This is a genomic window from [Flexibacter] sp. ATCC 35103 (assembly GCF_001975985.1).
In the GTDB taxonomy this organism is placed as follows: domain Bacteria; phylum Bacteroidota; class Bacteroidia; order Flavobacteriales; family Flavobacteriaceae; genus Flavobacterium.
In genome coordinates this window covers 1-57671 of the sequence record NZ_MTQF01000009.1, presented here as the reverse complement: position 1 = coordinate 57671, position 57671 = coordinate 1, and the positions used below count along the sequence as shown (strand labels likewise).

Genomic DNA, 57671 nt, shown 5'->3' with positions numbered 1-57671 from the left:
AAGCAGATGATTATGGATATGTACAGGATAAAGCAGCAATGCAAATGTTTAAAATAGTAGGAAGTGGGACGAAAGAAGAGTTAACTGCTGCAAATGTCGATCCTGAAAATAAAATTCAGAAAAGAAATTTGGGAAAATATATATATGTCGCATTAGATCAAAAGATAGACGAGCAATTATCGATTAATAATCCACAAATTCCAAAGATTTTCTATAATAAGTATATCAAATCTATTGGTGATGAAAGCAACCCATTATATTTTCGGTTTTTGCTAAATATGGTTAATCCTAATCCTACACCAGGCATTGACGGAACTGATAAGTATGACTATGTAACGGGATATATGAATATAGATAAAAGTGCCAATACTAACTTCGGTTTTCTGGAAGTAAATGGCAAACAATATGTTGCTATACCTGTTGAGTATGTTGGTAAAGGAGATGGATTTAATCCCAATGCACACGAAGTAAATCCTATAATAAAAGCAGGTTGGAATTTTGGAAGACATAACCTAAACAGGCTTATGTATGATATGAACAATGAAGAAGATACCGATAATTTAAAAGATATCGTGATACAACTTATAGGTTCGATACCGAGACTTGTAGAAATTTTTGAAAGCCCGAATGCTAAATTAGAGAAAGATGGTATTGCAAGCAAATTTGTAAGTAATAAATCCTGGATTCGACTCTTACAGCCTGACGAAAGAAAAATAGGTGGCGGAAGCAGGGTAAAAGATATTCAAATTCATGACCAATGGGATATAATGACAGATCATAAGGATAACGATGCTTACCGACAGTCTTATGGGCAAAAATATTTATATGAAACGGAAAACGGAAAATCTTCGGGCGTAGCGACTTATGAACCCTTGGGATGCAAAGAAAATCCGTTTGTAAAACCTTATTACGATCAAAAAAGAAGAGAATTGCTATTAGGTCCGGATACTGATAATTATGTAGAAGAACCTTTTGGAGAATCTTTCTTTCCGGCACCAAAAGTTACTTACAGCAGAGTAACAGTTACTAATTTGCCAAGAAACAAGTACAATGATAAAAAAGAAATAACCGCTACAGTAAAAAAGCATGCAACGGGATCTGTTGTTACAGAATTTTATACCTCAAAAGATTTCCCAACAATCGTTGACCGCACAACTCTGTCATCAGCCTATGAGAAGACATCATTATTAGGGAATCTACTTAATTTAAGTGTAAGGGAATATATTACATTATCACAAGGATTTTCTATTCATACAAATGATATGGATGGCAAAATGAAAAACCAAAGAGTATATGGTGAAGGGCAAAAAGAGTACATCTCAGGAGTTGATTACAATTATAATACGGTAATTCAAAATGAAGAAAACAATCAAAGCAAATTAAATAATACTGTACCAACAATAGATTCAAAAGGAATAATAGCGTCTAAGTTAGTTGGTGTTGATTATGATATCATAAATGATTTTAGAGAAAATAAAAGTACAAGCTCTACCAAGGGTATTCATGTAAATACGGCAACCATACCAATCACTGTTTATGTACTAGTGGTTCCGTCACCAATCCCAAGCATTTCAAAGCATGAAAGCCAGATTAGAACTGCGGTGACGACTAAAGTAATTCACACTACAGCCATACTTTCAGAAAAAGTGGCGTATGATCTGGGTGCAAAAGTTAGCACAAAAAATCTTGCCTGGGATGCAGAAACAGGTGATGTATTATTAACAGAAACAGTCAATGAATATAATGACAAATATTTTGATTTTAATTTTCCTGCTTACTGGAGTTATGATGGAATGGGGCAGACAGCTAAAAATATTGGACTGGAATGGGACATTATTAAAACAGGCAATAATCAATACCAATTTGTAGGTAATCATATCGAATCTGATTATCTAATTGATGGTGATGAATTGTGGATCAATGGTATTGCACCAGACGGCAAAAGCAAAACAATGATGAAAGGCTGGGTGGTAAAATTAACAGCTTCTAATTTCCAGCTTATTGGCGAAACAGGACTCCTTATTAAAAATGATGTTGTAAATACAGCGAGAATAAAAGTAATTCGTTCCGGATATCGAAACCTGCAAATGGCATCTATGGCAAGTGTGACCTCCATGACAAATCCATTATATAATTATGATAATAGTAATAGTATAATATCAGCAAGAGGAAATATAGGAAGTAATCCATTTATGTCTTCTTCATCAGGCAATAGAATTGTTAATGCATCTGCAGTACAGTATAATAATGTGTGGCCAGCACAATGCGAATGTAACTTACCTAAAATGACTTTTACAGGTGGTGTTTTAACCTATGAATATGAAAAAACAGATAATAAGTCTGAAGAAGAGGATATTATCAAAAACTCATACAATCCATATGTATATAATGTTTTAGGAAACTGGCGAGCTAATAAGTCATACGCTTACTTAACAGGAAGAAATTATACAACTGATCCAACACCACGAAAAACGGGATTCTATACTGACTTTTATCCATTCTATGTATTTGCAAATAATACATGGAAAATAACAACAGGAGCAAATTATGATAAATGGACATTTGCATCACAAGTTACACAATACAATCCTGCAGGACAGGAAATTGAAAACAGAGATGCTTTAAAACGTTATTCTTCGGCTTTATATGGTTATAACAATCGGTTTCCGGTAGCCGTAGCCTCAAATACAAAATACACAGAACTGGCATCAGACGGTTTTGAAGATTATAATATGTCGAACTGTGGCGCTACTTCGCATTTTGATTTTCAGGGACAATTAAAAACTAATGATGTTAGTATAACTGATAAACAATCACATACTGGCAGAAAAAGTTTAAAGGTCGCCCCGAATAAAAAAGCAGTTATAAAAAAACAAGTTGTTTCGTGTGTTACAGCCGGAGTAGTAAACGAAAATAATTAAGCCTTATGAAATCAATTTATACAGTAGTTTTTAGCATTATAATTTTTCTAATTACAGCGACGGGATTTTCTCAAGATCTGACTGATCAGGAAATAGGATTTGATGCTGCAAAACAAACACTTTACTTAAAAAAAGCTTTGATTACATCTTCTGCAGATATTGATCGTCAGATAGGTCGTATGCGGGAAATGCATAAAGCTCAATACATAGAAATGAAAAAAATTGAGAGCGAAATTTTGCAAAGAATAAAATCTAAGAGACTTCTAAAATCGATTACGAGTGTTATGGACGTCTCACAAAGCGAAAAAGCTGCCCTAAAAGCACTATATGACAGTACAAACGGAACAAATTGGAGAAACAACACAGGTTGGGATTTTTCGACTCCAGTTACTACATATGACAATCAGACACAAACGGGATGGAACGGAATTATTGTCGATAATGGCCATGTTGTATATTTAAATTTGGATTATAACAATTTAGATGGATTGATACCATCAGAAATAGGCCAATTAGAATATTTAAAAGTATTAAGTATAGAAATAAATAATATAAATGGCTCTATTCCTGAAGAAATAGGAAAATTGACTAATCTTGAATTTTTATCATTAAGTGATAATAAATTAAGTGGAGGCATCCCTCAAAGTCTTTACGACTTAATATCTCTTAGTTTTTTTGCTTTAAGTAAAAATATGCTTACAGGTGAGGTTTCATCAAAAATAAATAGACTTACAGATATAGGAGTAATATCTTTCTACTTAAACCAACTTAGTGGAGATATTCCATTACAAATAGGAAATCTTCAAAAGCTTGGTCATCTTTCTTTATCAGATAACCAATTAACAGGTTCTATACCACCAGAAATAGGGCGGCTAAAAAATCTGGCCAATATATTTCTAAGTAATAATAAATTGACTGGCGTAATTCCTCCTGAAATAGGAGTGCTGAAAAATTTAGAAATGTTATCATTAGAAGACAATCAATTGAGCGGTAACATTCCTCAGGAAATATCTGCGAAATATATATTCCTGAACAGCAATTTGCTCGAAGGTACAATACCATACCTTTCAGTTTCATATTTTTTAGATATAAGCTCAAATCAGTTCCGATTTATTGATTTTTCTAGTCAATTCTCCTCATTTAAAACAAAAATGAAAGATGATTTCATTTATTCATCTCAAGCTAAAACAGACACCGCAAAAACAATATATTCTATTGTTGGTAATTCTACAACTTTAACAATGTGTGAAGATGACAGGTTTACACTTGATGATACTTTTCAATGGTATAAAGGTAATTCTTTAATCTCAGGAGCAATTTCAAGAACTTACACTATTTCCAACTTAAAACTTACAGATTCAGGTACATATACCTGTAGATCCTATCATACTAATAATCCTGACATGTCTCCACTAGTGTTAGAGAGAGAGCCAATTATATTATATGTAAATAATTGCGAACCAATAACAGGAACAATCAAAGTAATCAATTAGTTGATCTTCTTCTAAATCAGTAAAATTTACTGGCTGAATAAAAATTTAATTATAGAACTATTTTATAGATAGTTTCATACTCCTTTTGTCCAAAATCAAGGAACAAATAACATATAAATACATATGGCAAACGATTTTAAAATAAAAAAAAATTGGATTATTATACTTTGCATATTGCTTGGTTCATTGTCTGCTTTTGCACAAGATTATAGCGATCAGGAAATTGGTTTTGATGTAAACAGAGAAACACTTTTTCTACAAACGAGAGGCCTGAATACAGCAGATGATCTTACTCGTGAGATTGACCGTATGCGGGAAATGTATAAAGCGCAATACATACAAATGAAAAAAAGTGAGGAGGAACTTTTGCAAAGGATACAACCAAAACAACTCTTAAAATCTACTGCAAACATTATTGACGTTTCACAAAGTGAAAAAGAAGCTCTAAAAGCATTATATGAAAGCACAAATGGTTCAAAATGGAAAAATAATACCGGTTGGGATTTTTCGACCCCCGTTACTTCATGGAACAATACAACAAAAACAGGGTGGTACGGACTTATTGTTGATAACGGTCATGTTGTTGATTTATCCTTTAGTACCAACAATATAAATGGATTTATACCTACAGAAATAGGACAATTAAAATATTTAAAACGATTGAATCTAAGCTATGGTCAATTAACGGGTTCTATACCGCAAGAAATAGGAGAGCTTGTAAATCTTGAAATATTAGGATTTCTTTCAAATAAATTAAGTGGTTCCTTACCGCAAGGTTTTTACAACTTAAAATCGCTTGTAAATTTATCTATCAACGAGAATCAATTAAGTGGAGAACTATCGCCAGAAATTAACAAATTGAGCAATTTAACTTATTTGTATGCACAGAAAAACCAATTTAGCGGACATATTCCACCACAAATTGGAGACCTTCAAAAACTAATTTCAATAAATTTTGCGTATAACCAATTAACAGATTCACTACCTCCAGAAATAGGACAACTTTCAAATCTTACCTACTTTAATTTAATAAATAATCAATTAACGGGTTCTATACCCGCAGAATTAGGAAAACTAAAAAGCGTTATTAATTTTTATTTAACTAATAATAAATTGACTGGTCCAATTCCACCGGAGTTAGGGTTGTTGAAAAAAGTACGTTGGATGTCTATAGATTATAACGAACTAAGTGGTACTATTCCTGAAGAAATAACAAAACTGTCAGTTGATTTTTTAAGTCTAAATAATAATTTATTTGAAGGAATATTACCTGTTTTTAAAAATTTATATTCATTAGACATAAGATCTAATAATTTTCGATTTATAGATCTTGCAAATCAGCTTACGTTATATAGAACAAAAACAGAATTCTCTCCTCAAACAAAAACAGATGCTGCAAAAACTATTACTTCATCAATTGGAGGCTCAGTAACTTTAACAATGTATGAAGATGAGAGGTTTACTCCTGAAGATACATACCAATGGTTAAAAAATGGAACAGAAATTATTGGAGCAATTAATAGAACCTATACAATTCCTGATTTAAAATCTGCTGATAACGGATCGTATACCTGTAAATCGTATCACAATAGTAATCCTAATATGTCTCCTTTAATATTAGAGCGAGAACCAATTATATTAAACATTGTTAACTGTACATCAATATCGGGAACAATGAAATCACTTGCTGAAAAATCATACACCAATCTGGAAAGTACATTTATATTCGAAACTACGGCTACCAACTTAATCTATAGCTGGTCTGTTGCAACAGTTGCAGGAAAAATCATAAATACTAATAGTGCGAATACTAGTGGGGTGTATTCGTATAAATTTATAGCAGAAGAAGATTATATAATAACCCTTATCGTTACAGATGCTTCCGGATGTTCGGCCACGTTTACAAAACCTGTTAAAGTAATTGATAGACATTGCACTAAAGAAGCTGTTAATTTTATTTTCGAACATCAGGATAAAATTCAAAATTACAACTGGTCCAGTACAAACGCAGCTAGTATAGTTGTAAATACAATAACAAATACCACAGGATTATATACGTTTATACCAGAACTCCCAGGTGAATATGTAATAAAATTAAAACCGGAAAGACCGCAAGATTGTGGAACAATATTTTCTAAAGAAATCACTGTAGAAGATTGCACTCACCTCATTTCTTGTACTAAAACCAATATTTATACCCCAGAAATACATCGTTTATTTATTACACTAATCAATAAATTAGGAAGTACTCCCAATGGCAGTGATGTAAATATATATGCAAAAAAAGAAATAGCAGCTTTATCTCCTTATACAACTCATTTAAAAACTAAAATATACAATTTTACCAATACCAAGACCGAAGTAAGTTTTTCTTTTTCGGAAAACGAAACAGGAAACGATGTTCAGATACCTAAATCAGCTTTAGCATCTGTTGTTAGTATTGACTTAAGCAACTATGAAGATGCTCTTACAAAAATTACAGTTGCTGCAAAATTTAGCAATGGTTCATATCAGGATGGATATATTCAAAATATCAATTTCTGTGTTACTGAGTTATCATGTGTGTCACATATTGCTCTTGTATTAGATGAATCGGGTTCTATTGCTACCACCGAATTCAATAAGATAAAAAAACAATTAAAGGCATTTGTTCTACAACAGGCTGCAACGAATGATACGATGGGATCTAATATTTATGTTTCCTTAACAGGAATGTCTGATAGTGATGAAAATACAAGAATTGATTTTATTAAACCAATAAAATTAACCAATACCCCATTAGTTATAAATCAATTTAACAACTGGATTGATGGTTTAGGACTAAGAAACGGAAAAATAAAAGGTATAAGTGCTTCTTCAGATTATTGGAGAAGTGGTCTTGAAGGCGCCCTAAGTTATTCTATGAAACCAGATGTAGTTATTATGATAACAGATGGTTGCCAGACTGCTGACGTTTCCGGGTTAAAAACAATCATGAGAGGGTTTAATAATGCTCCGGGAAGTAATCCTAATTTACCACATTTATATGTTGTAGGTATTGAAAAGGGATTTTATGTAGATGAAAATTTCTATACCAATAAAGATTCCGATCCTAATCTTACTCAGGGTATTCTAACCAATACTGTAACAACGCATCTGGCTAAATCATTAAAATATCTATTTGATTATCCCGATACCATATTCCCTAAATCAGATATCAATCAATTTGATTCAGGAACTTATTTCGGACATCCTAATTTTAGTTTATTGGGTTCTGATAACACCTATTTTTCAGATAAACTCGCTGATTCTGAAATAGTTTGCGGTACATCTGCCAAAAAAGATTTTTGTGATGATTGTCTTTCTTTTAAACCAGAGCCTGGTAAAGAATACTTATTAAGTGCATGGGTAAAAGAAGAACTTTTTGCCCAGGTTAAAACCTATGAAAACCCGGTCATTAAAATTGTTTTTTATAATAATAAAGAAGCTTTGGATATAAAATCCCATAAAATTGATTCATTATCTGTAAAAGCTTCCGGAAATATAATAGATGGCTGGCAACGCGTAGTACAAAAATTCAAAATCCCTATTAATACGATTACCATAGGAATTCAGTTGGAAAACAGTAGTTCCGGAGTTCCTGTTTATTTTGATGACATTAGGATTCATCCACTACAGGGAAGTATAAAGTCATTTGTATATGATCCTGAAACATTTAAACTAATGGCTGAGTTGGACGAAAACAATTATGGAACTTTTTATGAGTATGATAATGAGGGCGGTTTGGTTCGGGTTAAGAAAGAAACAGAAAACGGGATCAGGACAATTCAGGAAACACGCTCCGGGAGTGCAATCAATATAAAACCTTAATAGCATGATTTATAAAAAAATAATTTTTGTATGGGTTCTGTTCACTAGTTGTCTGGCCCATACACAGACTGTAAACGAAGTTTTTCAAAAATTCAGCAAGCAATATAGTACTTCTCTGCCATTACAATATAAATCTAATTATGCATTGTATAAAGATTTTGATGCTAAGAAATCAGAACAAAGTTATAAAGGTGCTTTTTATAAAAATGTAAAAAATGAAATGTACACAAAAATTGGAAACACTGAAACTCTTAATTCTAAAACGGTATTTCTCAAAATAAATCATGATGAAAAGATAATTGAAATTTCAGATCCAATTGAAAGTTCTTTTAATGATTTTGATATGAGAGCATTATTGAATTTATGTGAAGTAGAAAAATTTGTTGATTATAAATCATACTGGGAAATAACTCTTGATGCAAAACCATATTCCGGTCTTTCTTATTCGAAAATTATTGTCCAGATATCCAAGGATTATTTTTTGCAAAAACAAACGTTTTATTACAACACGGCAATCAATTTTTCAAAAGATTATCGAAGCCCGGATTCACATTATCCAAGATTAGAAATTACCAATACAAATTATAACCGAAATCCGGTGAACGCTGCAATTTTTAATAGTGCGACTTATTTTTTAACGGCCAAAAAGCAAATCATTTTGTCTGAGCCATTAAAAAAATATGAAATAATTGACCAAAGAAACATTTCCAATAAATAAAAATCGACATGCATATCAACAAGTATTTAATAACATTTGTATTTACACTGTTTTCATTGTTTTCATTTGGGCAACAAGAAGAGTTTTTAGGAGATCGAAAAGTAGGAAGTCAGCTAAATAGTCTGCCAATTCTTCATATTACAGATCCAAAATTTACAGACTTAGATAAGCACAATGTTTTTGCCTCTATTAATCCCGCGGTATCAATTCATTTTGGATATAATGATACTCAGTCTGATGTATATTATAGTGAAATTTTATTAAAAATTACACCATATGGCACGGCCGGAAATATACTCACTACTTATAAGGATAGCAAGAATCAGGAAAAAACATATGCGAATCCTTTTTTGATAACCCTAAAGATAAAGCATGATAATATAACCAAAGGAGCGCAACTAAATGATTATGCTGTATATCAATTACCGGGAATACATAAAGCAGATGTAAAAGTAGAATCAATAAAATATTATAATTCCAATGATGCACTTATAACAGTTTCTAATTCTTCAGTTTATTTAGAATTAAAATTCAATACATACAGGTATTACAACATGCAAGTGAGTGCTACAGAATCAACGTCTGTTTTTCCGTTGTCTCATAAATTTATAAAATACAATGGTACAAACGAATTGCAAGTTTCTAAAGTTAGTGACGGTGCTGAAGAACTAGTAATTAACTGGACCAGAGACATCAAATCTCCGGCAGTAGAATACGAACTTGAATGGAGCTGGATTGACAATTATAATATAAATGGCGGAAAACTCTCTACCAGTCAAATACCTTTAACAGAGCAGGATTTTAAATTAAACAGTACAAGAATTCAAACCAGAAATACTATTTATAGAATTCCTCTTGTGTATTCTAATGGTTATTTGATATATCGTGTAAGGCCTATAGGTCGATTTCTTGACAACACAGACAAATTTTTTTATGGAACCTGGTCTTCTGGACTGACCGGTTCTTTTAAACTCGTTAGTGACTGGTCGCATATAGTCGAAATAGATCAGACACATGAATCCGGAAAAAACTGGCAATACCAATCTTCTTTTGCCGAAGACGGAAAAAAGAAGGAAGTGGTAAGTTATTTTGACGGAAGTTTACGCAACCGCCAAACCGTAACCAGGATAAACTCTAACAATAAAGCCATTGTTGGTGAAGTAATCTATGATAATCAAGGGAGAGCTGCGATCGAAGTGTTACCAGCTCCTATTGAAGCTTCCGGAATTCGCTTTTATAGTGATCTGAATAAAAATTCTAAAAACTCAATTTACACCCACAATGATTTTGACTGGGATAGTCCAACAGTTTTGAATTGCGATTCTGAATCTGCTTTCGAAATGTCGAATATTGCCGGTGCAAGTAAATACTATTCCTCAAATAATCTGCGTCAGGAAAATTACCAGGATTTAGTTCCGGATGCCAACGGATTTCCTTTTTCGCAGATAGAATATACTCCCGACAATACTGGCAGAATCAAGAAAAAAGGAGGCGTAGGATTAGACCATCAAATTGGTAAAGGGCATGAAATGCAATATTTTTATGGACAACCTGAACAAAAAGAACTAAACAGACTTTTTGGCTATAAAGTAGGGGATTTTGCCCGATACAAGAAGAACATCGTTGTTGATCCCAATAAACAAATTAGTGTAAGTTACCTTGATCCACAAGGAAGAACAGTGGCAACTGCACTTGCAGGAGATAATAATGATATATTAATGTGCCTGGATGATGAAGCAAATACTGGTTTACATGCAATTACAACCACCAATTTACTGGCCAATAATGATAAATACGCATCTGGCAATAATGATATAAAGAAAGATGGTATTCAATTGAATACTTCAGTGAACGTTGAAAAAGAAGGTGAAATAAAATTTAATTACACATTTAATAAAACCAAAGGTTCCTACACTGATAATTGTTTAAACACAAAACAATATCCATTTGTTTATGATTTATCCCTAAGCTTGAAGGATGATTGTGCAAATGAATTACTTACGGGAACTGATTCATTAGTTTCAAAAATTGGCGTATATAACGACAACTCTTTTAATGCAACCTCTTTAAGTGTAACAAATAAGGAATATAAAGGAGAATATTTAGGTAATTTCCTAAAGATAGGATCTTATTCTTTAAGTAAAAATCTTAGGATAAATCAGGATGCATTAAATCAATATGCCGATGATTATATAGACCAATTAATCGCAAACAAAATATGCCTGCCCGATCTGTCATCGTTACAAGCAGATGTTACTGCTGATGATTGTAATGTAACCTGCAAAAGTTGCGAACAATCATTGGTATGTGATAATTTAACCGTTGCTGAATGTGAAGCTTTTCAATCGAAATTATCGGTTGATGAAGATGATCTGGGTAATATTACCGCAAGAGAATCTTATATAAATACAGCCGAAAAACAATATATGCTTAAAAACCTGAATGCATTTTTTGTAACCACTTTTACACATAACGGTTCACAATTTGTAAATCCTGAGATCGATCAAAAAGAAATAGTGGCTAAAGTAGCCGGATTTAAATTTGAATTTAGAAAACACCTCTCTGAATGTAGGGAAATGTGTAAACAACCAATTAATATTTGCAGTCTTAATCTGGATTCGCTTCTGGAAGATGTTAGTCCGCATGGGCAATATGGCTCCGTACAAGGTCTGGAAGATAATCATACCAGCGAAGATTTTGTAAATAATACAGAAATAGATCCTTTAAGTATCTTTAATGATAATAACCAATTATTATATGGTGGATATATTGTAGTGACCCAGATTAATCCGGAAACGAATAAAGATGAGGAAATAAAAATATCTAATTACAGCTGGCGAAAACCATTTAAATCTTATGAAGAAGACGGGGTTATTTCTAAGGTTAGAGTAGAGTTGGTGGGAGAAGGTATTTACAGTCCCAGTATAAAAGAGGGGATGATATTAAAACCGGAAGATCAGGATCCTACTCGTAATGATCCAAATATATTTTTGATACAACCTGAGGATTTACGATATGTATCTGATTTTATTCATCTATGGAGGCCGAGCTGGGCAAATGCTCTTTTACCTTTTCATCCGGAATACCAGTATTATATTTATAATGCAGCTTTATGTAGTAAAATAAACGGTGCAGGCTATAATTCAGATGGGTTTGACGAAACATTAAGCAACATGGATTATTATGATGCCGAAACCGAAACAATTAGTGATAATACCATATTTACATCTAATGGAATAATATCGAAACTTTTAAATGTTGATTCTCAAAGTAATGATAGTGATCCCTTTTATAACTCAGCAAATTTTATAGAAACAGATACTGATTTTAAGCTTCGTAAAGATTTAATGAGAGAAGCTTTAAATCTAAATTATGACGGTATCGCTTTGCCAAATGGTAAAAACATGACCATGCTTCAGGTTGCCTATTATTTGGCTGTTTATTCTAATGGGATTGCAGCTGATTCTGACTATGAAGAATTTATAAATAAAACAAATACTAAGTTGTTAAGTGACATTAACAGCATGAGTGATATTTATTTAAAACAAAAAATATGGCTGAATTTCAGAACAAATTATACCGCTGTTAAACAAAAAACCAGAACAGTATTCTCTCATATTTATGCCTCTCAAAAAAATAATTATAATGATTGTATTGGTAATCCCGAAAGCTCAGATACATTTTTTACCCTATTCAAAAAGTATACAGTTGCAAGGCCAAACAATTATGAAAATCTTACCAGATTAATAAATACTATTCCACAGATTCCTGCACTCCCTAATACAACTCCTGCCAGTAGAGGAATTGAGCTGGCATGTTCAGATGTGACCTCTTCTTTTTATGCAACCAAAGAAAAAAGATTCGTTCCAGCAGATTATGGTTTTGACTCAGCACTTACAGATACACAGGTTATGGCTGCAGCCAAAGCAACTGCCGAAACCGGAATGTATCTGGAAACTGGCAAATGCCCGGGAGCAATCGATTTAGAATTTTTCTTAAACGGATTACTCGATCCTACGATTCAAAAACAGGGACTATTGATAAATGGCTTAAAGACTTCGAGTATGCCCTATTTAACTAAGTACTTGTTCAATGCACAAATAAACTCAGATTTTAACTTAGAAACCGCTGGTGAAACCCCAAAAATTAAAGCTACTCAGGATGCTTCGGGTAATCTTAATATTGGTTTTACCTACATGAACAATGATATTGCAACTCCTATTCAGTTGAGATTTATAAATAAAAATTATAAAAATGCCTGTGGTACAAATGTGTCTGTAAATTGGGAAGATATTATTGGTTTCAAAAATATTTATGCTTTACCTGAATATAGTACAATCGATAAAGTATATAAATTCCAGATTCTGGCCATTGTAAAAAGAAAAAGTGGTACAGATAATTGCACTTCTCCCGAAGAAATAATTATCGAAGGTACTACCAAAGCAAATATTAATGGATGCGACGAATTAGCGATTGCACCCTGTGATAAAAAAGAGAAATTTAATAGTGCTTTTAAAAGCCTTGTATTCAATCTGCAAAACAGTAGAATAATTCGCAATAATGAAGTAGATCTTACCACCAATACTGCTTTTACAAACGGTTATCTCTATACCTATTTTGGCATTAAACAAGGTGATGTTGTAAAATGGAAAAATAATACCAACGGCATTAGTATTACTGTCAATGATCAAAACCGTCTTGTAATACACTTTGAAGGTTATAGCTTAGGAGTAGATCCTATTATCAATATTGCCATAGGCGACTTGCAAAATAACCAATACAATATTTTAAAGCTAACGGTTAGAAAACCAGGTCTTTTCTCAAAAAGACAAATCACTTCAATAATCACCACTGGTAATAAAAATCCTCTTTATTTTAGTTGTTGTTCGCCTTGTGGAGAATGGGATCATGATGGTGACGGTTTTGGTGATTTGTGTGGAGAAGTTTCACCTCCAAAAATAAATGTATGTAACAGCGGTGATAAAGAATATATATATGAAGAAAATTTAAAAGAAGCTTTAAATGAAGCAATAACAAACGAGACATTAAATTCATTACAAAACTCTTTTAATAACCCCAATGCGGTTAAAATGACTCGTTTTATTAATAATTCTAAATTGATTGAGAATTTTCAGGCATTTAGAAATTATTGGAATAAAATTAAAGTATTTGAAAATCCCTATATCGACGATATCGAACTTTTTAAATTTATAGTTAAAATAGGTAGAGGAAGTACTTACATAAATTTTTACAATAATAAGAATGTTTTAGAGGCTTATATCATAATATCAAATCCTGATAATCTGGCAGTCAAAAAATTTAATAATATTGAGATTACAGAATCTCAGTATTGTTCCATTAATTATACAAATAATAATAACGAAACTTTTACCTTAAATGACATATACATAAACAATGCTGTATTGATTAGCCCTACCCATACAGGTGTTGGGTCAATATGTGATTTTTTAACGGCTTATACGACAAAAAACCTATTAAAAAGTTCGTATAGCAATACGAATGACAATATTATAAGTTCAAGCTATGTCAATGATGAAGGTAATGTAATTACTATTCTGAATGCACAAAAAACTATTTTAAAATCAAGACTAACCGCAACTCCGGCAGTTACAAACTGTAATACATTCTGCGTTCCTCCAACTGTTCCTCCAATTATCTGTGGTGATAAATGGAATGAGTTTAAGACAGCAATAATTGCTAAAGTGGCTAATTATGAAGTCCCTGAAAAATTAACTAAAGACGCTAATTTTTTCTGTGAGGCTAATTTTGGATATGTCAGCACTGATTATATTGCTTATTTAACCAAGCTGCAAATAACAACAATACAAAACCCGCTTTTTGTAACAATTGCAGAGTTTTGTGCAACCAAACTGAGATATGGTAATACAAAAACCGCGTCAATAATTGATTTATATGCCAGTTATATATCAGAACAGAAAACAGCAGAAACCGAGGAACTTTTAAAATGGAACCAATATGCAGACAACTATGTAGTAAATAATAATCTATGTGTACCGGCACTTATGGCACCAACATTTAGCCTGAAAGTTACTACTTCTGAAACCAGGACACCTTGCGAAATATATGCAAATACTGTAAAAGAATCGAACAAACAACAAATTGAACAGGCTTTTTATGCCAGAAAAAAAGAAGAATTTAAGCAACATTATCTTCAGGCTTCACTCGAGGGAGTAAATGAAACGCTAACGCAGACTTCCTGGGACAAAGAATATCAATATACCTTGTATTATTATGATCAGGCAGGAAATCTAGTTCAGACTGTTCCGCCACAAGGTGTACAAAGATTATTGCCAAATTCTGATGCAGCGATAAACGAAGTTCGCGAAACCAATACTGAAAAAGAGGATTTAACACAAGTCAATGGCATCGATGTAGCACCAAAACATACGATGCAGACACAATACCGTTACAATTCATTAAACCAATTAGTGTGGCAAAATACACCTGACGGAAAAATAACCCGATTTGCATACGATGCATTAGGAAGAGTTGTAGCCTCTCAAAATGCAGAACAAATAAAGACGAAACGTTTTAGTTACACCCGTTATGATGGCTTGGGCAGGATTACCGAAGCAGGACAATTTATAGTTAAAAGTGGTATTGCATTGACTATTAATGACAACGGAAGACTGATTTTTACAAATACTGTAAATCTTGTGCCAGTTGATGCTGTTTTAGATTTGTATCCTTATAACCTTACCATAGCACTGGATCAAATTACCAAAACCGTATATGATACTCCAATTGCAAATACCAGCGAATGGTTTACAGCTTATGGTGTTGATAATTGCCATAAAAGAGTAACCGCAGTATTGTATTACGATACTTTAACAGCCGAAATAACCCAGGTAAAAGCATACGATAACTATAGCAATGCAATCGTATACGATTATGATGTACACGGAAACGTAAAAGAGTTAATATATCATACAAATAATAATACTAAACTAACCCAGCTTAAACAAGAACTTAAAAAAGTAGTCTACGATTATGACCTGATAAGCGGCAATGTAAATAAAGTTACCTATCAGCCCAATAGTGCCAAAGACCAGTTTATACATCGTTATGAATATGATGCAGACAACAGGATACAACAAGTATATACCAGCAAGGATAATGTAATCTGGGAGAAAGAAGCGAATTATCTCTATTATGATCACGGACCATTGGCACGTGTAGAAATTGGTGACAAAAAAGTACAGGGTCTTGATTATATCTATACCCTGCAAGGCTGGCTAAAAGCAGTGAACTCAGAGAGAATTGGCTCACAATACGATGCTGGTAAAGATGGCTTAAATGTCGCTCAGGATGCCTTTGGCTTTGCCCTGAATTACTACAAAGGCGATTATCAATCAAGATTTAATACCAGAGACAATACAATCTTTAGTTTTAGCAAAAACGATAAACTGGAGCAAAATGCCAATCTCTACAATGGAAACATTAAAGAAATGGTAACATCATTATTGGATAACCAGCAAAAACCAATTTCGACACAGTTTAATTATTACAAGTACGATCAGTTAAACAGGATAAAAGAAATGACATCCCAATCTATTTCGTACAATCAAAATTTAACTACAAATGCCCCAACAACCGGGTACAAGTCAAATTATAGCTATGACCGCAACGGAAACCTTACTTTTCTAAATCGCTGGGCATCATTGCCTAACGGAGTAATTACACTCATGGATCAGTTAACGTATAATTATACCAACGGTACCAATAAATTGCGCCATGTAAATGATGCTGTGCCTAATGGCGTCTTTACCAACGATCCCAAAAACCTCAACGATACTTCCCTTGATATAGACAACCAGACTGCTGATAATTATGGTTATGACGATATAGGGCAATTAATCGCAGACAGACAAGAGGGTTTAAAAATTGAATGGCGCGTAGACGGAAAAGTAAAAAAGGTAACCAAAAATAACGGAGTCGTAATAAGCTTTGAGTACGATGGTCTGGGCAACAGAGTTGCCAAAACAGTTACCAGTGGTACTAATGCCACAACAACCTATTACCAGCGTGATGCACAAGGCAATGTCCTGAGCACCTACGAAATGGTAAAACAAGGAACTGTGCTTAAATATTATCTGGTAGAACAGGATATTTATGGCAGCAGCCGTTTAGGAGTCGAAAAAGGACGAAAGGAAATCACTGCAGATAATGTGCAAAGTATTCTTAAATCAGGAGTAAGACTCTCAGGAACTCTTCAAAGTCCCCTAACGCAAGACAAGGAGATTAATACCAATCAATCCGGTTTAAATTTTAGTACAGAAGATGCCAGTGCAAAATGGACAGAAAAACCGGAAAACACCATTAATTTATTTAAAAACGAGACTTCTAAAACCGAATCGATAACCCTTACAGGACACTTGAAAATTGACTCTAAAAGTACGAGTGCTGATGGTCTGATAGCGGCCTTACATGGTAAAAACCAAGAAGGAGAATCATGGCCGGGAGATCGTGCATATTCTTACTTAAGTTCAGTTTTAGTATCAGTTAATAAAACAGATATGGGTTATAAGCCCGTAGTCTCACTTATAAAATACCGAAGGGACCATCATAGATATGAAAAATCTAAATTTAGTTTTAGAAGTTATCAAACCACGACTCGCTATGAAATTATTTCGCCACCTATTCCGGAAGACGAATGGGATTTAAAAGTACAAATAGTAAACGACATAAATACTGACGAATATATTGTTACCATAACCCTGAACGGCAATGAATACAAGACCACCAGTAATCTCACTTTAGATCACGATGGAGTTAATAATATAGGGATGAGAAGAGGTTCTGAGGATCTTCATATTATACTACCGCAAAACTCTGTAGGACATACCTCTATTACCCATCGTCCTGGTAAAACCGAGAAATATAATGCTATTAAAGCCGAAATATGTGATTTTAGTTTCAGAGTAGATAATGGTCAGGAACCAGAGGATATACAAACTAATTATTTTGGTTTTGATGAAGGAAGTGGCATAAAAGCAACCGCTACGACAGGACAAGAGGCTAAATTGAGTAGTGATATTTTCTCGCAGACCTATTGTGGTTCAAGAGCTGATGACAGCGATGGAGATGGCATACTCGATATAAAAGACAATTGCCCTTATGTATTTAACCCATTGCAGGAAGACACTGATGGTGATAATATTGGTGACGCGTGTGACAATTGTAAATATATCCCTAACTTTGACCAGCTTGACAGCGACGGAGATGGTGTGGGAGATGCCTGTGATAATTGTAAATTTACTGCTAACGCTGACCAAATCGATACAGATGGAGACGGCATAGGCGACGTATGCGATAATTGCCCAACAATATACAACCCATTACAAGAAGATGCCAACAAAAATGGAATTGGCGATGTTTGCGAAGGATTAGCGCAGGGCGAAGGTAAAGCTGCGGTGGCTGGTTCTCCTGTAATTGCGTATCGTTTTGTAGGAGACAAACAATATGAGTTGTCGAATCATTTAGGCAATGTGTTATCTGTAATTACAGATCGAAGCCTTTTGGCAGGAAACATTTTCATGCCAGACGTTCTTAGTTATTCTGATTATTACCCTTTCGGGATGCAAGTGCCAACCAGATATGGCAGCTCAGAATCATATCGTTATGGCTTCCAAGGTCAGGAGAAGGATAATGAGATAAAAGGCGGTGACGGGAACTCGATGAACTATACTTTTAGGATGCATGATCCGAGAGTTGGAAGGTTCTTTGCCATTGACCCATTATTTAGACAATACCCTCACAATAGTTCTTATGCATTTAGTGAGAATAGGGTAATAGACGGTAGAGAGTTGGAAGGTTTGGAATACACCAGATATGACACTGACAGCTTCGACCCGAATGTTAAGTTAATGGCAAAAGATGATAACGTAACTAATTATGCTGACAGTAAAAACTATAAGATTTTTAATGACGCAAGGAGTGGTTTTAGTGGAAGTGGCTTTATTGTAGATTTCATGGGTGGCGAATTAGTTGGAGCATATATTGCAGGAACTAAATTATATCAATCTGCTACTAAATTTGTTCAATCAAAACTAACTGTAGTAACTTTAAAAAATGCAGATAAACTTCTAAAACCTGCTGTTGAAGCAGCAGAAAAAGGAGTAACTACTAAGCCTGTTGCAGGAAGTATAGCTAACATAAATCGCTCAATTGATGGTGCTAAATTAGGGAGTATGAATTGTACTAATTGTGTAATTTCAACAGATTTAGCATTACAGGGAGTAAAAAGTACTGCTATGCCAAAAGCACTTACTCCATTAGGAGAATATACAAGTGGACCTGTATCAATATCTGTTTTAGAAAAACATTACGGTACGAAATTTGTAAATACCAATGTCTCAAAATTAGAAGAATTGGCAATTGGTAAAAGAGGAATAATATATGGAGAAGGTAAATATGGAGGTCACGTTTTTAATGTTGTTAACCAAAAAGGAGCAATAAAATATCTGGATGGACAGACAGGGAAAGCGGCTAATATTAGTGATTACAAAAATTTGAAATTTTTACCAACAAATTAAACGAAATATGATTAATAAAGAAATTGCATATAATAGAATAAACACCGTTTTATTAGAAATGGAAAAAGAAGTAGGGGTAAAATTAAAAATCAATGATGATTATTTTTATGATTTTCATGATTTTATGTTTTTTATCTATAACTCATTTGAATATTTAATCAATGATAACAATTCTTATGCATTGGCTGGTAATCTACCTCTTATCATAGATAAAAACGAAGGAAACATTTATACTCTTATAGATTTTACAGATGAATTAGAAGATTTTAAATTCGAGGAACTTCTTCTAAATGGATTTTTAGAAAAAATTAACCCCGCTCCGCAAAGTCTGTAGCACGGCTGCGCAAACGTCTCTGACTTTGCGCCCGCAACGATAAGCCACAAAGCGCATACAAAAAAAAGCAACCTAGAAATGGGTTGCTTTTTTTTTGAAAGAATGCCAATCTTATATTTCAATTAAAAAGAAAATGTTCTGGCATTATTTCAAAAAAATGCATAGCCCTTTGCGGCGATTGAGCAAAATAATAAAGGTTCGTAGTGCGTGGGCAGCAGCGTCGGGGTTTGTAGAGGTCTTAAGGAACTGAGATATTTTACATAATGAGTTTATAGTGAAAGGCGAAGCGTACCGGAACGGCTTGCACTATAATGACTTGTTATGTAACATAGCTTTGGTGTGGTTTATCTATTGGTCTAGAAAAATAAATACGTAAAGTCTATCGATAAGGCATAAAAAAAACCTCGCATTTTCTGCGAGGTCTTGTGTTTTATATAATGCGAGATTATCACGAAGATAATCCAATAAAAGCAACTCTTTTACGGGAAACTTTTTATTGTTTATGGAATTGCAATTAATAAGAAATAGTAAAAGCTCCCTTATTAACTTCATGTTTCTCTGTCGTCAGAAAAGATTTAAAAGAAGCACTAAAAGTTCCGCTAATTGTTTTTTTAGTAGTATCGTGACTTAAAATAACAATAGTTCCGGAGTCTGCATTAAAAACCCCTTTTTCAGTAGCATTCTTGATATACATTAAGCTATAATCATATGACTTTTCAATACTAATATCATAGGTACCTGGTTTAACAGTACCCGGTAAATTCACTATAATGCTTTCAACACCTCCTCTTATAGCAGCAATAGCTATTTTTCCCATAATTGAACTAGAAGTTACATTGGCACTAACATATTCTGTATCATCTAATTTTGCAGAAAAAGTATTGTTATTTACAATAGGAATAGCGTTAGTAAAAGAAATATCTTTAAAAGAACCTTTAGTAATAATTTTATTTTCTAATTTGTTATTCGAATTAGATCTTATTCCTGTAAACTGGAATGTTCCGGATATTTTTTTCGTCTTTGTATCTATAGATGATATAATTATACTGGCAGTATCTTTATAATCAAAAGCATTAAACTCACTAATAGCATCTTCTTCTGCAAGACCTATAAAAGCACTGTATTCAGCAGATGTTGGACTATAAGCTAGTGTTAAATTACTTTTTGCCCCACTTAAATTCTTTTTTAAGGTATAAGTCCCTACTTTAGAAGAAGGTACAGTAATTTGAACGAAACCTCCATTTGTTGAACTTAGTCCACTAATCGAAATATAACTAGCCTCTGCAATTGAACTTACACTTACTATTGCCTGTACAGTTGTAGAAACAAAAGTTTTTCCATCAACATCAAATTGCAATTTTCCCGATTCCACTACTTTGTCAATTACATCAACTTCTTCTCTACCGGATTCATCTTTGCTGCATGAGCCAGAAAATAATCCCAAACTTAGGATTGAGATAAATAAAACATATCTTTTTTTCATAATTTTTTATTAAAATTAACTCGCAATTAACAAATAAAAACTCATTAAAAAATCCTTAATAAGTTTTAAAAGTGACAAAATAAGACATTAGCTATCTTTAAAAGAACCATTCAAATTTTAGTTATAATTTATTATTCGAATTATAATAAAGCGACTTTGTTTATGGCTTAAGCCAAATTTACGCTGCTTAAATAAAAAAAGACTTTCTTAATTGGGAAGTCTTTTTTTGTTTCATGTTTTTTCGACCTTATTAGATGATAAAAACAAATTTTTTATCAATCAGATATAAACAGCAATACCCTGATTTCTAAACAAAAGTTTTTAAAGTCTTTACCAAATAAGCTGAAAGCTTAAAAAGCAGTAGCGTAGTGCATCGCACTATGAATTAAATTAAAAGTTGGATTGCCTGAAAGGGGAAAAGCAAATAGGTAAATACTATATATAGCATTATGTTGAATGTTTCCTTTGGATGAATTTGAATTGTTAAGTGAACTTAATGAAATTCTAATTGCCGATTCTCAAAATATAAAGGAATAATGAATTAAATAAATCTGTTATCAGAAGTTTTTCATTTAAAATGGAAGATATTATTTGTCTAATTTTTTTGACTATTTAAAAGAGAAAAAACCATAATTCCCGATTTTTTCTCCTTTGGGTTATTCCATTTCATAAATTTTATTATGTTTGCTAAATCGATTTAGCAATTCTTGAAACTTTCTATTATTATGAAAAATATATTCTTAACGTTCTTTCTAAGTATTATTTCTACTGCATTTATAAATGCACAGGAACTTAAATCTCCTGATGGAAATTTGACTTTGACATTTCGTTTAAATGCATCAGGAACGCCAATTTATTCCCTTAATTATAAGAATAAAGAAGTGCTTAAAGAAAGCAAATTGGGCTTTGTTATAAAGTCTGACATCTTGCTGAATAAAGATTTTGAGATAGCAGCAACAAAGTTTCAGTCAGAAAACAATACATGGAAACCCGTTTTAGGCGAACAAAAAGAAATACAAAATCACTACAATGAATTACGTGCTGATCTTGTACAGGAAAAAAGCAAACGAAAACTTTCGATTTATTTCCGTTTGTTTAATGATGGTTTGGGTTTTAGGTATGAATTTCCGGTACAGGATAATTTGCGCCACTTTATCATTCAGGAAGAAACAACAGAGTTTAACTTAACCGGAGATCATAAACTTTTCTGGATTCCGGGAGATTACGATACAAACGAATACAGTTATACAACATCAAAAATATCCCAGATGCAGGCTTTGGTTTACAACGCTACACATGTTCCGCTTGCAGCACAATCGACCACTAAAAATCTTGCCACTCAAACGCCTTTGATGATTAAAACAAATGATAATCTTTATATCAATATTCACGAAGCAGCACTGAAAAACTATCCTGCAATGTGCCTGAATGTCGATGATAAAACTTTTTCGCTAAGTTCTCATCTTGTTCCGGATGCAGTTGGTAATAAAGGATATATTCAAACGGGGAGTTTTACGCCCTGGAGAACGATTGTTGTAAGTGATGATGCAAGAAACATTCTGGCCTCAAAAATGATTTTAAATTTAAACGATCCTTGTGATTTTGAAGATACTTCCTGGATTAAACCTGTAAAATACATTGGGGTTTGGTGGGAATATTTTACCGGTGGAGGTTCTACATGGGCATATTCAGACAATCAGGATGTGGTTATTGGAGCAACGGATTTCTCTAAATTAAAACCAAATAATACGCACGGAGCAAATACCAAACATGTAAAAGAGTATATAGATTTTGCAGCAACAAATGGTTTTGATGCTGTTTTGGTCGAAGGATGGAATGAGGGTTGGGAAGACAATACGGCCTTTAAAAAAGAACGCATTTATAGTTTTACAAAAGCGTATCCGGATTTTGATGTAAAAGATCTTAGTGATTATGCCAGTAAAAAGAACGTGAAAATTATTATGCATCATGAAACAACATCTTCCACATCAGAATATGAGCGACAATTAAATGCTGCTTTAAATTTCATGGTCGATAATAATTACAACGCTGTAAAAACGGGATATGTAGGACCAATTATCCCGAGAGGAGAACATCATGACGGACAGCAAATGGTAAATCATTATACATATGTAGCCAAAGAAGCTGCTAAACACAAAATCATGGTAGATTCTCATGAAGCCGTTAGACCTACGGGTTTGCACAGAACATATCCTAACTGGTTTGCGCAGGAATCAGCACGCGGAACTGAGTTTGAATCTATGGAAGGAATTCATCCGGATCACACTACAATTCTGCCTTTTACACGATTAATGGGCGGACCGATGGATTATACACCGGGGATTTTTCAGGGAGATTTATCGGTTTATGGATCTAAAAAGAATAAGCTGAGCACAACCCTTGTCAAACAATTGGCATTGTATGTTACTATGTACAGTCCGTTGCAAATGGCTGCCGATTTACCGGAGAATTATATGCGTTTTAATGATGCATTTCAGTTTATAAAAGATGTTGCACTCGATTGGGATGAAACTTATATTCTGGAAGCTGAGCCAGGTGATTATATTACGATTGCCAGAAAGACCAAGGGAAAACAAGAATGGTTTATAGGCGGAATCACGGATGAAAATGCACGTATTGCTACAATTGATTTTAGTTTTTTACCTGCAGGAAAATCATATACAGCAACAATTTATGAAGATGGAAAAACGGCTGATTACAAAACCAATCCGCAATCCTACAATATTCGAAAAGTCACTGTAAACAGTAAAACAAAACTAAAACAAAAATTAGCTTCAAGCGGTGGTGTGGCTATTTCTATAAAATAAATTCTTTGAGAAATGGCACGCGGATGACACTGATTCGCTAAAGCGAAAACACAGATAAAAACGGGATTTTCTCTTCTAGTATTGTTTAAAAAAAATCTGCTTAATCTGCCAAATCTGCGAGAGAAAAAGTTTGAGAAATGGCACGCGGATGACACTGATTCGCTAAAGCGAAAACACGGATAAAAAAGGATTTTTTATTGCTGTTTGAAAAAAATCTGCTTGATCTGCTAAATCTGCGAGAGAAAAAAGTTTGAGAAATGGCACGCGTATGACACGGATTCACTAAAGCGAAACACGGATAAAAACGGATTTTTTATTGTTGTTTGAAAAAAATCTGCTTAATCTGCCAAATATGCGAGAGAAAAAATTAGTAACAGATTAAACACGTTTATTATTTAAATGAGTCAAAGTAATTCGCGAAAATTCGTGTAATTCGTGGCAAAAAACAAAATAGATATTAATTTAAAAAACATAAAAAAAATGAGCATAAAAATTTATCCTTTACAATTTGAACCAATTCTGAAAGACAGAATCTGGGGTGGCGAAAAATTACAAACAGTTCTTAATAAACCTATCACGTCTAAAATTACCGGCGAAAGCTGGGAATTGTCTACTGTAGAAGGTGATGTGAGCGTAGTTGCCAACGGAGAATTAAAAGGAAAATCATTAACAGAATTAATTAATGAATCACCAAATGAAATTTTAGGAACCAAAGTTTACGAGCGATTTGGGAATCAGTTTCCTTTATTGTTTAAATATCTTGATGCGCGTGAAGATTTGTCGATACAAGTTCACCCAAATGATAAACTGGCAAAGGAACGTCATAATTCTTTTGGAAAGACAGAAATGTGGTACGTAATGCAGGCTGATCAGGATGCAAGGATTATTGTAGGATTTAAAGAAGATTCAAGCAAAGAAGAATATCTGGAGAATCTAAATAATAAAAGTTTAGTTTCTATTCTTGATGATGTAAAGGCGAAAGCTGGAGATGTTTTCTTTTTAGAAACCGGAACTGTTCATGCAATTGGTGCAGGATTAGTTGTTGCAGAAATTCAGCAAACATCTGATATTACATATCGTTTATATGATTTTGACAGGGTAGATGCTCAGGGAAATAAAAGAGAATTACACGTAGATTTAGCACTTGATGCTATCAATTACAATAAAGTAGATACCCATAAAAAATACGATAAAGAGGTAAATCAATCTAACGTAATTGTAGATTGCCCCTATTTTACAACCAATTTTATTCCGCTTGACGGGAAGATTGAAGGAAGTAAAAACGGAGAAACCTTTACGGTATATATGTGTATCGAAGGTACTTTTGAACTTAGATACGAAAATGTGACTTATCAATATAAAAAAGGAGATACTGTTTTGATTCCTGCTGACATACGCAGTTATGTTTTAGAAGGTTCAGCCTCAATCTTAGAAGTGTATATTTCTTAAATTTTCAACTAAATAAAAAGAGTCGGAGGGTTTTGTTTTATAAACTCTCCGACTTTTTAATATTCAATAACAGATTATTCATATTAAAAAGGGAATAAGGGTGTAAAGTCTTAAAAAACGATTAATATTAAAATTACCTGTAATTGCTGATGATTGTGCTTGTAATTAGCTTTAAAAAAATGATATGTTTAAAAAAATAATTACAAAATCGTTTTAGTAACTATTTTTATTTATATTTGTGATATAATTAATAACAGCTTAATAAAAAATTAACTCCTTAGATGAAAAAGATTACTATTAAGGATATTGCCACAGAGGCGCAAGTATCTATATCAACGGTATCTTTTGTCATTAATGATAAAGGCGAGAAAATGGGAATCAGCCCGGCTGTGATTAAAAAAGTGCAGCAAGTTGCTGAAAAGCTTAATTACAGACCTAGTATGATTGCTACAAGTCTTAGAACCGGAAAGACAAGATCTATTGGGTTAATTGTCGAAGATATTTCGAATCAGTTCTTTGCAGATCTTGCCAGAGTTATAGAAGATGAAGCTAAAAGTATTGATTATAGAGTTTTTTACTGTAGTACAGGAGGAGATGACGGACGTTCTCAGGAATTGATACACAGTCTTTTGCAGGCAAATGTAGATGGTTTTATTATCACGCCAACAGAAAATTTAGAAGACAGTATAGATCTTCTTTTAAAACTGAAAAAACCAGTAGTCTTAATCGACAGGTATTTTCCGGGACAAAGAGTAAGTCATGTTGTAATGGATAATTATGAAGCGTCTAATACAGCTACAAAATTTATAATTGACAAAGGCCGTAAAAACATAGCAGTTGTCAATAACGAATCAGAAATGATTCAGATGAAGTTAAGAGAAGATGGTTGTCGTGACGCCCTAAAAGAAGCAGGAATTTATAATGAATCACTTGTGCTTCATATGGATTACTACAGCAATGAAGAAACCAGAATTGCAACAATAGCCGGTTTTTTAGAAAAAAATCCAAATATTGATGCTGTTTTATTTCTTACAAATTATATGGGATTGGCAGGTCTTCAGGCTTTTAAACAAATGAAAATCAGGATTCCTGAAGATATTGCAGTTATAAGTTTTGATGATCATGACAGCTTTAAACTGCATACACCGGCAATTAGTGTTATAGCACAGCCTATTGAAGATATTGCTGTTAAATCGATACAATTATTGATGAGCCAAATGACAGATATGGAGAAATTTCAAGTAGAAAAAAGTCTTAAAAAAGGTAAATTGATTGTTAGAGAATCAATTTAATTTTAAGATAATAATCAAAATAAAAAAGAAAAGAAACGTTCGTTTTTTTTTACTCATTTTACTAAATCGTTTTAGTAAAATTTAGACAGAGCAAACTAATAATCAGTAATTTTTTTGACCTGTTTACTATATCGATTTCTTGAAATCAGGGTACAAATATATTACTATAAAAAGGATAGTATTTAAAGATGGAGATCTTAGAATACCGTATTAAAATTGAGTTCAAATTTTTTATTAATTTTTTAAAAACAATCACGTTAAAACAAAATCAAAACAAATAACCAAAAAAAAATGCTTATGAAACGAATATTGGCAGTGTTAGGAATGGTATTGTTGAGCAGCTTAGGAGCTGTTGCACAAAACCGATTAATAACAGGCATAGTGGCTGATGCAGAGAACAAGGGAATTGTTGCTGCATCGATAGAGGTTCAGGGAAAACCGTTTAGTGCAATTACAGATGCGGAAGGCCGGTTTAAAATGAATGTTCCGGAAGGAAAGGTTACATTAAACGTATCATCTATTGGTTTTGCATCAAAATTAGTGGTACTTCAGGAAAATGAAAACAGAGTTGCCGTTGTCCTGATCGAAAACACACAAGAACTAAAAGATGTTGTAGTAACTTCATTTGGTGTTAAAAAACAAAAGAAAAGTTTAGGTTACGCAGTTGGAGAATTAAAAGGAGATGAGCTGACCAAGAATAAAGAAATCAACTTAGGAAATGCCCTTCAGGGAAAAATTGCCGGAGTTAACGTTTCTGCGCCGGTTTCAGGACCTTCAGGTTCTAGCCGTGTTGTAATTCGTGGAGCAACATCGGCTTCTGGTCTTAACCAGCCTTTGTATGTTGTAGATGGTATTCCGATAGACAATAGCCAGCAAGGAAATGCAGGAATGTACGGAGGAGCTGATAAAGGAGACGGAATGTCCTCTTTTAATCCGGATGATATCGCTTCGATGTCAGTACTTAAAGGTAGTGCCGCTTCTGCACTTTACGGATACAGAGGATCAAATGGTGTTATCTTAATTACGACTAAAAAAGGAAAAAGCGGAACAGGAATTGGAGTAGATTTTAGTACAAATTCTACCTTCAATACACCGGCAACTCTTTTACACTGGCAAGATCAATACGGAGCGGGAGCGCCTGTAAATGGTGTTGCAACAAGATTTGCAAACGCACAGGAACTTGGAGATTCTTACTATTTTGCCTGGGGAGATAAATATGATGGAACTCCGTCTCTTGGTATCGATGGAATTACAAGACCATATCAGGCTTACGGACAGGATAATGTTAAAAACTTCTACAGAACCGGATATTCTTTCAGTAATACTTTAGCAATTTCCGGAGGAAACGAAACAACTAATTTCAGGTTATCTTTTGGAAATACGAAAGACGAATCTATTTTGCCCGGAACTAACTTTGGAAGAAATAACGTGACTTTAAGTTTAAATTCGGCACCAAATAAAAAGGTAAGTATCGAGACAAACGCACAGTATATTTCTGAGAAAAGCCATAACAGACCTTATTTGAATGACTCTCCAAGAAACCCATCTTTTCCGGTTACTTTTATGACTCCGGGAACAGATATTAGATGGATCAACAATGCATATGATGAAAATGGAGGAGAAGCAGATTATTTTCAATCAAACGTATATCAGACAAATCCTTACTTTGCAACGCAGGAAACCCTGAATAACGATCTTAGAAAACGTTTTATAGGTTCTGCAAAAGTAAATTATAATATTACCGATAAAATTTACGCAAAAGCTGTCATTGGGATTGATGATATTAATTATGAATTTACAGAGATTGAACCAACCGGAATTAACTATGCACCGGGTGGAGCTTATGAAAACACAGTTCAAAACCGTTCTGAGTTTAATGCTTCAGGTTATTTAGGATACAAAGGCGATATCGCTAAAAATCTTTCTTTGGATGCTTTTGTTGGAGCAAACCGTCAGGATAACAGAATGAGTGGTATTAAAATGAGAGGAAATAACTTTATTGTTCCGTTCAAGTATTTTTATGCAAACACTCAGCCTGTAAAAACAGAAAAATTATTTTCTGAAAGCGAAGTAAATTCACTTTTTTATTCAGCAGATTTAGGATATAAAGATTTCTTGTATGTTAGTTTAACAGGTCGTGAAGATTGGTTTTCAACTTTAGATCCGGCAAATAACAGTACTTTTTACCCATCTGTGAGTACAAGTTTTATTTATTCTGAAATAGTTAAATTACCGGAATGGATGTCTTATGGTAAAATTAGAGCTGGTTGGGGTAATGTTGGTGGAGCTTTGCCGGATGCTTATGCTTTATCATTAACGTACACTGCGCCAGACGGACAAACTGATTCTCAAGGTCAGCCAATTTTAGGTGTTAATGGAGAAACAGTTCCAAACAAATTCTTAAAACCTTATAATGTAAGTACAATCGAATTTGGTTTTGAAAATACATTTTTCAACAACAGATTAAGTACAGATTTGACTTTTTACCAAAAAAGAACAACCAATGATATTGCTGATGCTGATATTTCTAAAGCTTCAGGTTACAGAACTACAAAAATCAATGTGGGAGAAATCCTGAATCAGGGTGTTGAGTTTGCCGTAAATGTAAAAGCAGTAAAAACACCTAGTTTTAGCTGGAGTGTTGGTTATAATTTTGCTTACAACAAGAGTGAAGTTGTCAACCTTTCGGATAAAATTCCAACAAAATTGTTAGACGATAACAGAGATGCAAGAGCTTCTGTCGTATTAGAAAAAGGACAGCCTTTTGGTGTAATCAAAGCTTATGATTATTTAAGAGATACAAACGGAAACATTGTACTTGATCCAAGCGGTAAATTCCTGAGAGGAAACTTAATTATTGCAGGACAAGGTGTTGCGCCAACTTCAATGGGACTTTCAAATGATTTCTCTTATAAAAACTTCACACTTTCTGTTTTTGTAGATGCTAAATTTGGAGGAGAAATTTATTCTGCAACAAACCAATTAGGAATGCGTTACGGATTATCTGAAGCTTCGCTTGCTGGTCGTGAAGGCGGAGTTGCTGTTTCAGGAACAGATACAAACGGAAATGCTGTAAACACAACTGTTTCTGCTTATGATTACTGGAGAAGTTATAGCGATGTAACATCAAATTTTGTATATGATGCTGATTTTGTGAAGTTAAGAGCCATTTCTTTTAGCTATAATTTTCCAAAATCGTATATCGAAAAAACACCTTTCCAATCGATTAGTTTAGCATTCTCTGCTCATAATTTATGGACAATCTATGACAAAGTACCTAATATCGATCCAGAGTCAAACTATAATAATAGCAATGCTCAGGGACTTGAAAGAGCTTCTATGCCTTTGACAAGAAATTATGGTATAACACTTAATGTCAAATTCTAATAATAAAAAAGATGAAAAATAGATATATTAAAATATTTTGTGTCGCAATTGTTAGTGCAATGACATTAGCATCATGCGATAAAGGATTCGAAGAAATGAATACGAATCCAAATGCCTTAACAGAACCTGCAGTAAAATCGATGTTTACATTAGCTGAGATTTATGTTGACGGTCAGGATTTTTCGAATACAAGAGGAAATAATATTTATGCCGCACAAATCGTACAGCAATTTTCTTCACCAGGAGGAGCGGGTTCAAAATATACCTATTCTTCTGAATATTCAGCTGCCCTTTTTGGGGAATCTTATGGAAAAGGATTGAACCAGATTTATCAGTTAATGTCGGTTTTGCCAAACAATGATGAAAATTCAAATGCAATTCAGGCTTTAAGAATCATGAAAGTTTTAATGTTTCAAAAACTAACGGATACTTATGGAGAAGTTCCTTATTTTGAAGCAGGAAAAGGATATAATGGAAATATTTTCACTCCAAAATATGACACTCAGGAAGCGATTTACAATGATCTTTTAAAAGAATTGGACGAAGCCGGAACAGCATTAGATGCGAACAAAGGTTTTGTTGGTGCAGCAGATTTATATTACCAAAGTGATGTTGCCAAATGGAAAAAATTAGCCAATTCCGTAATGCTTAGAGTAGCCATGCGTTTGTCTAAAGTAAATCCGGCCAAAGCTAAGGAATATGTAGAAAAAGCAGTTTCAAAAGGTGTTTTTGCTTCAAATGATGACAGTCTTGTTTTAAAACATGATTCAGGTCCACAAGGAGTTAGAACTAATCCTATTACTTCTGCGTGGGTTACAAATGATTTGAACGGAGGAGAATCAAACATAAAATTCAGTAAAACATTTATCGATCAGTTAAAAAATAATAACGATCCTCGTTTAAGAATCTATGCTAAATTAGAAGCAACCGGAGATAACAATCCGGCAAACCAACAAGGTCTTGCCAATGATGCTAAAGATTTTCCGGGCGGAGACAAAAAAGTTTTCTCAGACCCAAATACTTCTACAGTATTACGTTTAGATGCACCAACATTAATTATGTCATATGCTGAGGTTCAATATATATTGGCAGAAGCAGCTGTAAAAGGCTGGAACGTTGGCGGAAGTGCACAACAATACTATGATAACGGAGTAAAAGCAGCGATGGAAGTATTAACTATTTTTGGTGATAAAGTACCGGCGGTTACACCTGCTGAATACACTACTTATATGACGGCTCATCCTTTTAAAATTGCTGGAACTGAGGCTCAAAAAATCGAACAGATTATCACTCAAAAATGGATTGTATTGTTGTTTAATGGTTTTGAAGCTTTTTCAGAATACAGAAGAACAGGATATCCGGTTTTAGTTCCTGTAAATGATCCTACGGGAGAAACAAACGGAACAATTCCGAGAAGATTAATCTACGATCAGTCTGAGCTTTTAACAAATGCAGATAATTATCAACAAGCAATAAGTCGTCAGGGATTAGACAGAATGACAACCAGAATCTGGTGGGATAAACAATAAATTTGGTTAGGTTAGTTAAAATAAGTCGGGAAGGAATACCTGTACCGCCCGGCTTATTTTTTAAAGATTCAGAGTTTCGAAGAAGAAAGAGGAAAGAGGAAAGAGGAAAGAGGAAAGAGGAAAGAGGAAAGAAGAAAGAGTAAAGAAGAAAGAGTAAAGATTAGGGAGACAAAGCTTTGCCCACTTTGCGGCTAATTTTCTTTATATTCAGAGGTTAAAAATCCGTTTAAATCCGTGTCATCCGCGTTACAATATCACTTGCAGTAAAAAAATAAAAAATGAAATATATAAAAAACTTTTATTGGGTAATATCTCTTTGTATTGCGAATTTCTCATTTGTAATCAATGCTCAAAGTATTGATATAAAAGAAGATTGGCAATATCGAGAAATAAAAACTGATAAATGGTTTCCTGCAACCGTGCCTGGAGAAATCCACACCGATTTATTGAATAATAAAGTAATACCGGATCCATTTTACAGAGACAATGAAAAAAAAGTTGCCTGGATCGAAAAGAAAGACTGGGAATATAAAACCACTTTTAAAATTGGTGCAGCAACATTAAAAAAGAAAAATGCAGAGCTGGTTTTTGACGGATTAGATACTTATGCAACCGTTTACCTCAACAATCAATTGGTTTTAAAAGCGGATAACATGTTCCGTCAATGGCGCGTAGACGTTAAAAAACTCATTAAATCCGGAAATAATGATTTAGTAATTGTTTTTAAATCGGCACAAAATGTAGTTGATTCCCTAGCCAAAAAAGATTTTCCATTTGTGATTCCGGACAATCCGCGTGCTTATGTACGAAAAGCGCAATATCATTTTGGATGGGATTGGGGACCAAAATTCACCACTTGCGGAATATGGAAAACCCCAAGATTAGAAGCCTACGACGAAAAAACTCCGGAGAAACCATACGTTTTAGATCGAAAAATAGAATTGGTACAACAACCGGATAGTCTGGGGAAATCATTTTATTTTAAGATTGATGGAAAACCAGTTTATATGAAAGGCGCCAATTATATTCCGTCAGATGCTTTTTTATCCAGAGTAACCAAAAAAGAATACGAAAAAGTGATTGGTATGGCCAAAGATGCCAACATGAATATGCTTCGTGTTTGGGGCGGCGGAATTTATGAAGACGATTATTTCTATGACTTATGCGATAAATACGGAATCTACGTCTGGCAGGATTTTATGTTTGCCGGAACAATGATACCGGGAGATGATGCTTTTTTTGATAATGTAAAAAAAGAAGTTCAGTATCAGGTAAAACGTTTACGCCATCATAAAAGTATTGTTTTATGGTGCGGAAATAATGAAATTGATGAAGCCTTTAAAGATTGGGGATGGCAAAAAAGCATGAAAATGTCTAAGCAGGATTCCACCAGATTATGGAAAGATTACGTTCGTTTGTTTCAGGACAGTATCCCGAAATGGGTAAAAGAAGTTGATACGAAACGTCCTTATATTAGCTCATCACCATTATTTCATTGGTCGAGAAAAGCCAGTATTTCAGAAGGTGACAGCCATTATTGGGGAACCTGGTGGGGATTAGAAGATGTAGAAGCCGTACAGAAAAAAACAGGACGTTTTGTGAGCGAATACGGAATGCAGGCAATGCCAACTTATTCTTCAATAGAAAAATTCACACTGCCGGAAGACCGCTATTTATATTCGGATATTTTGCAGGCCCATCAAAAAGCCGGAAAAGGATTTCTGAAATTAGATTCGTATTTGAATCGCTATTTTATTGATTCGACCAAAATAAAGAAAATGAATGTTGAGGATTATTCATACCTCACCCAATGCTTGCAATATTATTCGCTTAAAAATATTATAGGAATTCACCGTTCAAAAGCACCTTATAATATGGGAACTTTGGTTTGGCAGCTTAACGATTGCTGGCCAGTAGCAAGCTGGAGTGTAACCGATTATTATGACAGACAACCAAAAGCAGCCTGGTATGCGATGAAAGAAGCGTATCGGGATGATAAAACGCCTGAAATAGATTTGACGCGCCCAATAAATTTAACACTCGAAGATCCAAAAATTACTTGGGAAGTAAAAGGAAATAAAGTAGTTTTAAAAGCATCAAAATTTGCCAAATATGTAAACGTTTCCATAAAAGGATATACCGGAAAATGGAGCGACAATTATTTCGATTTAAAACCCGGAGAAGAAAAAACAATCACATTCGAAGGAAAAATTGAAAAACCGGTTTTAAAAGTTTACTCCTTGTATGAGGTTTTAGCAAGGTACTAAGGTTTTAAGTTGCTGAGGTTCTGAGGTTTTTAGGAACAAAGGTTCAAAGAGACAAAGGTTTTCCGTAGAGGCGCACAGCAGTGCGTCTACTTTGCGACCTTTGCGTAAATCCTTGCATACTTTGCGGTTAAATTTAAGTTCAAAGATTAAAAAAATATCCGTGTAAATCAGTTTAACCCGTGTCATCCGTGGGCAACATTTACACAAATCAAATAAAAAATAATTAAAATGGTTACAAAATTCAAAAACATTGTTTTCGCTATAATTATGCTAAGCAGTTTAGCGGTAATTTCGCAGGAAAAGAAAGTAAAACAAACTAGCACAGATTATACACAATATGTAAATCCGTTTATTGGATCTGCAGGACACGGACATGTATTTGTGGGCGCGAATGTTCCTTTTGGAGCTGTACAATTAGGTCCCGTAAATGTTTTTGAAGGTTGGGATTGGTGCAGCGGATACAACTATGCAAGTAATACAATTCTAGGATTCACGCACACGCATTTAAGCGGAACCGGAATTGGAGATTTAAATGATATTTTATTACTTCCTGTTTCTGGAAAAGTGCCACTAACCAAAGGAACAAAAGAAGATATGGCAACGGGTTACGGTTCTTATTTCTCTCATAAAAACGAAGTAAGTAAAGCTGGATATTACAGCGTTTTATTAGATAAATACAAAATCAAAGCTGAGTTAACCGCCAGCGAAAGAGTAGGTTTTCATAAATATACTTTTAATTCTACTACAGACAATCACGTTTTACTAGATCTTGCTGACGGAATTGGTTGGGATAAACCGGTAAAAACTTTCATCAAAAAGCTAAACGAAACAACGCTTGTAGGATACAGATATTCTGCGGGTTGGGCAGCTGATCAACGTATTTTCTTTACGATCGAATTTTCGGAACCAATTTCAAATATTGCACTTTACGACAATACAACGGCTGTTTCTGGAAACGAAGGAGAAGGTTTAAAAATGAAAGCAGTTTTAGATTTCAAGACTTTAAAAAACAAACAAGTTTTAGTAAAAGTGGGGATTTCTCCGGTAAGTTATGAGAACGCTTCTGCAAATATTAAAGCCGAGATTCCGGGTTGGGATTTTAATGCTGTAGCAAAAGAAGCGACTTCAAAATGGAATAAAGAGCTAAATAAAATTCAGATCAAAGGAGATGATAAAAACATGAAAGTTTTTTACACTGCTTTGTATCATACCATGTTTGCGCCTTCAATTTTCAATGATGTAAACGGAGATTATAGAGGAACAGACAAGAAAGTTTACGAAAAAGCAAATTTTACAAACTATACCACTTTCTCACTTTGGGATACTTATCGTGGTTTGCATCCTTTATACACAATTACGCAACCAAATAAAATCAACGATATCGTTAAATCATTTTTGGCAATCTACGAACAACAAGGCAGATTACCGGTTTGGCATTTAATGGGTAATGAAACCAATACGATGAACGGAAATCACTCAATCGCCGTGATTGTAGATGCTTACATGAAAGGATATAGAGATTACGATACCGCATTGGCATACGAAGCGATCAAAAAAACAGCCATGCAAACGCGTGACGGAATGGATTATGTTCAGAAACTAGAATATATTCCAGCTGATAAGATGTTGGAATCTGTTGGTAATGCTTTAGAATATGCAATTGATGATTATTGTGTGGCACAAATGGCAAAATCTTTAGGGAAAACCGATGATTATAATTATTTCATCAAAAGAGCCAATTTGTACAAATTATATTTCGATAAAGAAACCACATTCATGAGAGGAAAATTGACCGATGGAAATTGGAGAACACCATTTAATCCGCTTTCATCAGCGCATCGTAAAGACGATTATGTCGAGGGAAATGCATGGCAATATACTTGGTTAGTTCCTCAGGATCCTTATGGTTTAATTGAATTATTTGGAAGCGAAGATAAATTTTTAGCCAAATTAGATTCCCTTTTCTTAATCACAGATAAAGTAGAAGGAGAAGAAATTTCACCGGATATTAGTGGATTAATTGGTCAATATGCACAAGGAAATGAGCCAAATCACCATATTCCATATTTGTATGCTTATGCAGGACAACCTTGGAAAACGGCAAAACTAATTCGTGAAATCGATGATAAATTTTACTCGACAAAACCGGACGGATTATGCGGAAATGAAGATTTAGGACAAATGTCGGCTTGGTATATTTTATCGTCAATGGGATTCTATTCGGTTAATCCGGCAAACGGAATTTACGTTTTAGGAAGTCCGTTGGTAAATTCAGCTACGATTCATCATAAAGAAGGAATTTCGTTTACAGTAAACGCAATCGATAATAGCAAAACAAATATCTATATTCAAAAAGCAGAATATAACGGAAAACCTTATACAAAATCATACATTACACACGATATGATCGTAAAAGGTGGAGAATTAAAATTGTTTATGGGAAGTAAACCATCGACAACTTTTGGAGTGAAAAAAGAAGATAGACCTATTTAGATTTAAGATTTTAGAATATAGATTTTAGATTTAAGAAATTGGAACGTTGAGTTTCCTAACAGGTTTTTAAAACCTGTTAGGTATGATTTACAGTTTAAGATTTTAGGCTCACGGTAGCTTTGTCAAAGTTTTAAACTTTGACAAAGCTTAGACAAACAAGATTTAGATTAAAGAAATAAGAAGAGTTCAGCCACAGTTTTAGCTTAAAGCCTATAGCTTAAAGCGTAAAGCATAAAAATAAAAATATGAAAATAAAGAGTTTAATTTTTTTAGGGGTAATGCAATGTTTTTTTGCAGGAAACGCACAAGTTAAAACTTTAGATCCGGTAGAATATGTAAATCCTTTAATGGGAACACAATCTTTGCATAGTCTTTCGAACGGAAATACGTATCCTGCAATTTGCCGACCTTGGGGAATGAACTTCTGGACACCGCAAACCGGGAAAATGGGCGACGGTTGGGCGTATATTTACACTGCCGAAAAAATTAGAGGATTCAAACAAACACATCAGCCATCGCCGTGGATGAACGATTACGGACAGTTTTCGATCATGCCGGTAACCGGTAAGCTAACTTTTGCAGAAGACGAAAGAGGAAGCTGGTTCAGCCACAAAGCAGAGGTTTCTAAGCCGTATTATTATAGCGTATATCTTGCTGATTATGATGTAACGACCGAAATTACAGCAACTGAAAGAGCAGCACATTTTCAGATAACGTTTCCGGAAAATGAACAATCTTCTATTGTAATCGATGCTTTTGATAAAGGGTCTTACATTAAAATAATTCCATCAGAAAATAAAATTATAGGATATACAACTAGAAATAGTGGCGGCGTTCCAGAGAATTTCAAAAACTACTTTGTACTTCAATTCGATAAACCATTTGCTACTAATTATACTTGGCACGATAAAGTTTTAGAAAAAGACAAATTAGAATTAAAAGACAATCATGTTGGTGCAGTTGTAGGTTTTAAAACTAAAAAAGGAGAAATCATAAACGTAAAAGTTTCCTCTTCATTTATTAGCGCAGAACAAGCAGAATTAAATTTAAAAAACGAATTAGGAACTTCTTCATTTAATGAAACTGTAGCGCAATCAAAACAAGAATGGAATAAAGTTTTAGGAAAATTATCTGCCGAAGGTGGAAGCGAAGAACAACTAAAAACGTTTTACTCCAGTTTATATCGTACCGCTTGTTTTCCGCAGAAGCAATATGAAGTAAATGCAAAAGGAGAAATCGTGCATTACAGTCCGTATAATGGACAAGTTTTGCCGGGTTATATGTTTGCAGGAACAGGATTTTGGGATACTTTTCGTGCCTTATATCCTTTGTTAAATCTGGTTTATCCTTCGATAAATAAAGAAATGCAGGAAGGATTAATCAACGATTATAAAGAAGGTGGTTTCTTGCCGGAATGGTCAAGCCCGGGATTCAGAGATGTAATGGTTGGGAATAACTCTGCTTCTGTAGTTGCTGATGCTTATATCAAAGGATTGCGAGGATATGATATCAATAAATTGTATGAAGCTTTATTGCATGGCGCCAATAACGAAGGTCCATTAGAAGCTGTAGGGAGAAAAGGAGTGGAGTATTACAACACTTTAGGTTATGTTCCTTATGATGTAAAAATCAATGAAAATGCAGCCAGAACATTAGAATATGCTTACGATGATTTCTCGATCTGGAAATTGGCAAAAGCCTTAAATCGCCCTAAAAAAGAAATCAGTTTATATGAAAAACGAATGATGAATTATAAGAATCTTTATAATCCTTCAATTGGTTTAATGAGCGGTCGAAATAAAGACGGAAGTTTCCCAAAAGATTTCAATCCGTTTAAATGGGGAGATGCTTTTACCGAAGGAAATGCGTGGCACTATAGCTGGAGTGTTTTTCATGATGTTCATGGTTTGATTGATTTAATGGGCGGCGAGAAAAAATTCACCGCAAAATTAGATGCAGTTTTCTCCACTCCGCCAATTTTTGATGATAGTTATTATGGTGCAGTTATTCATGAAATCCGCGAAATGCAAATCATGAATATGGGACAATACGCTCACGGAAATCAACCCATTCAGCACATGATTTATTTGTACAATTATGCTGGTGAACCCTGGAAAACTCAATATTGGTCTCGTGAAGTGATGAACCGTTTGTATAAACCAACTCCGGACGGATATTGCGGAGATGAGGATAACGGACAAACTTCTGCCTGGTATGTTTTCTCAGCAATGGGATTTTATCCGGTTTGTCCCGGAACAGAAGAATATGTTCTTGGAGCACCATTATTTAAGAAATTAACCTTGCAATTAGAAAACGGAAAAAAATTAGTAATCAATGCACCAAATAATTCTGAAACCAATAAATATGTTCAGGATTTAAAGTGGAACAATGCAATTCATACCAAAAATTTCATCAATCATTTTGATGTATTAAAAGGTGGAGAGTTAAATTTTGACATGATTAGCAAACCTAATTTACAAAGAGGAACTTCGGCAAGTTCTTATCCATATTCTTATTCAACTTCAAAATAATACTATGCAATCACGTAGAAAATTTATAAAAAACACAGGGATTTTTTCAGCAGGATTATTAGCACTTCAAACCGATGTTTTCGGGATGAATTCAGATACTTTCAATTTCGCCTTAAAAGATTTTATTACCAAAAGACCACCTTTAGCCGAAAGAAAATTTACGAGTAAAGCTGTTGAGGCCGCAATCGTAAGAATCAAAAAGCAAATTGCAAATCCGGAATTGGCGTGGTTGTTTGAAAACTGTTTCCCAAACACATTAGACACAACCGTAGATTTTGAAATCATCGACGGAAAACCTGATACATATGTAATTACAGGAGATATCGATGCGATGTGGTTGCGTGATAGTACAGCGCAGATTTGGCCCTATATTCCGTTTGTCAAAGAAGATAAAAAATTGGCAGAATTGGTAAAAGGGGTTATCAATCGCCAAACCAAATGTATTTTACTTGATCCTTATGCAAACGCTTTTTATAAAGATTTTAATCAGGTAAGCGAATGGAAAAATGATATGACCAAAATGCAGCCTGGAATTCACGAACGCAAATGGGAAATTGACAGTTTGTGTTATCCAATACGATTGGCGCATGGCTATTGGAAGGAAACCGGAGACATCAGTTTGTTTGACAGTAAGTGGAAAGAAGCAATGCTTTTGGTTATTCAAACTTTCAAAGAACAACAACGCTGGACAGATAAAGGACCTTACAACTTCCAGAGAGTAACAGCTTGGGCTACAGATGGCGTACCTTTGGGAGGTTACGGATATCCTGTAAAACCATGCGGATTAATCGTTTCGACTTTTAGACCAAGTGACGATAGTACTTTGTTCGGGTATTTAATTCCGAGTAATATGTTTGCGATTGAAGTGCTTGGGTATCTTCAGGAAATTTTCTCTTTGCCAGCATTAAAAGATGATAATTTAGTAGCTAAAGCCAAAGAATTACAAGGACAAGTTCAGAAAGGATTAGAAGAAAACGGAATTATCGATCATCCAAAATTCGGAAAAATCATTGCTTTTGAAGTCAATGGTTACGGAAGTTTTCATATGATGGATGATGCTAATGTTCCTTCGTTATTATCATTACCGTATTTAGGCGCAATTGAGCCGGATAATCAGCTTTATCTGAATACCAGAAAAGTCGTGCTTTCAGAAAATAATCCGTTTTTCTATAAAGGAAAAGCGGGCGAAGGAGTTGGAGGTCCGCACACCGGAGTAGATACAATATGGCCAATGAGTATTGTTTTAAGAGCGATTACCAGTGTAGATGAAAATGAAATAAAACATTGTATCAGCAATTTGATTAAAACAAACGCCGATACAGGATTTATGCACGAATCTTTCCACAAAGACGATGTAACAAAGTTTACCAGAAAATGGTTTGCGTGGGCCAACACACTATTTGGAGAAATGATTGTTCATACCAGCATTCATTATCCCCAAATCTTAAAAGATAAAAACCTTTAAAATAAAATATCTGCCGTTAAAGAATCAGTAAAAATTAAGTTTTTTAAAATCAGGAAAAAATTACCCTTAAGAAATTAAGAAAAATTAAGCAGTCAGACTTAGTTTCTTAAGGATTTAAAAAATGAGAATCAAACTTAAAATTTCTTAATCTCTTAATGGTTCAATTCAAAAAAACAAAGAATGAATAAAGAATATGCCGTAGGAATTGATATTGGAGGCACACATATTACCACTGCTATTATAGATGTTAAAAACATGAAAGTAGTTGATCTTTCATTACATAAAGAATCATTTGACTCTAATTTGCCTGTAGATGAGGTAATGTCTATTTGGGAAAAAGCAATCCGTACTTCGATCAAAAATTCTAAAGTAGAAAATGTAATAGGATTATCAGTTTGTATGCCCGGTCCGTTTGATTATGAAAACGGAATTTGCTGGATAAAGGACCAGTCTAAATATGAACATTTTTACGGACTTAATGTTCGTTATTTATTTCAGGGGACGCTTAACCTGACAAGCAATTTTCCTATTCTGTTTGAAAATGATGCTGTTTGTTTCGGAAAAGGAGAAGTGTATAAAGATGCTCAAAATTTGTCTAAAAAAATAATGGCAATCACATTGGGCACCGGACTTGGAGCTTGTTTTATAGATAAAGGAGTTTCAATTGCTGCCGGAGAATCAGTGCCGGCAGATGGAGAAATTTATAACCTTGCTTTTAAGGAAAGTATTGCCGAAGATTATGTTTCGGCGAGAGGACTTTTACGACGTTATAAAAATTTAACGGGCAAAAATGCAAACAACGGATTAGAGATCTATAATCTGGCTGTTGACGGCGATGCAAATGCGGTAAAAGTATTTGAAGAAATGGGCGAAGATTTGGCCACAATAGTTATTCCGTGGTTACAAAAATTTGATGCCGACGGATTTGTTATTGGAGGGAAAATTGCAAATGCAAGCGAATTTTTTCTGCCTGCTTTCCATAAAAAAATTAAAGAAGCCGGAATCGAAATTACGGTTTCTATTTCTAAAGATAATGAAGAGGCAGCTTTAATTGGCGCTGTTAGTTTGCTTTATACAGCTAAGTTATAAACCATATAAGTTATATAAGTTCATGTAAAAGAATTTTTGAAAATTTGGCTTTAATTTTTTAGAAAGATATAAATGCCTGGAAATGTTCTAAATATTACTTATATAATTTAATTTTGAGTAACTATAACAGCCATCTTAAATGATCTTATATAACTTATATGGTTTAAAAATATTTTAATATGACACATTCAAATCGCAGAAATTTTATAAAAACGGCAGCAATAGCTTCAGTTGCTGTGGCATTGCAATCATTTAATTCAAATGATTCAAATTCAGAAGAAGAAAAAATACTGGTTTCCAAAAAAGGCAAAAAGCCAATTGTACTTTCGACCTGGCGATTTGGAATTCAGGCAAATGAAGCCGCATGGGAAGTTCTAAAAAATAAAGGAACCGCCCTGGATGCTGTCGAAGCAGGAGTTAAAATTCCCGAAGGCGACCCAAAAGAAAGAAGCGTAGGTTATGGCGGACGTCCGGATAGAGATGGTCGTGTAACGTTAGACGCTTGTATTATGGATGAAAATGCCAATATAGGTTCTGTTGCCTGTTTAGAATATATAAAACATCCCATCTCTGTTGCGAGAGCTGTAATGGAAAAAACGCCTCATGTAATGCTGGTTGGTGACGGAGCTTTGCAATTTGCTTTATCACAAGGATTCAAGAAAGAAAACTTATTGCTCGAAGAATCTGAAAAAGAATGGAAAGAATGGTTGAAAGACAGCAAATACAAACCAATTGCCAATATCGAAAACCATGATACAATTGGAATGATTGCGCTGGATGCCAACGGAAATCTTTCTGGCGCGTGTACCACAAGCGGAATGGCTTTCAAGATGCACGGGCGTGTTGGTGATTCCCCAATTATTGGTGCAGGCTTGTACGTCGATAACGAAATTGGAGCTGCCACAGCAACAGGTCACGGCGAAGAGGTCATCAGGATTACAGGCTGTCATTTAGTAGTGGAGTTAATGCGACAAGGCAAATCTCCTCAAAAAGCATGTGAAGAAGCTGTAGCCAGAATCGTAAAGCTGACTAAGAATAGAAATAAAGATTTAAAAGATATTCAGGTAGGTTTTATTGCCCTGAACAAAGCCGGAGAATACGGTTCATATTGTGTTCAGGGCGGTTTTAATTATGCCGTTTTTGATGATACAGGAAATAAATTAATCGATGCTGATTATTTCCTGAAATAAGATACTTAATTAGAGTATTGTTTTTTTAGAATGCGCAAAGGTCTTTTTGATTTTTGTGCATTTTTTATGGGGTTAGTTTTAGTTATAAACGTTAAAATTAGAAAATAAAATATTTAAATAGTTTAAAATATAAGATTTATCCTAAATTTGTATTTTAGTAACCGTAATCGTATAATTTATAAATTATCAACAACTAATTTGTAAGAATTTAAACAGATAAAAAGTGTAAAAAATTAGAATAATGAGGTTTACGAAATTGACTTTTTTGATCAAAAAACACTTTCGGAATTTTGTCCTATTAATATGCTTTTTATTTTATAAATAATTGTTTGTCAGTTGATATAAAATACTATTTTTGCGTTTTTTTAACATGGAAAAAATTACATCTTAATGCCTAAATTCAAGTTTCTTTTTTTATTATTATTCTTTATTTCGATATCATATTCTCAAACTAAACGTGCTACCGTTATGGTCAATGCAAGAGCACAAAAAGATAAGATTTTGATACGCTGGGCAGTTAACTCTCCTAGCGAATGGCAAAAAGCAAATAAAAAAGGATTTATAGTAACCAGAACCACCATATTACGTGATGGAAATGTTTTACAAAAACCTGAAAAAATAGTACTTACCCCAAAACCATTACTTCCTGAACCGCTGGATTCATGGATGGACCTGGTACAAAAAGACAATAATGCCGCTATTATAGCGCAATCTATTTACGGAGAAAGCTTTGAAGTAACTGCCGCTAAAGAAGGAGATCTGGCTAAAATAGTAAATATGGCTGATGAACTCGATCAGCGTTTTACATTTGCTTTATACGCCGCAGATATGAGTTTTACCGGAGCAGTAAAAGCAGGTTGGGGACTGGTGGATACCAACGTAAAGCAAAATGAAGTTTATGCGTATCAGGTAAGTGTTTTCGAAAGTCCAAAGGTTAAGGAATCCTCTTATATGATAGGATTAAAAGATTATAGTACACTTCCTGCACCAACTGATTTTATTGCAGTTCCTGACGACAAACAAGTACTGCTTTCCTGGGACTACCAAACCTTTAAAAGAATTTATACGTCATACATGGTGGAGAAATCTTCAGACGGAATCAATTTTGCCCCAATAGCCGCAACGCCATTGGTCAACCTGAATGATAAAGACGAACATCCGTCAAAAAGCATGTATTATATTGATACGCTGAGTGTAAACGATAAAGTATATCAATACAGGGTATACGGTATCACAGCATTTGGAGAAAAAGGAGAAATTTCAAAACCTATTACGGCAACAGGAGTAGCAGCAATAGTAACGCCGGCAAGACTGGTAGATTATAATATTGTAAACACCAACGAAGTTAATCTGGAATGGGATTATCCTGCAGCATCAGAAGGTTTTATTCAGGGGTACGAAATTAATTTGGCAGATAATGATAAAGGACCTTATAAAGTAGTTTCTAAAATTATTCCGCCATCCCAGAGAAAACTCAATTATAAAGAAAATTTATATCCCTCGAATTATTTTACCATCTCTGTTGTAGGCAAAAATAATCAGCGATTAACCTCTCAAAGTATGCTCGTTCAGCCAGTAGATTCTATTCCGCCGGCAAAGCCTACAGGTCTTGAAGGTGTAATAGACAGCCTTGGAGTCGTTCGGTTAAAATGGAAAGCAAACACTGAAAAAGATTTAAGAGGATATCGAATTTTAAAAGCCAATAATAAAGGAGAAGAGTTTGTAGATATCTACCATCAATCGTATGTGGGTACTGATTATAAAGACAGCGTAAGCCTGAAAATGACGAATAGCAAAGTGTATTACAGACTTGCTGCTGAGGATATGCGTTTTAATATTTCGGACTTGTCTGATGTATTGGCTTTAGACAAACCGGATAAAATTCCGCCTGCCGCACCTATTTTTAAAGATTACGATAATAAAGATGGCAAAGTACATCTTAAATGGATTCGCAGTTATAGCGAAGATGTCGTAGGATATAGCTTAAGAAGGAGGGAGAAAGGACAAGAAAAATGGCTGGAAATTAAACAGATAAATGATACCATTCAGGAATTTACAGATGATAAGGTAGAGAATAAAAAAATATACCAATATGCTATTCTGGCTAAGGACAAAAGCAATCTCTGGTCGTCATTAGATCATTCGACCGTAACGGTAAATGTTTTGAATTTTACACCAGTCAAAGTCATTACATTTTTGCAGGGAGTGGCTGACAGAGAAAATAAAAAAATAGTCCTGACCTGGGATTATGCAAAAAACAAAGGCAAAGTCTTGGGAGTAAGTATTTATAAAAATACAAAAGGAACTCCGCCAACGTTGTGGAAGGAATTGAACAGCAATGTTTTGACTTTAGAAGATAAAAATTTAAACATCAATCAGGAACTCGAATACCATTTTGTTCCTAATTTAGAAAGTGATAGTCCTGCAAAAGCAGAAACCCTAACCGTTATATATTAAGCCTATGAAGAAGATTTACTTATTGATAATTTTATTGGTTTCAGGATTTGGTTTTGCGCAGGTAAATTTAAGCGGAACCGCAAATTATGCATTAAAAATTAGCGGACAAGTAGGAGCTGATGGAAGCTCGTGTGGAAATAATGTAACGAGAGGTTTACAATGGGTCGCATCTATAGATAAAAATAATGCTGCTAAAACAATTGTTCAGGGGTCAGCATCTTATCCAAATAATGGAAACGGATTAACAGATCAAACATTTGCTCCCGCTATTGTAACTTTTAAAGAAAATGACAAAATAAAAGAAATTAAAATTAGGACTACAAAACGAGATAGAGGAACTGGAGGATGTAAGGATGTACAATATAGCGATGCATCTATTTCAGTAACAACAGATAATTACAGTCAATATTTTAATTTTTCAGATTTAGGTTTAAATCAGTCAGGAAATATTCAGGTTGATGTATATCCCGTTATTGATTTAATTAATCCTGTTGCTATCAATAATATAGTTGGTACGGAAAGTTCTATTGTTGTTCCGCCAATAACCGGGATAGATCAAAAGTATTTTAATTGGATGTATCATATTGATGGAGAACAAGAAAGGGTTCGAGTTGGTATAAGATGGGTTTATAGGGATGTTTGGAGAAGTTTGCCTGCTGAATATCAGGGTAAAAACTCATTGAATATATTGTGTAAAAACTTTTTAGCTATTGAAGCAGTTGGTAAAAAAATCACTTTAAGAGCAAATGCTACTGGTACAAGAGTCGAATTACTTTATGCTAAATCAGCTCCGCATATTGCTTCAGTCGATGCTGTTCAAACCAGATGTTTTGATACTCAGGATGGAAGGGCAATAATAAAATTTAGCTCAAAATTAGTAACAGGAGAAACTTTAAGATGCTCTGTTAAAAGTTATGATCCTGATACAGGTCAACCACAAGAAACATTTTACTCAACACCAGATGGAGAATCAATTACAATTGGAGATGATTTAACATACGAAATTCCGGTTGATTTTCCAAAAGGAAAGTATCTTATTGCATTGATAGGCTGGTACAAAGAGCCAAACAAAACGGGTGCAAATACGTATGTAATGGATCCTGAACACCAGAAGGAATTCATTATAACCTCGCCTACTCCGGTTGATTTTTCTATTACCAAAAAAAATGATATTAATTGTTTTGGTGGTAAAGATGGGGCAATTGATATAGTGGCTACAGGAGGTATTGATAATGGTATCTATCAATATTCATCAAATGCAGGTTCTTGGATTACTTTTTTAAATGGTGATAAAACTACAATCTCCGGTCTTGGTTTAGGTACTTATGCTGTAAAAGTGAGAAAATTAAAAAATTCTACTGATACTGTAGGTTGTATAGCAAAGGATGCAGATGATAATGAGAAAGTATTACCAGAAACTATTAGTCAGCCTGATAGTGCACTTCAGTTAGTTAAAATTACACCATTTAATCCTACTTTTAATAAAGCCGAAAACGGTAAAATTGTAGCTTTAGTTACCGGAGGAACTCTAATTAACGGAAATTCGTATTCGTACCAATGGAAAAACAGTAAAAATGACGTTATAGATGCCAGTAAAACATCCACACAATTTTTGAATAATATTGTTACGATTTCCTTAAATAATGTACCGGAAGATACGTATACCTTATTCGTTAAAGATCAAAGAAATTGTACTTTAGATCCTGTTGCGATACCTTCTTTGGTGGTTATTTTAGATGATCCGGAACCCATCGAAATAACATTAGAAACTATTCAGGGAATTTCTTGTAATACGGCAAATTTAGATCCGGTTAAAAATCGTGATAAATCGTCAGACGCTATTATAAAGGCAACCGTAAAAGGAGGAATTCAGTTTGTAGCACCTGCAAATAACGGGTTACCTTATAAATTTACTTGGTCAAAATACAATACGGTAACAAAATTATGGGATAAGTTAGAAGATTATAAAACAGCTACTGCTAATGAATTTAGCGAAGGAGACTATTCGCTAAATGTTGAAGATGCAAACGGAATCGTTCAGGGAACTTATAATACGACAGATTTAGTAACAGCAATTCCAGCGATAGAAAAAATTGCAGAACCTGCACAACTTGTATTGGCATTTACCTCAGGAGATGTTTCCTGTTATGAGGGCAATAACGGTTGGGCAATAGCAAGCGTTACAAAAGGAAAAGCACCGTATAAATACACATGGTATGGCGTAGATGGAGGAACTATCGACGAAAATAAAATAGCAAAGCTAGTAAAAGGAGAATATTTTGTTGAAGTAACAGATGATAATGGCTGTTTTGTAAAAGGCAGTATTGTCATTGACGGACCAACAGCTCCTGTAAAAATCTCCTATAAAGAAATTTTTACCCCTACTTTTTCAGGTGCGACCAATGGTAGAATTATAGCAGAAATTACCGGAGGAACACCATTTGATCCAGCATTGAATAATGGGAAATTATACAATTACGAATGGAAAAATACAGCAGGAACAGTACAAACTGTCACTGCCGCAGTAGAAAACGGAATTTATACGATTACCTTAAACGGAGTTCCGGCTGATGATTATTTTTTAACCATTAAAGATAAAAATTATGACGAAGCAACCAGTCAAATCGTTAATTGCTCCATATTAGAGTCAAAAGTGACACTAAACGAACCGGATCCTTTAAAAGTTGTTTTTGAGGTTGTTCGTGATATTTCGTGTAACACAAGCAACGAATTTGGCAATAGTAAAGATACAACACCAACTGATGGTCAGCGTGATGAATCGCAAGACGGAATTTTAAAGGCACATGTTTCAGGAGGAACTCCGCTTGCAGCAGATAAAAATAACGGATTACCATATTATTTTTATTGGAAAAAGCAACAACAAGATGGTACCTGGATAGCTTTAGCTGACATTACAGGCGAAACAGCATCAAATCTTTCTCACGGAAATTATGCTCTTAACGTAGAAGACAGAAACGGAATCAGGTTAGGAACTTATGTAAATAATGTATTAACTCAGGAAATTGACGTTACAAAATTTATGCAGGAACCACCAAAATTGTCTGTAACCATTACTAAAGGAAATGTTTTTTGTAATGGAGGAAACGACGGTTGGGCTACTGCAAATGTTACAGGAGGAACATTTCCTTATGAATATAAATGGTCGAATGGAGTAGAGATTGATAAAAATACAGTTCTAAAAGTGGGTACCTATACGGTATATGTTACAGATTTTAAAAAATGTACCACACAGGCAACTGTTATTATTTCAGAACCTGCTGCACCATTAGCTATTAAATATACGCAAGTTCTTGATCCGAGTTTTTACAAAGCGACTAACGGAAAAATTGTAGCAGAAGTGACCGGAGGTACTATTTTACCGGACAACACCTATTGGTTTGAATGGAAAAACAGTAAAGGAATTGTACAAACTACCACAACAGCCAGTTTTAATAATGGCGTTTACACCATCTCCCTAAACGGAGTAGGCGAGGAATTGTACAGCTTAACAGTTCGTGATGCAAATTATAATGCGGCAACAAACAAAACAAGCTGTACCGTTGCAAACTCTGTTACTGCTTTAGACGATCCGGATCCGCTTGAAGTTACTTTTGAGGTCGTTCGTACTATTTCGTGTAACGCAAGCAATGAATTTGGAAATGAAACAGATGCAAATCCGCAGGACAATCAAAGAGACGAATCTCAGGACGGAATTTTAGTAGCACATGTCAAAGGAGGAATTCAGTTAGCAGCCAATAAAAATAACGGATTACCTTATTATTATACCTGGAAAAAACAAGTTGGTAATTCCTGGATTATCTGGAACGATCATGATGAAACAGCCGAAAATATATCTAACGGAATCTATGCACTGAATATTGAAGATGCAAATGGAATAAAACTGGGAACGTATGTTAATAATATTCTGGTAAAGGAAAATGATGTCACACAAGATATGCCGGAACCTGTAAAATTACAGTTAACGTTTACCAAGTTTGATGTAGGTTGTACAACAGGAGATGACGGTTGGGCAGAAGCGCATGTTTCAGGCGGAACTCCGCCTTATACCTATGAGTGGACGAATGGCGGGACAACAGCCAAAATAGAAAACATTACCACAAACAATTACTTTGTTAAGGCAACCGATGCAAAAGGATGTATCATTCAGGGAAGTATTTTTGTAGGTGATCCTAACGGAATATTTACTACAGAAACCATCAAAAATCCTACTTGTTATAAAGGAAATGATGCCTCGATAGTATTAAATGTTACAGGCGGAAATTTACCTTACAGCTATTTATGGAATACGGGAGCCACTACCAAAGACCTGAACAATCTTACAGCAGGAAATTATGAAGTTGCTATTACCTGTCCGGATTGTTGTGTCTATAAAAAGAGATTTGTTTTAAAAGATCCCGAAGCTGTTATAGTTAATATAGGTCCTGACAGAACCTTATGTATCGATCAGAATATGGATTTAAACGCTGCAATTGCAGATCCAAAAGCACAATACAGCTGGACCTCTACAAACGGGTTCACTTCGAATGAAGCCAAAATAAATGTATCAAAAGCCGGAACCTATCACGTAAAAGTAACTTCAGGTTTAGGATGTATTGGCGAAGACGAGATTGTAATAAAAACAAGCCAGACAGCGATTAGTTCTGAGTTTTTATTGAGCTCACAAGCCTATCTGGACGAAGAAGTTATTTTAATAAATACCAGTAATCCGTTTGGCGAAAGTACCAATTGGGTCATCCCGAAAGGCGTGAAAGTAGTCGAACAAAAAGAAAAATACATCACACTTAAGTTTGATGCCACTGGTGTTTATTCTATTGGTTTAGAGCAAACGCAAGGAGAATGTTATGCCGTATACAGTAAAAATATTACCGTAGAGCAGCGAAGCGGTTTACCAAATACAGGTACAACATCGCAGTTTATTGTAGATTTTATCGTAACCCCAAACCCAAGTAATGGTAATTTTAAAGCACACATTACTTTAGAAAAAGACAGCTCAGTAAATCTAAGACTGTTCTCGACAACGGGACAAAATACAATGATCCAGAAAAACGGATCCGGGAAAAAGAAGTATGAAATAGATTTTGAGACCACATTAGGATCTGGAATGTATGTTTTAGTATTAGAAACAGGGCAACAAACACTGGTTAAAAAAATTATCATCTATTAAAAAATGAAGAACCTTTTCAAGAACATATATGTATTAGTTCTGTTACTTTTTAGTGCAGCGGGATATTCACAATTATATCCGGTTCAGGTAACACCTGTTTTTAATAGTCCGTATAGTGTCAAAATATCAGATTATGCCACTAGCATGGATACTAAAATGCAGTTGCTAATTAATCCTACAGATATTGCGATATCGCAAAGACAGGTACGTATAAAATTGTACATACAAGGTAACGGACTTAACATACAAAGCAGCGATTTTATACAAGGACAACGCCCAATTTTTATCAATGGAGGTGAATTACAAACACTGACGAATACTGATATTGCAGCACTTTTCAGGCTTGAAAACCTACAAGGAATTTCTCCCGTACAATATGCCAATCCGTTGCCGGAAGGAATGTACAATTTTTGTTTTGAGCTGTACGATTTTGTAACCAACCAGAAGATCTCACAAAAAAGCTGTGCCAGTTTATATTTGATCTTAAACGATCCGCCGTTATTAAATACGCCGCAAAAAAACGAACAAATTGCCTCGACAGAGTTTCCTAATATTTTATTTACCTGGACACCACGCCAGATCAATGCAACCAATATCTCGTATAAGTTCGAGTTAAAACAACTTATCGATCCTACATTAGATCCGCAGTTTGCGTTTCAGATGTCTCCCATTTTATATGAGGAAACCCTTTTTTCGACTGCTTTATTGTACAATTTAAGCATGCCAATTCTTACTCCCGGTCTTCGATATGCCTGGAGAGTACGCGCAATTTCTACAACGGGACTTTCAGAGAATGCTGTTTTTAAAAATGACGGATACAGCGAGATATACTCGTTTAAATATACTGCTTCATGTACCGCTCCAACGTTTTTATTAAGCGAATCCCAGAATTCTAAAAGTGTAAAAATCACCTGGCAGGGAGTGCCGGAACATACACGTTATCAGGTACAATACAAAAAACAAGATGTGCCTAATGCACAATGGTTTTCGACCAATAGTTTAAACACACAAAGTTTAATCACCAATTTAGAGCCGGGAATTACGTATCAATTTAGAGTAGGTTCAAGCTGTGATCCCGCAGCCGATGGTATTCAGTCATTTACTTATTCAGGAGTCAGCACTTTTACAACACCTGTAGAAACTAGTGGAGTTCCGGCATATAATTGTGGTATTGTGCCTCAAATTAATATTGAGAATCAAAATCCACTTTTAAATTTAATTGAAAGTGAAACTTTTAAAGCCGGGGATTTTCCAGTTACTGTTTTAGAATTGGAAGGCAATGGACCTTATACGGGAAAAGGTTATATTATAGTACCCTACTTAAATGAGACTAAAATAGCAGTACAATTTGATAACATTACGATCAATACAGATTATCAATTGATCGATGGTGTTGTTGTAACTGTTTATGACCCCGATTGGAAAAATGTGGTAGGGGATCCAGTAATAGAAGATATTTTTGATCCACAAACAGAAGGTGAAGAGGTTGCCGAGGCAAGTACAGAAGATCAAACTGAAAATAAAACGGATCCTAAAAATGTTGATGAATCTACAAATCCCGATCAGAATACAGATAATAAAGATCCAGATACAACAAATGAAAATCCTATAGTAACTACTGACCCTGTAGATAATCAAGATACTGAAACAGGAGCAGATAAGGTGAATGAACCCACAAGTCCGAACAATAATTCAGGAGTTGAAAACGCTGGTAATCCGGCGACAGGAAAGGGGTATTTTGTTGAGTATAGAAATAAAAAATATTATAATAATGATAAAATAAATATTCCTTTTAGTAGGAATGGGTTAGTTAGTAATCGATTTAAAATGAAAGAATTTGAAAAAGATATTAATGTAAAATATGAATTAAGTTATGAAAGTGAAAAAGGTGTAATATCTGAGAATGTTGGAGGCAATAACTATTTAAAGAAAATTGAATCTATAAAAGAAGCAGATTTTATATTTCGCTATGACAATACCTTTAAATATCAACTAAAATCTGTTGCTGATATTGATAAAAAGCCTGATTTGTCAAATGAAATTAATTTGATTGTTAAGCCTGTTCAATTAAAATTTTTAAAAGCAATTGATAATTCTGATAAAGATAATACTAAAAGAGTTGCTAGTGCAACACAAACATTATATTATGTAGATAAAAGTCCGAACACAAAGGATAATAGAAGAACTAAATTTTCGATTGGTTTTAGTATACCGATAGACGAGGTTCCTTCACAAAATATAAAATGGAAATTTAATGAGGATTACAAGCCAGAATATCAAGGCTTAGAATCTATGGATTATGTGTATATGTATGACAACTTAAAAGATGTAAAAGTAAAGTCAATAGTAGGGTACCCAACTGAAAGTATTATGAATGTTAATGTTAAGTGGGTTGATAAGAATGCAGTAGCTTGGTCTTTTGTTCCAGCAGGAATCAGTCAAGCTATTAATAGCTCCTTTGAGGAGATAGATGGAAATTTGAAAAAATTAGATAGATATGTAAAAATTAGCAAATTTTTAAAGCTTAAAGTTGATAAGGTTAAAATAAATGGATCAAAATATAATGAGGAAGATAGTGAGTCAAGACTTTATAAGAAAATGGAAGTATCTTCTGTTTCAGGTGGTTTTGTAGTGGAAACTCCTGAAAAAGTAATTCCAATACCAGCACTGGCTGTGTTGTCAAGGGCTGAGATAGTAGATGTAGGATTATATTTTAAAGCATCATTTGGAGTTGAGGTTGAAGGAGGTGTTGAGAGATATATATTGGCAGAGCAAACAAAATATGTTAATAATAAAAAAGCATTTTTTAAAATTGGTCCTAAAGGCACAATTACTGCAGGTATAAAAGCAGAGTTGTTAATTGCAAAAGATCAAGTAACGTTTGATGTGCGTGGTGGGGCTGAAGTAAGTTTAAAAGGGGATATAAATTACAATTTTGCCGATAAAAAATTGGCTGGAGAAATTTACTTTCCACCAGTCATTTTCTTTGCTAATGTTCAAATAGAAACTAAAGGTTTTATTGAGTTTGAATTAGTTGATTACCAAAAATCTTTAGAAGTAACAGATAAATTTACAATTTATGAGTACAACAAACAGTTTTAGTGAAAGTTTTAAGGGAATTATTATATTAGCTTTTATATCTTTTTCAACTTTTTTTATTTTTTTAATTTCATTTGAATTTTATGACAATTGTAAAATTATATATAATCAGAGTGACATAACAAAGATTAAGGTTAAAATAGATTCATTGCAGATATCAAGTAACAGAACCGGAAAATCATCATCAAACTCATCATCAAGAAATTATTATTTTAATAAAGGTTTAATTTTTCAAGTGCCGGAAACGAAAGGTTTTTTATTAAAATATGAAAATCCCACAGAACAAATTAATGATTATATGCAAAAACATAAAGACTCTTTAAATTTATGGGTTTTAAATAAGAAAGCAGTAAAATATGCTTATGATGACGAAAAAGAAATAAATGTTTCGTTAGAAGAAAGTAATAATAGGATGATTATTTTTTATTTTATCCTTTATATAATTTCAATGTTAATTATAAAATTTAAATTTTAAAAATGAATAAATCAATTATAGTACTTGTTTTATTAATTGTTTTTTGCAAAAAAACATATGCACAGAATGATCCAAATCTTATTCTTGGAAAAGAGGATGAGTCAGAGCTATCTTTCCATGTTTATGATTCTTTGGTTATAAAAAAAGATTATTTAAAATTGGAAGAGGTCAAAAATGATACTCCTGAAAATCTAATGAGATCAATACTTTCCGCAAGTAGTCAAGAATGGATTGATTATAATACATTAGGAGGAAGTATTAAATCAAGTAAAAGAAAAGAAGATTATTTTGTAAAAATTAAACAGATGAGTATTGATAAAAATTATATTAAGTTAATACATAAAGTTTCTCTTTTAATCAATAATACACCAACTGAAATAATTAAATTTTATTTTAAACAAGAAAATACCAAAGATGTATCTGGTTGTTATGTTTTACAAAAAGTTAATGATCGTTGGTATAAAGTGTCAAATAATACAACATCTAATCTTTCGATAATTGTAATGAGATTAAAAACCAATGTTCTTATTGAGTTGTTTTCAGGAAAAACATCGAATATTTTAACTAAAGAATTATATAATGCAATTAACTCGGGTGGGTATATGGACTTAAGTAAACTCGAAAATATTTTTTTTTCATGGTATAGTCCAGTTAAAAAAAATGAAAAACTTAATTTATTCATAGATTCTAAAACTTGGTAAAATGAAAAACATTTTAATCTTAATTATTCTACTAATTTTTCAAAAATCAATTAGTCAAAATAAAATTGTAACAAAAGCAAAATTTTTAAATGTTTTTGATCTTACAAATGCTTACGATTATACGCAAGAAGATAACGATACACTTATTAATAGTAAAGTAATATCAAAATTGCCCGAAAGTATATTGGAATCTGGAAAAGGGATTTCAATAAAGCTATTAACTAAAATTAAAATAATTTATAATAATGAAGAGCACATTTATATTAAATACTCTGAAAAAAGAGATAATATATCTACTTTGAAAATAATAGATATTTTATCTCTAAATGGTGCATTTATGAAGAATGAATCAGTTAATATACTTTTCGATCCAGTAAAAAAAATAATGAATTCAGTCAATGCAAATTTAATGTTTGAATTCTATAACAAAGAAGATGATGTTTCATATCCTGAGGTTAATAAATTGAAACCTCTTGTGAAATCATCAAATGGAATTCTTGATATTAATAAACTTGCAGATGTAATTGAAAAGAATAAAATAGTATTATCGAAATATTTATCAAAATAGAATAAATAACTTCCTCTGCAGATATTAGCATATTACAAAGGAATGTAAGTTTCGTATAAAAAAAATGAGAAAATTTTCTTTATTGATTTTTTAAATGGGTTTGTTATAGTTAGTAGTTCTTCACTTTACAAACAACAGATGAAGGCAGTTCGTGGATTCTTGATTATACACACGATCAGCCTATAAAAAATATCTCCTATAAAAACAATGCTATTTGGGCTATTTCATCTGATAAAATAATCAAACGCTATTTGTAATTTTTAGCAGAAAAATAAAAGATTAAAAAAATATTTACAGCCCAAAAAAAGCTGTAATGTTTTAAAATAAACTGAATGAAAAAAACTTTACTCTTACCTCGCTCTGCGAAGTCTCCTGACTTCGCAGCTATTGGTTACAAATAAGATATAAGTTCGTGTTGAATAAAAAAATAAGATACGTTCATTGACATAATAAATATACACAGTTTACTAAGATATATTGATTGAAACGCGTACTAAGTCAGGAGACTTCGCACAGCGGGGGTATTAGCACAATGGATTTTACAACATCAATATGGATATCAGCCATTTGATGATTTTTTAATATATACTGTAAAAATGAAAAAAACATGGAAAAAATAAATACTTTTTTATTACGCTTATTAGTTTCAGAAATTGGAGCAATTTTTTTTCTATTAATTTATATTGCCATTTTAATGAAAAACAATAAAATTGGTATTATTTTCATAATATTTTTTTTTATCCTCATTTTTATCTCAATTATCAACTTAATATTAGCATTATTGTTTCATGCTATGGATATTTCAAAGAAATCATCAATAATTACTTTTGTAATTACTATTACTATTATAATTATTTTATATAAGAAATCATTATGAGAATTACGAAGATCAATATCGTCCAATTAGCGAAAAATCATTTATTGGAAGAAACATAGAAGCAATACTAATTTTTTTAGGCTTAATTATAAATCAATTATTAATTGATTTATATTATATGATTTGGCAGAAAATGAAAAAATTATGGAAAAAATAAAGCTAATATTGAAACATTTTTTAATTGCAGAACTAATATCAATAGTTACAGTTATAATAAGTGGATTTTTTTTGATTAATGAAGACTCAGGAGGATTTATTTCAATATTTATTATCATTTTATATATAATTTATGTAACTAAATGGAATATATTTTTGTCTTTTGTTTTTTATTATATCAATGATAATATAACAAAAACAATCTCATTAATCAGTATTGTTATATTGTTTTTAGTAGCTATATATTTATCGTATTATCGGAATTATTATCAGAGTCTTTCCTTAGATAAATACCCTAATTCATTTATGAGGGACAATATAGATAAAGTGTTAATTTTTTTGAGCTTAATTATAAATCAATTTTTAATGAAGTTTTAATATTTAATTTGGGATAAAATCAAACTAAGAAAACATTAAGCATATGTTTAATTTAGAATGCACAGAGATGTTAAAAGAAAACAATAAGTTCATTGAGATAGAAAACATACGCAGTTTACTGAGATAATATTTGAACAAGTACTAAATCAGGAGACTTTGCACAGTTAGTGTCCATTAAATAATTAATTTAAATGAAAGCAGTAAAAATTATATGGATCCTATCAGTAGTAGTGATATTCCTTTTCAATTTGTTCTTTGATGGATATCGAATATTTGATTATGCTTTAGGTAATTATTCAGTACGGAAAATGACAATTATTAATTCTTCATACAATGTGACATCAAAAAGAAAGAGTTTGACTATTGATGGAAGTGTTAATGAAGGGAAAGTGTATTTTTCAAGATTTGATGAGGATATAAATGAATTATATAATTTTTATCCATCTCTTTCTTCGAAAATTAAAAATACTCCGATAATAAATGTTTTAAAATTTAAACATTCTAACAATGTAATATTACTTGATGATGATGAATTTATACAATGGAAAAAACATTTGCTTATTTATTGTTCTTATATGTTTTTTTCAGTAATATTTTTTATTTTATTTAAATTATATAAAAATTAAATAATAGAATAAATCTTAAAACATCATGTAAAAAGTAATATTTATCTTATTTTATGTTTTAACTTAGCAGAGTTAATAATAAATATAAAATAATAAAAAGGAGAAGTTAAATCAATCGACAGAGAAAATAAATTGTAAATCCGTGCATCAAATCCGGATAATAAAAAAGAGATGCTTGAACAAGTTAAGCAACAAAAAATAAAATTAGAAATATATAAACAAGAATAAAAAAATGAAAAAGAGAATTCTATTAG

25 protein-coding genes (1 of these 25 running past the window's edge) are annotated in these 57671 nt (G+C 33.5%); 24 read left to right on the top strand and 1 reads right to left on the bottom strand.

Going from position 1 to position 57671, the window contains the following annotated elements; translation table 11 throughout:
* The 6 genes from BXU01_RS18230 to BXU01_RS18205 form a co-directional block, all read left to right on the top strand.
* A protein-coding gene (locus tag BXU01_RS18230) for a hypothetical protein (protein ID WP_083694566.1) crosses the window boundary here: on the top strand, positions 1-2921 show its 3' portion. The gene continues 2710 nt to the left of window position 1, outside the view; 2921 of the gene's 5631 nt are visible here — the last part of the coding sequence; the start codon falls outside the window, past its left edge; the stop codon is at positions 2919-2921.
* 5 nt (positions 2922-2926) lie between these two features.
* A complete protein-coding gene (locus BXU01_RS18225; RefSeq protein ID WP_083694564.1) occupies positions 2927-4414 on the top strand; it encodes an immunoglobulin domain-containing protein in 1488 nt (495 codons plus the stop codon).
* A 123-nt stretch (positions 4415-4537) separates the two neighbouring features.
* Positions 4538-8263 (top strand): hypothetical protein, encoded by a 3726-nt coding sequence (locus tag BXU01_RS18220; protein ID WP_083694562.1) that lies wholly within the window; start codon positions 4538-4540, stop codon positions 8261-8263.
* A 4-nt stretch (positions 8264-8267) separates the two neighbouring features.
* Positions 8268-8981 (top strand): hypothetical protein, encoded by a 714-nt coding sequence (locus tag BXU01_RS18215; RefSeq protein ID WP_083694559.1) that lies wholly within the window; start codon positions 8268-8270, stop codon positions 8979-8981.
* An 8-nt stretch (positions 8982-8989) separates the two neighbouring features.
* Entirely contained in the window at positions 8990-19558 is a 10569-nt protein-coding gene (locus tag BXU01_RS18210; RefSeq protein WP_123774109.1) for a thrombospondin type 3 repeat-containing protein, read from the top strand.
* A gap of 7 nt (positions 19559-19565) precedes the next feature.
* On the top strand, positions 19566-19892 hold the full coding sequence (locus tag BXU01_RS18205) for a hypothetical protein (RefSeq protein WP_083694553.1): 327 nt from the start codon (positions 19566-19568) through the stop codon (positions 19890-19892).
* A gap of 514 nt (positions 19893-20406) precedes the next feature.
* Here the strand turns inward: BXU01_RS18205 and BXU01_RS18200 are convergent.
* The gene (locus BXU01_RS18200) at positions 20407-21375 is read right to left on the bottom strand and encodes a DUF6252 family protein (protein ID WP_083694551.1); all 969 of its coding nucleotides are present in this window, start codon (positions 21373-21375) and stop codon (positions 20407-20409) included.
* A 725-nt stretch (positions 21376-22100) separates the two neighbouring features.
* On the opposite strand from BXU01_RS18200, the gene BXU01_RS18195 reads away from it, so the two are divergent.
* From BXU01_RS18195 to BXU01_RS18100, 18 genes are all read left to right on the top strand, one after another.
* Positions 22101-24203: a glycoside hydrolase family 97 protein gene (locus BXU01_RS18195; RefSeq protein WP_083694548.1), complete on the top strand. Its 2103-nt coding sequence runs from the start codon at positions 22101-22103 to the stop codon at positions 24201-24203.
* A gap of 480 nt (positions 24204-24683) precedes the next feature.
* On the top strand, positions 24684-25652 hold the full coding sequence (locus BXU01_RS18190) for a type I phosphomannose isomerase catalytic subunit (RefSeq protein ID WP_083694574.1): 969 nt from the start codon (positions 24684-24686) through the stop codon (positions 25650-25652).
* A gap of 281 nt (positions 25653-25933) precedes the next feature.
* On the top strand, positions 25934-26944 hold the full coding sequence (locus BXU01_RS18185) for a LacI family DNA-binding transcriptional regulator (protein WP_083694546.1): 1011 nt from the start codon (positions 25934-25936) through the stop codon (positions 26942-26944).
* Between the two features lie 297 nt (positions 26945-27241).
* On the top strand, positions 27242-30331 hold the full coding sequence (locus tag BXU01_RS18180) for a SusC/RagA family TonB-linked outer membrane protein (protein WP_255373801.1): 3090 nt from the start codon (positions 27242-27244) through the stop codon (positions 30329-30331).
* A gap of 11 nt (positions 30332-30342) precedes the next feature.
* The gene (locus BXU01_RS18175) at positions 30343-31860 is read left to right on the top strand and encodes a SusD/RagB family nutrient-binding outer membrane lipoprotein (RefSeq protein WP_083694541.1); all 1518 of its coding nucleotides are present in this window, start codon (positions 30343-30345) and stop codon (positions 31858-31860) included.
* A 278-nt stretch (positions 31861-32138) separates the two neighbouring features.
* The gene (locus tag BXU01_RS18170) at positions 32139-34127 is read left to right on the top strand and encodes a glycoside hydrolase family 2 protein (RefSeq protein ID WP_255373800.1); all 1989 of its coding nucleotides are present in this window, start codon (positions 32139-32141) and stop codon (positions 34125-34127) included.
* Positions 34128-34355: 228 nt separating this feature from the next.
* Entirely contained in the window at positions 34356-36620 is a 2265-nt protein-coding gene (locus BXU01_RS18165) for a GH92 family glycosyl hydrolase (RefSeq protein WP_083694538.1), read from the top strand.
* A 245-nt stretch (positions 36621-36865) separates the two neighbouring features.
* Entirely contained in the window at positions 36866-39151 is a 2286-nt protein-coding gene (locus BXU01_RS18160) for a GH92 family glycosyl hydrolase (RefSeq protein ID WP_083694535.1), read from the top strand.
* A gap of 4 nt (positions 39152-39155) precedes the next feature.
* A complete protein-coding gene (locus BXU01_RS18155; protein ID WP_083694532.1) occupies positions 39156-40616 on the top strand; it encodes a glycoside hydrolase family 125 protein in 1461 nt (486 codons plus the stop codon).
* A 180-nt stretch (positions 40617-40796) separates the two neighbouring features.
* Positions 40797-41705 carry an ROK family protein gene (locus BXU01_RS18150; protein WP_083694529.1) on the top strand — a complete coding sequence of 303 codons (909 nt, stop codon included), beginning with the start codon at positions 40797-40799 and terminating at the stop codon, positions 41703-41705.
* Between the two features lie 179 nt (positions 41706-41884).
* The gene (locus tag BXU01_RS18145) at positions 41885-42895 is read left to right on the top strand and encodes an isoaspartyl peptidase/L-asparaginase family protein (RefSeq protein ID WP_083694527.1); all 1011 of its coding nucleotides are present in this window, start codon (positions 41885-41887) and stop codon (positions 42893-42895) included.
* A gap of 468 nt (positions 42896-43363) precedes the next feature.
* Positions 43364-45352 (top strand): fibronectin type III domain-containing protein, encoded by a 1989-nt coding sequence (locus BXU01_RS18140; protein ID WP_206196628.1) that lies wholly within the window; start codon positions 43364-43366, stop codon positions 45350-45352.
* A 4-nt stretch (positions 45353-45356) separates the two neighbouring features.
* Positions 45357-50537: a T9SS type A sorting domain-containing protein gene (locus tag BXU01_RS18135; protein WP_083694521.1), complete on the top strand. Its 5181-nt coding sequence runs from the start codon at positions 45357-45359 to the stop codon at positions 50535-50537.
* Positions 50538-50540: 3 nt separating this feature from the next.
* Positions 50541-53639 carry a fibronectin type III domain-containing protein gene (locus BXU01_RS18130; RefSeq protein ID WP_083694519.1) on the top strand — a complete coding sequence of 1033 codons (3099 nt, stop codon included), beginning with the start codon at positions 50541-50543 and terminating at the stop codon, positions 53637-53639.
* Positions 53617-54111 (top strand): hypothetical protein, encoded by a 495-nt coding sequence (locus tag BXU01_RS18125; RefSeq protein WP_083694516.1) that lies wholly within the window; start codon positions 53617-53619, stop codon positions 54109-54111. Before BXU01_RS18130 ends, BXU01_RS18125 begins: the two co-directional genes overlap by 23 nt.
* Before the next feature lie 2 nt (positions 54112-54113).
* A complete protein-coding gene (locus tag BXU01_RS18120) occupies positions 54114-54812 on the top strand; it encodes a hypothetical protein (protein ID WP_083694514.1) in 699 nt (232 codons plus the stop codon).
* 1 nt (position 54813) lies between these two features.
* Positions 54814-55380 (top strand): hypothetical protein, encoded by a 567-nt coding sequence (locus BXU01_RS18115; RefSeq protein WP_083694511.1) that lies wholly within the window; start codon positions 54814-54816, stop codon positions 55378-55380.
* A gap of 1602 nt (positions 55381-56982) precedes the next feature.
* Complete coding sequence (locus tag BXU01_RS18100) at positions 56983-57417, top strand: hypothetical protein (protein ID WP_083694504.1); 435 nt, start codon at positions 56983-56985, stop codon at positions 57415-57417.
* The last annotated feature ends 254 nt before the right edge of the window (positions 57418-57671 follow it).

Coding starts and splice junctions, on each gene's coding strand:
- BXU01_RS18225 (WP_083694564.1), top strand. CDS start 2,927: ATGAAATCAATTTATACAGTAGTTTTTAGCATTATAATTTTTCTAATT.
- BXU01_RS18220 (WP_083694562.1), top strand. CDS start 4,538: ATGGCAAACGATTTTAAAATAAAAAAAAATTGGATTATTATACTTTGC.
- BXU01_RS18215 (WP_083694559.1), top strand. CDS start 8,268: ATGATTTATAAAAAAATAATTTTTGTATGGGTTCTGTTCACTAGTTGT.
- BXU01_RS18210 (WP_123774109.1), top strand. CDS start 8,990: ATGCATATCAACAAGTATTTAATAACATTTGTATTTACACTGTTTTCA.
- BXU01_RS18205 (WP_083694553.1), top strand. CDS start 19,566: ATGATTAATAAAGAAATTGCATATAATAGAATAAACACCGTTTTATTA.
- BXU01_RS18200 (WP_083694551.1), bottom strand. CDS start 21,375: ATGAAAAAAAGATATGTTTTATTTATCTCAATCCTAAGTTTGGGATTA.
- BXU01_RS18195 (WP_083694548.1), top strand. CDS start 22,101: ATGAAAAATATATTCTTAACGTTCTTTCTAAGTATTATTTCTACTGCA.
- BXU01_RS18190 (WP_083694574.1), top strand. CDS start 24,684: ATGAGCATAAAAATTTATCCTTTACAATTTGAACCAATTCTGAAAGAC.
- BXU01_RS18185 (WP_083694546.1), top strand. CDS start 25,934: ATGAAAAAGATTACTATTAAGGATATTGCCACAGAGGCGCAAGTATCT.
- BXU01_RS18180 (WP_255373801.1), top strand. CDS start 27,242: ATGAAACGAATATTGGCAGTGTTAGGAATGGTATTGTTGAGCAGCTTA.
- BXU01_RS18175 (WP_083694541.1), top strand. CDS start 30,343: ATGAAAAATAGATATATTAAAATATTTTGTGTCGCAATTGTTAGTGCA.
- BXU01_RS18170 (WP_255373800.1), top strand. CDS start 32,139: ATGAAATATATAAAAAACTTTTATTGGGTAATATCTCTTTGTATTGCG.
- BXU01_RS18165 (WP_083694538.1), top strand. CDS start 34,356: ATGGTTACAAAATTCAAAAACATTGTTTTCGCTATAATTATGCTAAGC.
- BXU01_RS18160 (WP_083694535.1), top strand. CDS start 36,866: ATGAAAATAAAGAGTTTAATTTTTTTAGGGGTAATGCAATGTTTTTTT.
- BXU01_RS18155 (WP_083694532.1), top strand. CDS start 39,156: ATGCAATCACGTAGAAAATTTATAAAAAACACAGGGATTTTTTCAGCA.
- BXU01_RS18150 (WP_083694529.1), top strand. CDS start 40,797: ATGAATAAAGAATATGCCGTAGGAATTGATATTGGAGGCACACATATT.
- BXU01_RS18145 (WP_083694527.1), top strand. CDS start 41,885: ATGACACATTCAAATCGCAGAAATTTTATAAAAACGGCAGCAATAGCT.
- BXU01_RS18140 (WP_206196628.1), top strand. CDS start 43,364: ATGGTCAATGCAAGAGCACAAAAAGATAAGATTTTGATACGCTGGGCA.
- BXU01_RS18135 (WP_083694521.1), top strand. CDS start 45,357: ATGAAGAAGATTTACTTATTGATAATTTTATTGGTTTCAGGATTTGGT.
- BXU01_RS18130 (WP_083694519.1), top strand. CDS start 50,541: ATGAAGAACCTTTTCAAGAACATATATGTATTAGTTCTGTTACTTTTT.
- BXU01_RS18125 (WP_083694516.1), top strand. CDS start 53,617: ATGAGTACAACAAACAGTTTTAGTGAAAGTTTTAAGGGAATTATTATA.
- BXU01_RS18120 (WP_083694514.1), top strand. CDS start 54,114: ATGAATAAATCAATTATAGTACTTGTTTTATTAATTGTTTTTTGCAAA.
- BXU01_RS18115 (WP_083694511.1), top strand. CDS start 54,814: ATGAAAAACATTTTAATCTTAATTATTCTACTAATTTTTCAAAAATCA.
- BXU01_RS18100 (WP_083694504.1), top strand. CDS start 56,983: ATGAAAGCAGTAAAAATTATATGGATCCTATCAGTAGTAGTGATATTC.